We start from the raw sequence: 57,671 nt of genomic DNA, 5'->3' as shown, positions 1-57,671 counted from the left end.
GCCCGCACCGACGCCGTGCCGGGCCGCCTCGAAGGGGTCGGGCTCCAGGTCCTCGTCCTCGATGCCGTCGTCGGCCGCGTCGTCCCGGGCGGCCTGCTCGCCGAGGTCGTCGGAGGCCGCAGCGGAGTCGTCGGCCTCCGGCGACGCACCCAGGGCGTCCTTCGTCGCCGCGTCCTCCGCGGCGGCCGTCTCGTCGGGGTTCGTCGTCTTGGAGGAGGAGGAGGTGTTCATGCGCCGCACGCTAGGGGGCCTGGATGAGAGCGCCCTTAACGCCGGGGTTCAGCGACCCGCGCGGGCCTTCCACTCCGGGGCGAGGGTTGACCAGATCTCGGAGTCGTGCCGCTCCCCCCGGTAGACGTAGCTCTGCCGGAGCACGCCGTCCCGGGTCATCCCGAGCCGCTTCGCGACCGCGATCGACCGGGTGTTCCCGGGCGAGGCGTCCCACTCGACGCGGTGCATGCCGCGTTCGTACACCGCCCAGTCGATCAGCCGCTCGGCGGCCCGGGTGATCAGCCCGCGGCCCTGCGCGGCGGGCTCCAGCCAGACGCCGATCTCGCAGTTGCCCTGTGCGGCGTCGAAGGACGGGAAGAGGACGCCGCCGACGAGGGTGCCCTCCAGCCAGATCCCGTACATCCGGCCGGTGTCCGCCGCCTGCCGGTCCGCGTACTTCTGGAGCAGGGCGCGCGCCGAGTCCAGGTCGGTGGCGTACGAGGCGAACGGGATCCACGGGTCGACCAGCTCCCGGGCCCGGTCCATGTGGGCCAGGAACTCCGCGGCCTGCCAGGGTTCCAGCGGCCGCAGCTCCGCCTGGTCGTCACCCAGGGATATGGCGAACATCGTGCTCCTCCTCCGTCTGCGCGACGCCCTCCTCGGTGACGCGCGCCCCGGGGATCTTCGCATGGAGCGGTACGCAGTCGGGCGGCTCGATGGAGATCCGGGGCAGCCGCTTCTCCAGCCAGCCCGGCAGCCACCAGTTCGCGCCGCCGAGCATGTGCATCAGGGCGGGCACCAGCAGGGTGCGCAGGACGAAGGCGTCCAGGGCGACGGCCGTGGCGAGCGCGATGCCGAACATGGCGATGACCCGGTCGCCGCTGAGCACGAAGGCGAGGAAGACGGAGATCATGATCACGGCGGCGGAGTTGATGACCCGGCCGGTCTCGGCGAGGCCGACGCGTACGGAGCGCCGGTTGTCGCCGGTCTCCAGCCACTCCTCGTACATCCGGCCGACCAGGAAGACCTGGTAGTCCATGGAGAGGCCGAAGAGGACCGAGACCATGATCACGGGGAGGAAGGGTTCGATGGGCCCGGCGCTGCCGAGGCCGAGCAGCTCGCTCCCCCAGCCCCACTGGAAGACGGCGACGACGACGCCGAAGGAGGAGGCGACGGCGGCCACGTTCATCACGGCGGCCTTGATCGGGATGCCGATGGACCGGAACGCCAGGAGCAGCAGCAGGCAGCCGAGGCCGATGACGACCCCGACGAACAGGGGCAGCTTCCCGACGATGATCTCGGCGAAGTCGTCGTAGCTCGCCGTCACCCCGCCGACATGGGCCTCCAGTGAGGTGGTGGCCTGGACGGGCGGCAGCACGTCGCCCCGGATCCGGTCGACCAGCTCGCTGGTCTCCTGCGACTGGGGCGAGGAGTCGGGTACGACGGTGAGGAAGGCGGTGTCGCCGCCGCTGTTGTACGTCACCGGGCTGACGGACGCGACGCCCTCGGTGGTACGCAGCTTCTCGGGCAGCGAGTCCAGGGCGAGCCGGTCGTCCGCGCCGTCGAGCTGGGCGGCGATGGTGAGCGGGCCGTTGACACCGGGCCCGAAGCCGTCGGCGAGCAGGTCGTAGGCCTGCCGGGTGGTGGCGGTGGCCGGGTTGTTGCCCTGGTCGGACGTGCCCAGGTGGAGGCCGAGGGCGGGCAGGGCGAGCACCAGCATGACCACGGCCGCGATCCCGCCGAGGAGCTTGGGGTGGCGCTCGACGAAGGCGGACCAGCGGGCGGCGAAGCCGGTGGGCAGTTCGGGGCGCGGTCCGTGCTCGGCGAGCTGCCGGCGTTCGCGGCGGCTGAGGGCCCGCATCCCGATGAGGGAGAGCAGGGCGGGCAGCAGAGTGACCGAGGCCAGCACGGTGAGGACGACGGTGAGCGAGGCGGCGATGGCGACGCCATTGAGGAAGTCGAGCCGCAGGATCAGCATGCCGAGCAGGGCGATGCAGACGGTGACCCCGGCGAAGACGACGGCGCGGCCGGTGGTCGCGACGGCGTTCTGGGCCGCTTCGGGCACGGACATGCCGCGCCGGAGTCCTCTGCGGTGCCGGGTGACGATGAACAGGGCGTAGTCGATGCCGACGCCGAGCCCGATGAGCATGCCGAGCATCGGGGCGAAGTCCGCCACGGTCATCAGATGGCCGAGGAGCACGGTGCCCGCGTAGGCGGTGCCGACGGAGACCAGGGCGGTGGCGATGGGCAGCAGGCTGGCGGCCAGCGAGCCGAAGGCGAGGAAGAGCACGACGGCCGCGACGATCACGCCGATGCCCTCGGCGAAGTGGACGGAGGGCGCTTCGGTGAGGGCGACGGCGGTGCCGCCCAGCTCGACCTGGAGCCCGTCGGCCTCGGCGGCCTTCGCGGTGTCGACGAGGGCCTGGGCCTGGGAGGCGGGGATCTCGTCGGCGGGGCGGTCGAAGGTGACCGTGGCGTAGGCGGTGTGGCCGTCCTGGCTGATCTGGCCGGGGCCCGCGGTGCCGTAGGGGCCGGTGACCGCGCCGACGCCCGGCAGGTCCTCGATCGCGTGGAGCGTGCGGGTCATGGTCTGTTCGACGTCGGCGGCTCTGACCGTGGAGCCGGTGGTGTGCCAGACGACGGTGTCGGTGTCGCCGCCGAGGTCGGTGAAGCCGCGCGAGAGGAGTTCGGTGGCCCGGCCGGATTCGGTGCCGGGGACCTCGTAGTCGTTGGAGTACGCCGAACCGGCGATGCCCGCCGCGGCTGCGGTGCCGCCGAGGGCGGCGAGCCAGATGAGGACGGCGACGAGACGGTGCCTGATGCACCAGCGGGCGATGGCAGCCAACGGACGAGCTCCCTGCGGGTTCGTGGACCTTTACCCACAGATAACGTGATCTGCCCGTAAACGTCTCATGACCTTGAGACCGCCAACTCTGACAGCAGAACGTGATCCTTTGTCCGTTTCGTGGCCATGGTCACAGGGCCTGATCTGCCCCTTATACGGGACAGACCAGACCCTGCGCGGCCTCAGCCCGAGACGCTCGCCCGGCCGTTCTCGATGTGCCCCATGAGCCGCCGCCGGAAGCCGTCCTCCCCGTCCACGGTGACGTCGAGGTCGTACCAGCCGTGGGCGTCGGCCGCCGAGTGCACCAGCGAGCGGCTGCGGCCCGGCTTGACCGTGACACGGCGGGTCCAGTCCCGTACGTCGTCCTCGTCGACGTAACCGAGCGGCCGCACCAGGAAGGTCAGGGGACGGCGGCCGGTGTTGCGCAGGGTGAGGTGGATGTCGCGGTCGTGGTGGTCGATGCGGCTGGTGAGCTCCGCTCCCCCGTCGGCCGGTCCGGCGAACTCGCGCCGGAAGCCGTTCGGCCCGGTGACTGTGAAGCGGTACGCCTCCCCCGGCACCGGGACCGTCCAGTGCGCGCGGCCCCGGACGTCCTTGTGCTGCGGTGCCGGGAACTCGTCCGCGTACGGGTAGAGCGCGAAGTGCGCCGAGGACCGGCCCGCGTTGTCCAGCTCCACCCGCAGGCCGTCCTCCGCCCGCCGTGCCTGGGCGTCCGGCCGGTAGGGCAGCGGGCGCGCCGGGCGTACGCCGGGCTCCTGCTCGGGGAGGTGCTGGACGGCGGGCGGCTTCGGCTGCCAGCGGCCCTCGAAGGGCGGGATCGCCCCGGGCGTCTGCACGGCGGGCTGCCGACGGGCCCGGGTGAAGTCGAAGGCGGAGGTGAGGTCGCCGGTGACGGTGCGCCGCCAGTCGCCGATGTTGGGCTCCTTCACCCCGGTCCAGCGCTCCAGGAAGCGGATGACGGAGGTGTGGTCGAAGACCTCGGAGCAGACGTAGCCGCCGACCGTCCACGGCGAGACGACCAGCAGCGGCACCCGGATGCCGAGGCCGGTCGGGCGGCCCTCCCACTGCTCCTCGGTCACCTCGGGGGGTGCGACGGGCGGCGGTACGTGGTCGAAGAAGCCGTCGTTCTCGTCGTAGTTGATCAGCACGGCGGTGTGCCGCCAGACGTCGGGGTGCTTGCCGAGCGCGTCGAGGATCTTGTAGACGATGGTGGCGCTGTGCACCGGCGAGGAGGTGCTCGGGTGCTCGGAGTCGACCGCCGAGGGCACCAGGTAGGAGACCTCCGGCAGCGTCCCGGCCGCCACGTCCTTGGCGAACTCGTCGGCGAGCGTCCCGGTCGGGACCCGGCGCAGCGCCCGCTCGAACAGGCTGCGCTCCTGCTTCGTGAGCGTGGCGACGCCCTCGTCCAGCAGCCCGAGCAGCCGGGTGCGCTCGGCCTCGGACGCGCCCCGGACCTTGGCGTAGAAGGCTTCCATGTACGTATGGCCGCCGGTCTTGGCCAGGGCCTTGCGGGCGATCGCCTTGAAGGTGGCGTAGAACTCGATCTGGTTGTCGGTGAAGTTCTCCCACTCGGTGTACGTGCGCCAGCTGCGCCCGGCCTTCTCCAGCCGCTCAGCGTAGGTGGACCAGTCGTAGCCGGGGTGGGTGCCCTCGCTGTACGCGTCGTTGCCGACGGCCCGTTTCCCGTTCGCCTCGAAGCCGGTCTTCCCGCTCCAGAGGTGGTTGCGGTTGGGACTGGTGGAGGTGTGGATCGAGGAGTGGTAGGCGTCGCAGACGGTGAAGGTGTCGGCCAGCTCGTAGTGGAGCGGGATGTCGCGGCGGTCGTAGTACGCCATCGTCGCCGCGGTCTTGGCGCTGATCCAGCCGTTCATCCAGCCGCCGCCCCAGGCCTGCGCGCCGCCGTTCCAGGAGTGGTCGAGGGCGCCGATGTACTGGAGGTCCTTCTTCTGCTCCTCGGCCGCGCCGCGCACCGGGAAGGGCAGCACGGTGGAGCCGGCCGCGCCGGGCTGCTCGAACACGGTCCCGCCGGTGGGCAGCTCGATGGCGTTACGGTCGCCGAAGCCGCGTACGCCGCGCAGGGTGCCGAAGTAGTGGTCGAAGGAACGGTTCTCCTGCATCAGGATCACCACATGCTTGATCGACCCCAGCCCGCCGGACCCCGCGTGGGCGGGCTGCGCGGCGATGGCGGCCTGGAGCGACGGCGGCAGGAACGATCCGGCCGCAGCGGCGCCGAGTGCGCCGCCGCCCAGCGCGAAGAGCCGTCGCCGTGACATGTCCGTGGTCAAAAGAGCCTCCTGGTTGCGGTGGTTACAGCCGGGAAGCTAGTCAGACCGGGTGGCGTCGGGAAGGACTGTGTACGGCCCGGTGGTGAACGTCCAAGAGGTCCCACCCGAAAGTCCAACCCGGAGTGACGGCGTCCTCACACCCCGATGAGGTGGAGCGATCCCCAGAGCGCGAGGGTGGCGGCGAGCAGCGTCGCCGGTACGGTCGCGATCCCCAGCCGGGTGAAGTGGCCCAGCTCGGGGGCGTCCCCGTGGACGTGCAGGATGCGCCGCCACAGGAGCGTGGCCAGCGATCCGACGTACGTGAGGTTCGGCCCGAGGTTCACCCCGATCAGGGCGGCGAGCAGCGGTCCGGGCCCGGCCACCGAGACGATCGGGAGGAGAGCGAGGATCGCGGGCAGGTTGTTGATCAGGTTGGCGAGCAGGGCCGCGACCACGGCGACGCCGAGGAGGGCGGGCAGGGTGTCGCCGTCCGGCAGCAGGGCGGCGATCCCGTCGCCCAGGCCGTTGTCGACGACCGCCTTGACGACGACGCCGAGCGCGAGGACGAAGAGGCAGAACAGCGGGTTGGCCGAGCGGACGACGGCGAGCGGCGTGGTCTCCCGCTTGGCGAGCGCCCGTACGGCGAGCACCAGGGCCCCCGCCAGCGCCGCCCACAGCGGCTCGGCCCCCTCGAACGAGGTGACGACGAACCCGGCCAGGGTCAGCGCCAGCACGACGAGCGTGAAGACGGGGACCGGCGTGCGCTCCGCCCCGGGATCCGGCGCGTGCGCCCCGGCGGCCAGGTCGTCCCGGAAGGCCCGGCGGAAGACGGCGTACTCGACGGCGATGGCGGCGAGCCAGGGCAAGGCCATCAGCGCGGCGAACCGGGTGAAGGAGAGACCGCTCGCGGTGAACGCCAGGAGGTTGGTGAGGTTGGAGACGGGGAGCAGGAGGGACGCGGAGTTGGCGAGGTGCGCGCAGGCGTAGACGTACGGGCGGGGCCGCGCGCCGACCCGGGCGGCGGTGGCGAGGACGACCGGGGTGAGCAGGACGACGGTGGCGTCCAGGCTGAGGACGGCGGTGACGATCGAGGCGACGACGAAGACCCCGCCGAGCAGGGGCCGGGTCTGCCCGTGACAGGCGCGGGCGACCCAGTCACCGGCGGCCCGGAACAGCCCTTCGTCCGCGCAGAGCTGGGCCAGCACGAGGATCGCCGCGAGGAAGCCGACGACGGGCAGCAGCTCGCCGACCTGTTCCCGCGCCTCGGGCCAGGACACCGCGCCCAGGGCCACCACGAGCACGGCGGCGGGCACGGCTGCGGTCGCCTCCGGCAGGCCCCGGGGGCGCAGGACGGCGAAGGCGAGGACGCCCAGGAGCAGGGCGAAGGAGACGATCTCGGCGGTGACGGTGTTCAGGAGGGGCTCTCAGGCGGGGTCGGGGCGGGCGGGGTGGGCCGGGAGATGTTCTCAGGCGGGGCAGGGGCGCCGCGAGCGGGCTGGATCGGCAGGCTTTCGGGCGCGGACACGGGCGCGGGCAAAGGCACGGGCGCGGGCGCGCAGGCACGAGCGCGGACGCGGGCATCAGCACAGGCACGTGCCCGCCCGCCGCTGCCCCTCCCCCACGGCTGAAGGGGCGGCGCGCCCGTCGTGAACACGGGTGCACCGCCCCTTCGGGGTGATGACGGGTGGATCAGCCCTCGACGCCCAGCTTCTCCAGGATCAGCTCGCGCACGCGCGCCGCGTCCGCCTGGCCGCGGGTGGCCTTCATGACCGCGCCGACGAGCGCGCCCGCCGCCGCGACCTTGCCGCCGCGGATCTTGTCGGCGATGGCCGCGTTGCCCGCGATGGCCTCGTCGACGGCCGTGGAGAGCGCGCCCTCGTCCGAGACGACCTTGAGGCCGCGCTTCTCGACGACGGTGTCCGGGTCGCCCTCGCCCGCGAGGACGCCCTCGATGACCTGGCGGGCCAGCTTGTCGTTGAGGTCGCCCTTGGCGACGAGCGCGGCCACCCGGGCGACCTGCGCCGGGGTGATCGGCAGCTCGTCCAGGCCGCGGCCGGTCTCGTTGGCGTTACGGGCGAGCTCGCCCATCCACCACTTGCGGGCCTGGTCCGAGGGGGCGCCCGCCTCGATCGTGGCGACGATCAGGTCGACCGCGCCCGCGTTGAGGATGGATTGCATGTCGTGCTCGGAGACGCCCCACTCCTCCTTGAGCCGCGCCCGGCGCAGCCGGGGCAGCTCGGGGAGGCCCTTGCGCAGCTCCTCGACCCACTCGCGCGCGGGCGCGACGGGGACCAGGTCCGGCTCGGGGAAGTAGCGGTAGTCCTCGGCGTTGTCCTTGATGCGGCCGGCCGTGGTGGAGCCGTCCTCCTCGTGGAAGTGCCGGGTCTCCTGCACGATCGTGCCGCCCGAGGACAGCACGGCGGCGTGCCGCTGGATCTCGAAGCGGGCGGCCCGCTCGACGGAACGCAGCGAGTTCACGTTCTTCGTCTCGGAGCGCGTACCGAACGTCTCGGTGCCGTTGGGGCGCAGCGACAGGTTCACGTCGCAGCGCATCTGGCCCATCTCCATGCGGGCCTCGGAGACCCCGAGGGCCTTGATCAGCTCGCGCAGCTCGGCGACGTACGCCTTGGCGACCTCGGGGGCGCGGGCGCCGGCTCCCTCGATCGGCTTGGTGACGATCTCGATGAGCGGGATGCCGGCCCGGTTGTAGTCGAGCAGGGAGTGGGACGCGCCGTGGATACGGCCGGTGGCGCCGCCGACGTGCGTCGACTTGCCGGTGTCCTCCTCCATGTGGGCGCGCTCGATCTCCACGCGGAAGATCTCGCCGTCCTCCAGCTGGACGTCCAGATAGCCGTTGAAGGCGATCGGCTCGTCGTACTGCGAGGTCTGGAAGTTCTTCGGCATGTCCGGATAGAAGTAGTTCTTCCGGGCGAAGCGGCACCACTCGGCGATCTCGCAGTGCAGCGCGAGACCGATCTTGATGGCCGACTCCACGCCGATCTCGTTGACGACCGGCAGCGCGCCGGGCAGTCCGAGACAGACCGGGCAGGTCTGGGAGTTGGCGTCCTGCTTCAGCTCCGTGGAGCAGCCGCAGAACATCTTGGTCTTGGTGCCGAGCTCGACATGGACTTCGAGGCCCATGACGGGGTCGTAGGACGCGAGCGCGTCCTCGTACGACACCAGGTCAGTGACAGTCACGGTGAAACTTTCCCTCTCAGCCCAGCAGGACGTCGTCGTCGCCGAGACGCTTCAGTTCGCGATAGAGGATCGCGAGTCCGGTGACGATGGCGGCCGCGGAGACGGCCGCGTCGACGAGGCGCAGGATGTCGTTGTCGTTGCGGGCGAGCTTCGCCTGCTTGACGACACTGATGGCGCCGAACGCGGTACTGCCGATCGCGATGTACGCGCCCGTCTTGGACTTCTGGAAGTTCTTGGCCTTCTTTGCCATGGCACTCACAGCGACGGAGCCTCCTCAAGCAGCGGGTGCCCCCACTTTTCCACGAACGCGGCCTCGACGGCCGCTCCGACCTTGTAGAGCCGGTCGTCCTTCATGGCGGGGGCGATGATCTGCAATCCGACCGGCAGACCGTCCTCCGGGGCCAGGCCGCAGGGCAGCGACATGGCTGAGTTGCCGGCCAGGTTGGTGGGGATGGTGCACAGGTCCGCGAGGTACATCGCCATCGGGTCGTCGGCGCGCTCGCCGATCGGGAAGGCGGTGGTCGGGGTCGTCGGGGAGACGATCACGTCGACCTGCTCGAAGGCCTTCTCGAAGTCCTGGGTGATGAGGGTGCGGACCTTCTGGGCCGAGCCGTAGTACGCGTCGTAGTAGCCGGAGCTGAGTGCGTACGTCCCCAGGATGACGCGGCGCTTGACCTCGTCGCCGAAGCCGGCCTCGCGGGTGAGCGCGGTGACCTCCTCGGCCGACTTCGTGCCGTCGTCGCCGACCCGCAGGCCGTAGCGCATGGCGTCGAAGCGGGCCAGGTTGGAGGAGCACTCCGAGGGCGCGATCAGGTAGTACGCGGAGAGCGCCAGGTCGAAGGACGGGCAGTCCAGCTCGACGATGTCCGCGCCCAGCGACTTCAGCAGCTCGACCGACTCGTCGAAGCGCTGGAGGACACCGGCCTGGTAGCCCTCGCCGCGGAACTGCTTGACGACGCCGACGCGCATGCCCTGTACGGAGCCGTTGCGCGCGGCCTCGACGACCGGCGGGACCGGGGCGTCGATGGACGTCGAGTCCAGCGGGTCGTGCCCGGCGATGGCCTCGTGCAGCAGCGCCGCGTCCAGGACCGTACGGGCGCAGGGCCCGCCCTGGTCGAGGGAGGACGAGAAGGCGACCATGCCGTAGCGGGAGACGCCGCCGTAGGTGGGCTTGACGCCGACGGTGCCGGTGACGGCGGCGGGCTGGCGGATCGAGCCGCCGGTGTCCGTGCCGATGGCGAGCGGGGCCTCGTAGGAGGCGAGGGCGGCGGAGGAGCCGCCGCCGGAGCCGCCGGGGATCCGGGTGAGGTCCCAGGGGTTGCCGGTGGGGCCGTAGGCGCTGTTCTCGGTGGAGGACCCCATGGCGAACTCGTCCATGTTGGTCTTGCCGAGGATGACGACGTCGGCGTCGCGCAGCTTCCGCGTGAGCGTGGCGTCGTACGGCGGGACCCAGCCTTCGAGGATCTTGGAACCGACCGTGGTCGGCATGTCCTTCGTGGTGAAGATGTCCTTCAGCGCGAGCGGGACGCCGGCCAGCGGGCCGAGCTTCTCGCCCGCCTCACGCTTGGCGTCCACGGCACGGGCCTGGGCGAGCGCGCCCTCGCGGTCGAGGTGCAGGAAGGCGTGGACCTTCTCGTCGACGGCGTCGATCCGGGCGAGGTGCGCCTCGGTGACCTCGACGGCGGTCAGCTCGCCGGAGGCGATCTTCGCGGCGATCTCGGCCGCGGTGAGCTTGATGATGTCCGTCATGGCTGTTTAGTCCTCCCCCAGGATCTGCGGCACCTTGAAACGCTGCTGCTCCTGGGCCGGGGCGCCGGAGAGCGCCTGCGCGGGGGTGAGCGACGGACGGACCTCGTCCGCGCGCATGACGTTGGTCAGCGGCAGCGGGTGGGAGGTCGGCGGTACGTCTTGGTCGGCGACCTCGGAGACGCGGGCGACCGCGCCGATGATGTCGTCGAGCTGACCGGCGAAGTGATCGAGCTCTTCGCCCTTCAGCTCCAGACGCGCCAGCCGGGCGAGGTGGGCGACCTCCTCGCGCGTGATGCCAGGCATGCAGCGATCCTCAGGGGTTGGTGTGTGGTTTTGGCCCCAATCCTATGGGGTCCGTCGGGGACGGGTGCCCCGGCCCGATCGGGCTACGCCTGTGCGGGCTCCACTCCCCGGGATCTTCAGGGGGTGTCGGTCTCCGCGGCGCTGTTCACCGCGCCGTTCAGCGACCCGTTCATCGAGCCGGTCGCCGAAGCGGTCGCCGACCCCGCGGCGGCCGCAGCCTGGGCCTTCAGCTCGGCGGGCCGCCGCCAGCCGTGCTCGCCGCGCGCCCGCAGCCAGGCCGTGGTCTCCTGCGGCGGCATCGCGGCCGCCACCAGCCAGCCCTGCACCGCGTCGCACCGCAGATCCCGCAGCCGCTCCCAGGTCGTATCGTCCTCGACGCCCTCGGCGACGACGACCAGGCCGAGCGAGTGGGCCAGGTCGATGGTGCAGCGGACGATCTCCGCGTCCTCGTGGTCGACGGCCAGCCGGGCCACGAAGGAGCGGTCGATCTTCAGCTCGCTGACCGGGAGCCGGCGCAGATGGACCAGGGACGAGTAGCCGGTGCCGAAGTCGTCGAGGGACATCTTCACGCCGTGCGCGGTGAGCCCGGCCAGGGTGTCGGCGGCGCGCTGCGGGTCCTCCAGCAGCACATGCTCGGTGATCTCCAATTGGAGCGCTCCCGCGGGCACGCCGTGGCGGGCGAGGCGGGCCGCGACGCCTCCGGCGAAGCCGGGGGTGTGGACGTCGCGCGGGGAGACGTTGACCGCGACGGGCACGCACAGGCCCTGCGCCCGCCAGCGGGCGACCTGGGCGAGCGCCGTCTCCAGGACGTACTCCGTGAGATGCGGCATCAGGCCGGAGGACTCGGCGATGGCGATGAACTCGTCCGGGGGGACCCGGCCGCGCTCCGGGTGCACCCAGCGCACCAGCGCCTCCAGCCCGGCGACCTGCCCGTCGAAGCGGACCTTGGGCTGGTAGTGCAGTTCGACCTCGCCCGCGTCCAGCGCGCGGCGCAGATCGCCGAGGAGCCCGAGCCGGTCGGGGGTGTTGCTGTCCCGCTTGGACTCGTAGACCTCCACGCCCGTGCGGTCCCGCTTGGCCTGGTACATCGCGACGTCCGCCCGGCGCAGCAGGCCCTCGGCGTCCAGGGCATGGTCGGGGTAGACGGCGACCCCGGCGCTGGCCTCCAGCACGAGGGTCAGCCCGTCGAGGTCGAGCGGCGATGACAGCTCGGCGACGAGATGGCGGGCGACCTGCTGAGCGCTGGTGGTGGAGTCGGTGTGCGGGAGGAGGACGGCGAACTCGTCGCCGCCGAGGCGGGCCGCCTCCGCGCCGCGCGGCAGGGCGAGCCGCAGGCGCTCCGCTATCTGGAGCAGCAGCCGGTCCCCGGCCAGATGGCCGAGGGTGTCGTTGACCGCGCGGAAGCGGTCCAGGTCGATGAGGACCAGCGCGGAGCGGGTGCCGATGGACTCCGCGTCCTCCAGCGCCGACCAGGTCCGCTCCAGCAGCCACTGCCGGTTGGGCAGCCCGGTCAGCGGGTCGCGCAGCTGCTCCTCGGCGCGGGCGCGGGCGATCCAGAGCGTGGAGTCCAGGGCGATCAGGGGCACCGCGAAGAGCGGCAGCAGGATGGGCATGGACATCGCGACGGCGCAGATCAGCGGGGCCAGCCCGAGGAGCGCGACGGCGACGAGGCCCTGGCGCAGCATCGCGGTGCGGGCGATGGTGGGCAGCCCGCCGTTGTGCGGGGCCTGGGCGTACCACAGGAGGACCCGGGTGACGAGCAGATACGTCGACGCGGTCAGGAGCAGTTCCGGGACGGCCGCGATGCCCCAGTCGAGTGGCCGCCAGGGCTCCTCGACGGTGGGGACCACGCCGAACGCGGCCAGCACGAGCGCGGCCGCGCCGATGCCGAGCATGTCGACCCCGCCGTGCAGCAGCCCCTGCCACCAGCGGTGCCGTCGGGCGGTCCCGACGAGCACCACGACGGCGAGGCTGACGAGGACGGCCGGCAGCCAGCCGTACAGCAGGAGCACGGCGAGGGTGAGGGCGGCGCCGGAGCCGGTGCCGCCCCACCAGCGGTCGCGGCCGAGGGCCACCAGATGGCCGACGATGACCCCGGTGAGGACGGCGAAGGACCAGCCCACCACCCCGTCCGGGAAGAGCGCGTGGCCCTGCTCGACGGTCCGGTAGGCCCCGACCGCCAGCAGTAACGCGGCGATCCCCACGACGGCGGCGCCCACCGGGGGCGTGAGGCCGACGAAACCTTGCAGCCGCGACACCGGGGCGGCGCTCTCGGTCGGTTTCATTCCGTCCCTCTCACAGCCGGCGGTGCCGATGACCCTCGGTGGCGCCCGCTCCCGTGCCACCACGGCCCGGTCGAGGGCCGCGCACGGCGGGCGCACCTCTCAACAGTAGGCCGCGAAAGGCTTCCAGGGGCAGCGCTCTACAGCTCTTGCCCGAATGCGAACCGACCACCCGTCACCATCTGCTATTGGCCCGAACGGGTGGTGCGGCAGGGCCATTCGGGGAGCGGACGACCCTTCTTCACCCCTCTGCCCCGTTTCCTTCCCCGCACGGGGCGCGCCACGCCGGGGCAGCGTCTCGAAGGCGTCTCGATCCGGGGAACGGGGCGCGAACGGCGGCCCGGCGGTCGGTTACTCAGCGTCTACGTGCCGCTGTCCGCCGACTCGGTCTCCGGGGCTGCTTCCGGGACGGGCAGGGCGGCTTCCCGGGCGCGTTCGGGTCCGTCTTCGAGCAGGATCGCGAATCCGTCCTCGTCCAGGACGGGCACCTTCAGCTGCATCGCCTTGTCGTACTTGGAGCCGGGGTTGTCGCCGACGACCACGAAGGCGGTCTTCTTCGACACGGATCCGGCGACCTTCGCGCCGAGGGTCTGGAGCGCTTCCTTGGCGCCGTCGCGGGTGTGGCCCGCGAGGGTGCCGGTGACGACGACGGTGAGTCCTTCGAGGGGGCGGGGGCCCTCCTCCTCGTCGGAGCCCTCGTCGGCCATCCGCACCCCGGCCTCGCGCCACTTGCGCAGGATCTCGCGGTGCCAGTCCTCGGCGAACCACTGCTTGACCGAGGCGGCGATGGTCGGCCCGACGCCGTCGGCGGCGGCCAGCTCCTCCTCGGTCGCCTCGTCGATCCGGTCGACGGAACGGAACTGGCGGGCCAGCTCCTGGGCGGCGACCGGGCCCACGTGCCGGATGGAGAGGCCGGTGAGGATCCGGGCGAGCGGGGCCTCCTTGGCGGCGGCGATGCCCTCCAGCATGGCCACCGCGTTCTTCTTCGGCTCGCCCTGCTGGTTGGCGAAGACCGTCGCGATCTTCTCCTCGCCGGTCTTCGGGTCGCGCTTGGGCAGCCCGCTGTCCTGGTCCAGGACGTACGCCCGGATCGGCAGCAGCTGCTCGACGGTGAGCGAGAACAGATCGCTCTCGTCCTTGAGGACGGGCTCGGCGGGCTCCAGCGGGCGGGTCAGGGCGGCGGCGGTCACATAGCCGAAGTGGTCGATGTCGAGGCTCTTGCGCCCGGCGAGGTAGAAGACACGCTCGCGCAACTGGGCGGGGCAGGTGCGGGCGTTCGGGCAGCGGAGGTCGATGTCGCCCTCCTTCATGGGGCGCAGCTCCGTCCCGCACTCGGGGCAGTGGGTCGGCATCTCGAAGGCCTTCTCGGTGCCGTCGCGCAGATCGACGACGGGGCCGAGGATCTCCGGGATGACCTCGCCCGCCTTGCGGATGACGACGGTGTCGCCGATGAGGACGCCCTTGGCCTTGACCACGTTCTGGTTGTGGAGGGTGGCGAACTCGACCTCGGAACCGGCCACTTCGACCGGCTCGACCTGGGCGTACGGGGTGACGCGGCCGGTGCGTCCGACGCCGACGCGGATGTTGACCAGCTTGGTGTTGACCTCTTCGGGGGCGTACTTCCAGGCGATGGCCCAGCGGGGGGCGCGCGAGGTGGAGCCCAAGCGGCCCTGGAGCGGGATCTCGTCGAGCTTGACGACGACCCCGTCGATCTCGTGCTCCACGGAGTGCCGGTGCTCGCCGTAGTAGGAGATGAACTCCCGTACGCCGGCGATGGAGTCGACGACCTTGTTGTGCTTGGCGGTGGGCAGGCCCCAGGCGTGGAGGAGGTCGTAGGCCTGGGAGAGGCGGTCGATGCTCAGGCCCTCGTGGGCGCCGATGCCGTGCACCACCATGTGGAGCGGGCGGGTGGCGGTGACCTTGGGGTCCTTCTGCCGCAGCGATCCGGCGGCCGCGTTGCGCGGGTTGGCGAAGGGCTTGTCGTCGGCGGCGACCAGCCGGGCGTTCAGCTCCTCGAAGTCCTCCATGGGGAAGAAGACCTCGCCGCGGATCTCGACGAGCGCCGGGATGTCGTCGCCCTGGAGGCGGTGCGGGATCTCGGCGATCGTCCGGACGTTGGGGGTGATGTCCTCGCCGGTGCGGCCGTCGCCGCGGGTGGCGGCCCGGGTGAGGCGGCCGTGCTCGTAGGTGAGGTTGACGGCGAGGCCGTCGACCTTCAGCTCGCACAGGAAGTGGTGGTCGGGCGTGCCGACGTCCTTGGCGACGCGGTCGGCCCAGGCGGCCAGCTCCTCGTCGTCGAAGGCGTTGTCCAGGGAGAGCATCCGCTCGCGGTGCTCGACGGAGGTGAACTCCGTGATGTACGGCCCGGCGACCTTCTGGGTCGGGGAGTCGGGGGTGCGGAGCGGGGGGTACTCCTTCTCCAGGGCCTCCAGGGAGCGCAGCAGCCGGTCGAACTCGGCGTCGCTGACGACCGGCTGGTCCTTCACGTAATACCGGAAGCGGTGCTCCTCGATCTGCTCGGCCAGCAGCGCGTGGCTCTCGCGCACGCCCGCCGGGACCGGACTGTCCTGTTCCACCCGCTGTTCGCCCGCCATCGTCCCGTCCTCCTGTGTACCCGTCGTCCCCGTCACTCAGGGTTGTCCGCGAGCGACCTCGCCGCCCGGGCGCTGTGGGCGAGCGCGGTACGGGCGTACGCGGGCGACGCGCCCGCGAGACCGCACGACGGGGTGATCGTGACGGACTCGGCGAGAGTCCCCGGATTCAGCCCCAGCCTGCGCCACAGCGTCCTGACTCCCATGACGCTACCGCCCGGGTCCGACAATGCCGTCGTTGCCGCGTCGGTGGACGGCACCACGCCCAGGAAGAGCTGGGTGCCGCCTTCGACGGCTTCCCCGATCGCCTCCTCCTCACGCTCCGTGAGCAAGGAGAAGTCGAGCGAGATTCCGTCGGCCCCGGCCCGGCGCAGCAGCGCGACGGGCACCTCGGGGGCGCAGGAGTGGACGAGCGTCGTCCCGTCCTCGCCCGCCGCCGCGAGGACGTCGCGCAGGGTCGCCTCGACGATCTGGCGGTCCACGGCGCGGTAGGTGCGGTAGCCGCTGGCGGAGCGGACCCGGCCCAGCAGGACGGCGGTCAGGGAGGGTTCGTCGAGCTGGAGGACGACGCTCGCCCCGGGCATCCGGCGGCGGACCTCCGCGAGGTGGGCGCGGAGACCCTCGGCCAGCGAGCCGGCCAGGTCGCGGCAGGCGCCCGGGTCGGCCAGCATGGCTTCGCCGCCGCGCAGTTCGAGGGCGGCGGCGAGCGTCCAGGGCCCGACGGCCTGGACCTTGAGCAGCCCTTCGTACCCCTGGGTGAACTCCTCCAGGGCGTCCAGGTCCTCGCCGAGCCAGGAGCGGGCGCGGCGGGTGTCGCGGCCGGGCCGGTCGCTGATCCGCCAGCCGCTCGGCTCGACGTGCCCGTACATCTCGACGAGCAGGCCGACGCTCCGGCCGATCATGTCGGCGCCGGGCCCGCGCGCGGGCAGTTCGGCCAGGTACGGCATGCCCTGGCCGTCGGCGAAGGACCCGGTGACGGTCTTCGCCGCCTCCCTCGCGTCTCCTCCGGGCATCGACCCGATGCCGGTCGCCGGACACCCGCTGAACTTGCTCTTCTCGCTCACGCGGGAAGCCTACGGTCCTCGGCTCGCCCCGCGCGTACGCGGGGCGTCAGCGGCCGGGGCGGACCGTGAGGTCGTTGACCTCGGCGTCGCGCGGCAGGTCGATCGCCATGAGGATGGTGGTGGCCACCGACTCGGGGTCGATCCAGCGCTCCGCGTCGTACTCCTTGCCCTCCTGCTGGTGCACCTTGGCCTGCATGGGGCTGGCGGTGCGGCCCGGGTAGACGGAGGTGACGCGCACCCCGTTGCCGTGCTCCTCGTGACGCAGCGAGTCGGCGAGCGCCTTGAGGCCGTGCTTGCTCGCGGCGTACGCGCTCCACCCGGCGTGGGCGTTGAGTCCGGCGCCCGAGTTCACGAAGAGGACGTGGCCCTGGGCGACGCGGAGTTGCGGCAGGAGGAGACGGGTGAGCTCGGCGGGAGCGATCAGGTTGGCATTGAGCTGGAAGTGCCAGGCCTTGGGCGTGAGCTCCCCGACCTCGCCGAGCTCGACGACGCCCGCGATGTGCAGCAGGGTGTCGATCCGCTCGGGCATGGACTGCTGGCCGAACGCCCAGGACAGCCGGTCGGGGTTGCCGAGGTCGCCGACGAGCGTGCGCGCACCCGGGTAGCGCTCGGCGAACTCCTTGGCGCGGCCGGCGTCGCGGGCGAGCAGGACGAGGTCGTCGCCGCGCTCCTGGAGACGGCGGGCGACAGCGGCGCCGATGCCGGAACCGGCGCCGGTGATGAGGTGGGTAGCCATGGGGGGATCCTATGTGCGGGCTTCCTATGGGAGCCCAACGGTTTCCGCCGGGTGGGCACCGGTCCCGTGTCCGGGCCGCTCACTGGAGTCCGGCGGTCTCCTCCAGGTAGGCGAGCGCGCCGACGCCGTCCTTGGCGAAGAAGACGAGGTCGGTCAGGGGCAGCGGCAGGAAGCCCTCGTCCTCCATGCGCTGGAACTGCTGGCGCAGCCCGTCGTAGAAGCCCGCCGTGTTGAGCAGGACGACCGGCTTGGTGTGCTTGCCGTGCTTCTTCAGCTCCAGGATCTCGGTGGCCTCGTCCAGCGTCCCGGTCCCGCCGACCATGATGACCACAGCGTCGGCCTTCTCCAGGAGAAGCGCCTTGCGCTCGGCGAGATCGCGGGCGATGACCATCTCGTCGGCGTTCGGGCGGGCGCTCGCGGCGAGGAATTCGACCGACACCCCGACGAGCCGGCCTCCTGTCGCCTGCACACCGTCCGCGACGACCTTCATCAGGCCCTTGTCCGATCCGCCCCAGACCAGGGTGTGGCCGCCTCTGCCGAGCAGCTCGGCGAACTCCCGGGCGGGCACGGTGTAGCGGTCGTCGAGGTCGGCGGCGGAGAGGAAGACGCAGATGTTCATGGGCCAACCGTACGGCCCGCCTCGGACACTCCCCCGTTCCGGGGACGGATCAACGTACGGGATCGGCGTACGGGATCGGCGTACGGGATCGGCGTACGAGGAAGAACCCGGCCCCGTACGCCGCTGAAACAGGCATGACTGCCACCCGAGGACACCGCATCACCGTCGAGCAGGGCACCGAGCATGTGCGGGCCGTGCACGACGGACAGGTGCTGGCCGAGAGCCGCCGCCCGCTCGTGCTCCGCGAGACCGGCTGTCCGGTCCGCTCCTACCTGCCGCCCGAGGACGTCCGCACCGAACTGCTCGCCGCGTCGGACACCTCCACCCACTGCCCGTTCAAGGGGGATGCCTCCTACTGGTCGCGGCCCGGGGCCGCCGATCTCGTCTGGGCCTACCCGGACCCGAGGCCCGAAGTCGCCGCGATCAAGGACCACTTCTGCTTCTACGCCACGGAGACGGTGGCGGACTGACCCTCGATTCGTCCGCCCGGGAAATTTTTCCGGGCGGAGCGATGAGTTTCCCGGACCGCCCCGGTCTCCTCTCCCATGGACAGGATTCTCTCCGCCGACGGCACGCCGATCGCCTACCGCCGCCAGGGCGAGGGGCCGCCGCTGGTGCTGGTCGGCGGGGCGCTGAGCGTGGCCGCGACCGACGCGGCGCTGGCCGCTCTGCTCGCGCCGCGCTTCACCGTGCTCACCTACGACCGGCGGGGCCGGCGCCAGCGGTGACACGGGGCGCTCGACCGTCGCGCGGGAGGTCGAGGACCTGGCCGCCGTCGTCGGTGCGGCCGGGGCGGGCGCGTCGGTCTTCGGAATGTCCTCCGGCGGGGCGCTGGGCCTGGAGGCGGCCGCCGCCGGACTCCCGGTGGAGCTGCTCGCCGTGTACGAGCCGCCCTACACGCCGGGGACGTCCGGCCTGCGGTTCAAGGCCCGCTGCACGGCCCGGCTGGAGCGGCTGCTGGCGGCCGGGGACCGGGGCGGGGCGGTGGAGCTGTTCCTGTCCATGACGGGCGTCGCCGAGGAGACGGCCGCCCGGATGCGGCGCACCCCGGTGTGGGCGGAGCTGGAGGCGAGGGCGCACACCCTGGCGTACGACGACGCGCTGCTGGGCGACGGGGCGATCCCGGCCGAGCGGTTCTCGGCGGTCGCCGCCCGGACCCTGGTGATCTGCGGCGGCTTCAGCAGCGCCCCGGCCCGGGCCGCGACCCGGACCCTGGCCGAGGCCCTGCCGCGCGGCCGGCACCGCACGCTGACGGGCCAGATGCGCGAGGTGGCGCCGCAGGTGCTCGCGCCGGTGCTGACGGAGTTCTTCGCCAGGGACGTGTACGCGTACCGAAGGGCGTCCTAGCCGGTACGCGGGCGGGGCTCGGCCGCCCGGGCCCGGGTCGCCCGGTCTCAGCCGCCCGCCGCCACCCGCTCGCGGCGCACAGTCGTGGCGATGGTGGCCGAGCCGACCACGCGTGTGCCGTCGTAGAGGACGACCGCCTGGCCGGGGGCGACGCCCCGGACCGGCTCGGTGAAGGTGACGTTCAGCTCGGAGCCGTCGACCAGCTCGGCCGTCACCTCGGTCTCGCCGCCGTGGGCGCGCAGCTGCGCGGTGTACGTACCCGGGCCGGACGGGGGCGTTCCGCACCAGCGGGGCTTGATCGCGGTCAGGGCGGTGACGTCCAGGGCCTCGACCGGGCCGACGGTGACCGTGTTGTTCACCGGGGAGATGTCCAGGACGTAGCGCGGCTTGCCGTCGGGGGCCGGGTGGCCGATCTTCAGGCCCTTGCGCTGGCCGATGGTGAAGCCGAACGCGCCCTCGTGGGTGCCCAGCTTCGTACCGGACTCGTCGAGGATGTCGCCCTCGGCCGGGCCGCCGAGGCGGTCGGCCAGGAAGCCCTGGGTGTCGCCGTCGGCGATGAAGCAGATGTCGTGGCTGTCGGGCTTCTTGGCGACGGCCAGGCCCCGGCGCTCGGCCTCGGCGCGGATCTCGTCCTTGGTGGTGAGGGTGTCGCCGAGCGGGAACATGGCGTGGGCGAGCTGCTTCTCGTCCAGGACGCCGAGCACATAGCTCTGGTCCTTGGCCATGTCGGACGCCCGGTGCAGCTCGCGGCTGCCGTCCTCGGTGAGCACGACCGTGGCGTAGTGGCCGGTGCACACGGCGTCGAAACCGAGGGCGAGGGCCTTGTCGAGCAGCGCGGCGAACTTGATCTTCTCGTTGCAGCGCAGGCAGGGGTTGGGCGTGCGCCCGGCCTCGTACTCCGCGACGAAGTCCTCCACGACGTCCTCGCGGAAGCGTTCCGCCAGGTCCCAGACGTAGAACGGGATACCGATGACGTCGGCCGCGCGGCGGGCGTCCCGGGAGTCCTCGATGGTGCAACAGCCGCGCGCCCCGGTCCGGAAGGACTGGGGATTCGCGGACAGGGCGAGGTGGACACCGGTCACGTCGTGGCCCGCCTCGACGGCGCGGGCGGCGGCGACGGCGGAGTCCACGCCGCCCGACATCGCGGCGAGGACACGCAGGGGGCGCTGGGAAGTCTGAGTCATAGCCCCTCCAGGGTACGGGTCGCCGGGAACCGAACGCTCGCGGATAAGCGTTGACGATCACATGGGGAAGAACGGGAGCACCCGGGCCGCGCGCAAGCCGTCGGGAAAGCCTTCGCGGAAGAAGCCGGCGGACGGCGTCAGCCGCCGCGCGCTGCTGATCGGCGGCGGCGCGGTGGCGGCCGCCGGAGCCGCCGCCGTGCTCGCGCGCGACAAGGTGAAGCGCCTGTGGTGGCAGGTCCCCGGCGTCGAGAAGCCCCGGAAGCCGGGTGAGCTGGATTACGCGGGGGCGACCTGGGTGGCCGCGTCGGAGGCGAACTGGCGGCGTGCGGACCGGCCGGACGACTTCCCCATCGACCGGGTGATCATTCATGTCACCCAGGGCAGTTTCGCCAGCGCGGTGAAGGTGTTCCAGGACCCCGCCCACCGGGCCGCGACGCACTACATCGTGGGGCAGGACGGGCGGGTGGTGCAGATGATCCGCGAGCTGGACGTGGCGTACCAGGCGGGCAACCGCTCCTACAACGAGCGGGCCGTCGGCATCGAGCACGAGGGGTTCGTGGACCGGCCGAAGGACCTCACGAAGGCGATGTACGCGTCGTCGGCGCGGCTCACGGCGTCGATCTGCGCGCGGTACGACATACCCATCGACCGGGAGCACATCATCGGGCATGTGGAGGTGCCGGGCACCGACCACACCGCCCCGGGGCCGCACTGGGACTGGGACCGGTACATGGAGCTGGTGCGGCGGGCCGCGACGGCGCCGCCGAGCCCCACGCCCTCGCCGTCGGCGAAGGCGTAGCGGAGCCGGGACGGGGACGGCCCTCGGCAGCCGAGCCCGCCCGGTTCGCACCCGGCTCGGCTGAGTCCGGCCGTACGCGCCTGCCTCAGCTGAGCCCGGCCGTCCGGGCCCGCTCGACCGCCGGGCCGATCGCCTCGGCGAGCGCCTTCACGTCGTCCTCGGTCGAGGTGTGGCCGAGCGAGAAGCGCAGGGTGCCCCGGGCCAGGTCCGGATCGGTCCCGGTGGCGAGCAGTACGTGACTGGGCTGGGCGATCCCGGCGGTGCAGGCGGAGCCGGTGGAGCATTCGATGCCCTGCGCGTCCAGCAGCAGGAGCAGGGAGTCGCCCTCGCAGCCGGGGAAGCTGAAGTGGGCGTTGGCGGGCAGGCGTCCGGCCGGATCCGGGTCGCCGCCGAGCACGGCGTCCGGCACGGCCAGGCGCACGGCGGTCACCAGCTCGTCGCGCAGCCCGCCGACCCTGCGGGCGAACTCCTCGCGCCGCTCGGCCGCCAGCCGTCCGGCGACGGCGAACGAGGCGACGGCGGGCACGTCCAGGGTGCCGGAGCGTACGTGCCGCTCCTGGCCGCCGCCGTGCAGGACGGGCACGGGGGTGTGGTCGCGGCCCAGCAGCAGCGCGCCGATGCCGAACGGGCCGCCGATCTTGTGTCCGCTGACCGTCATCGCGGCCAGCCCGGAGGCGGCGAAGTCGACCTCCAGCTGGCCGAAGGCCTGGACCGCGTCGGCGTGCATGGGGATCCCGAACTCCGCTGCCACCGCCGCCAGTTCACGTACCGGCATGATCGTGCCGATCTCGTTGTTGGCCCACATCACGGTGATCATCGCGATGTCGTCGGGGTTGCGGAGGATCGCCTCGCGCAGGGCTTCGGGGTGGACCCGGCCGTGGCGGTCGACGGGGAGGTAGTCGACGTTCGCACCCTCGTGTTCGGCGAGCCAGTCGACGGCGTCGAGGACGGCGTGGTGTTCGACGGGGCCGGCGAGGACCCGGGTGCGGCGGGGGTCGGCGTCGCGGCGGGACCAGTAGAGGCCCTTGACGGCAAGGTTGTCGGCCTCCGTGCCACCGGAGGTGAACACCACCTCGCTGGGGCGGGCGCCGAGCGAGTCGGCGAGGGCTTCTCTGGACTCCTCGACGGTGCGGCGGGCCCGGCGTCCGGCGGCGTGCAGCGAGGACGCGTTGCCGGTGACGGAGAGCTGGGCGGTCATCGCCCCGATCGCTTCGGGGAGCATCGGGGTGGTCGCGGCGTGGTCGAGGTAAGCCATGGTGGGGCCGATTCTACGAGCCCGGGGTGAGGCGCATGCCGGGCGCGTCACGGCCTGGTCCCCGCGCACGGCTTCGTGGGGTGCGGTGGACCGGTGCGGAGAGCGGCCGGGCCCCGGCCCGGAGCCCGATCCGGAACGGGGAGAGCGCGGCTCGCGGGGCCGCTTCGGGGCGTGCGTCAGCCGCCGATGCTCCAGGCGACGGTGCCGTTGGCGGTGACCAGGGCGGCGAGCACGGCGAGGTCGGCGACGCCCAGGGCGAGGCCGAGGAAGGCGCGGCCCCGGCGGCGGGTGCGACGGGCCAGGGCCAGCAGCGCCATCACGATCGCCATGGGCCCGAGCACGATGTTGAAGATCAGCAGCCCGACGAGGCCGAGGACGAACGAGGCGACGGCGAGACCGTCCGCCTCCCGGCCGGCGGCCCGGCGGGGAGCGGGGTCGGTGGTCTCTTCCGGCGTCGCGCCCGGGTCGACGACGTCCTTGCCGAGGTCGGCGTCCGCGTCCTTGCCGGAGGCGGTGTCCGTGCGGCGGGTGCGGTCGATGAGGGTGAGGGTCATGGTGCGAGCTCCTTCGGATCGGTTCCGGGAAACGGCAGGCTCGGCGGGTGCGGGTGCGGTGCGTCGGTGCGTACGGCGGGTCAGTGGGTGCGGCGCGACGCGCGCTCGCGTATGGCGAAGATCAGCAGCCAGCAGCCGATCACGGCCGCGGCGGCCAGGGTCAGCGGCAGCGGGATGTGGGCGGCCGCCCCGAGGAGAATCCCCAGCAGGAGCAGCGCGGCGACGAGGACGAGCACGGCGGAACCTCTCTGTGCGACGACGAAAGCCGTTCGGAGTACGAGTGTTCACTGACTCGAAAGTCTAAACCCCACACCCTTCCCCTGACTCGGAGAACGGTTGTTTACTGAATGGCATGAGTCACACTCCCGTCGGCATCCGCCAGACCCAGAAGCTCAGGACGCGCCAGGCCCTCCTGGACGCGGCGCTCGCCCTCCTGGAGCACCAGAGTCTGAGCAGCCTGGGACTGCGGGAGGTCACGCGGGCGGCCGGGGTCACCCCGACGGCCTTCTACCGGCACTTCGAGGACACCGCGGCGCTCGGCGTCGCCCTGGTGGAGGAGACGCTGGGGAGCCTGCACGGGCTGATCGCCGCGGTGCTCATGGAGACGGGCGACAGCGATGAGCGCCTGGACCGGAGCGTGGCGGTGATAGCGCGTCATGTCGGCGCGCAGCCCGCCCACTTCCGGTTCATCGCCCGGGAGCAGCACGGCGGGGTCGGCCCGGTGCGCGCGGCGATCGCGGCTCAACTGCGGCGGTTCGCCGAGGAGGTGGCGTGCGCGCTCGGCCAGGAGCCGGGGGCGGCCGGCTGGAGCGAGGAGGATCTGCTGATGCTCGGCGGCCTCTATGTGGACCACATGGTGATCACCACGTCGACCCTGCTGGAGGCCGGCCCGGAGGGCGAGGCGGAGGTCGTCCGGGTGGCCCGGCGGCGGCTGCGGCTGGTCACCATCGGGCGGGCGCACTGGCTGGACGAGGGGTGACGGACGTACGCCCCTGACGGCCTCGGCGCCCGCCCGGGACCGACCTCCCGGACGGGCGCGGCAGCCGTTCCCGTACGCCCGGCTCGTACGTCCGACGCGCACGGAAACCGTGCTCGTACGCCGGTACGCGCGTACGCCCTACTTCGTGCGCGGGGCCTTGGCGAGCTGGCGGGACTGGGCGACGAGGCGGTCGGCGCTGTCCCAGACCTCGGCGTCCTCCTCCAGGAAGCCGCCCGCGAGGTTACGGGTGGTGATGGCGACGCGCAGCGGGCCCGGGGCGGGGCGGCAGCGGATGTGGGTGGTCAGCTCGACGGTGGGGGTCCAGCCGGTCAGGCCCAGCTCGAACGAGGTCGGCGGCAGGGCGTCCACGGTGAGCAGCAGCGACAGCGGGTCCGGGTCGCGGCCGTCGGCCAGGCCGAACCAGCCGCGCATCTCGCCCTTGCCGGACGGGGCGCCGACCGCCCAGCCGACGGTGGCCGGGTCGAGCCTGATGTCGAGGCGCTCGGTGATGGCGGAGCTGCCGGGGATCGGGGCGTCGCCGTCGGCCGCGCCGAGGCAGTGGTCCCGGTCGGGCATGGCGGGCGGCAGGGCCGTGGTGCGGACGTCGTCGGGGAGCGTGTCCAGGTCGCCGTAGGTGGCCAGGACCCGGATGCGCTCGATCTCGCTGCCGTCCTCCGCGTACTGGAAGAGGGAGGCCTGGCCCGTGGACAGGGTGCGGCCGGTCCGGACGGCCTGGGTGCGGATCACCGCCGGGCCGGGCACGGAGGCGGTGAGGTAGTGCGCCGAGACGGAGAACGGGTCGGAGTGCGGCAGGGCCTCACCGAGGGCCCGGCCGAGCAGGGCCAGCAGATAGCCGCCGTTGACGGCGTGGATGATCGTCCAGCCCGCGGAGAGCTCGGCGTCGTAGACGCCCTCCTCGCGCAGGGTGACCGCCGTGTCGCGGTCGAACTCGCTGTCGCCGATGGTCGCCGGGGCGGTCCGCGCCGCTCCGGTCACTGCCTCAGTCGCTGCCTGTGCCATGGCATGCACGGTACATCCACCATCCTACTGAGCGGTAGCTTTTTGTGAGCGCCGTTACCCGGCCGCCCCGCCCTACGTCGCCGCCGGTCCCTCCTCCGCCCGCGCCGAGGACCGGTTGTACGCACGGGGCGCCCGCCAGTGGAAGCGCAGCGCCAGCAGCCGCAGGACGAACGCGGCGATCACCGCCATCCCGCTGGTCAGCGCGTTCAGGGTGTCGAAGCGGATGCACAGGACCACCATGGTCGCGCCGACGATCGCGGGCACCGCGTACAGGTCGCGGTCCCAGCGCAGCAGCGAGGGCACCTCGTTGGCGAGCACGTCGCGCAGCACACCGCCGCCGACCGCCGTGGCCAGGCCGAGCGCGGCGGACGCGGTGAGCCCGAGGCCGTACTCGTACGCCTTGACCGTGCCGGTCACACAGAACAGGCCGAGCCCCGCCGCGTCGAAGACGTTGACGCCGACCTGGATGCGTTCCACGTGCGGGTGGAGGAAGAAGACCAGGCCGGCGGCGAACAGCGGGGTGATGAAGTAGCCGAGGTCGGTGAAGGCGGCGGGCGGGATCGCGCCGATCATGACGTCACGGAACAGCCCTCCGCCCAGCGCTGTCACCTCCGCGAGAACCGCGATGCCGAAGACATCGAAGTTCTTGCGGACGGCGAGCAGGGCGCCCGAGATCGCGAAGACGAAGATCCCGACGAGGTCGAGCGCATGCTGGACGGAGGGCGTGAACAGTTCGGTGAGCACCGGGCAATTGTGCCGGTCCCGGACGCTCCCTAGGCCTTGGGGCTGCCCTCCGCCTTCTCCGTGGCGTCGGCTGCCGGGGGCTCGGCCTCTTCCTCGGTGTCCGTCGCCTTCTCCTTGGCGTCCGCGTCGGCCTGGGCCGGTACGGTCGCGGGCGCCTTCTCGGGGGTGTCGCTCTCCGAGACCTCCACCGCCTCGGCCGCCACCGTCTCCGTCCCCGTGACCGCCTCGATGCCGGTCGCCAGGGTCTGCTTCACCGTTCCGGCCTCGATCTCGGCCGTGAAGTGGCAGGCCACCTTGTGCCCGTCGCCCGTGTCCAGCAGCGGCGGGCGCTCCGTGGCGCACTTGGTCTCCTGCACCCACGGGCAGCGGGTGTGGAAGCGGCAGCCGGCCGGCGGGTTCGCCGGGGAGGGCAGGTCGCCGTGGAGGAGGATGCGCTCGCGGCGGTCCTCCACCTCGGGGTCGGGCACCGGGACGGCCGACATCAGCGCCTTGGTGTACGGGTGCCGGGGCTTCGCGTACAGCGCGTCGCTCGGGGCCTCCTCGACGAGCCCGCCGAGGTACATCACCCCGATGACGTCCGAGATGTGCCGGACGACCGCGAGGTCGTGCGCGATCACCAGGTAGGTCAGGCCGAGGGACTCCTGGAGTTCCTCCAGCAGGTTGATGACCTGCGCCTGGACCGAGACGTCGAGCGCGGAGACCGGCTCGTCGCAGATGATCACGTCCGGTTCCAGGACCAGCGCGCGGGCGATGCCGATGCGCTGGCGCTGGCCGCCGGAGAACTCGTGCGGGTAGCGGGAGAGCGCGTTGGCCGGCAGGCCGACCTTGGCCAGGATGTCCTTGATCTTCTCCCGGCGCTCCGCCTGGTCCTTGCCGATGCCGTGGGCGGCCATGCCCTCGGACAGGATCGACTCGATGTTCTGCCGGGGGTTGAGGCTGCCCAGCGGGTCCTGGAAGACCATCTGGAGGCGGCGGCGGAAGGCCCGCATCTCCTCGCCCGGCAGCTTCGCCAGGTCGGTGCCGTCGAAGACGACCCCGCCGTCGGTGATGTCGTTCAGCCGCAGGACCGCCCGGCCGAGCGTCGTCTTGCCGCAGCCCGACTCGCCGACCAGGCCGTACGTCTGACCGGCCTCGATGGACAGCGAGACACCGTCGACCGCGTAGACGTGGCCCACCGTACGGTCGAAGAAGAGGCCCTTCTTGACCGGGAAGTGGACTTTGACGTCGTCCAGTTCGAGAAGGCTCATGCCGGGACCTCCGCTGTGGGCAGGACCGGGTTGACGCAGCGCACCTGGTGTCCGGCCGTGCGTGGTTCGGTCAGTTCGGGGGTGCCGGTGAGGCACTCCATCGTGTAGTGGTCGCACCGGGGTGCGAACGCGCAGCCGTCGGCCCAGGCGATCTTGTCGTTGATGGAGCCGCGGATCGGGTTGAGCGGCTCGCCGCGCGGTGCGTCCAGCCGCGGGATGGAGCCGAGCAGCCCGTGCGCGTACGGGTGGGTGGGGTGGGCGAACAGCTCGCGGCGGCCCGCCGATTCCACCGCCCGTCCGGCGTACAGGACGTTGACCTCGTCGCAGAGGCCGGCGACGACACCGAGGTCGTGCGTGATCATCAGCAGGGCGGTGCCCTCCTGGTCGACCAGCTCCTTCAGGAGCTCCAGGATCTGCGCCTGGATGGTCACATCGAGTGCCGTCGTCGGCTCGTCGGCGATCAGCAGCCGGGGCGCGCAGGCGACCGCCATGGCGATCAGCGCCCGCTGGCGCATACCGCCGGAGAGCTGGTGCGGGTACTCCTTGAGCCGCCGGTCCGGGTCGGGGATGCCGACCCGGTCGAGCAGGGACGCCGCTTCCTTGCGGGCCTTCTCGCCCTTCAGGCCGCGGTGGCGCTGGAGGATCTCGGTGACCTGGACGCCGATCGGGACGACCGGGTTCAGCGAGGACAGCGGGTCCTGGAAGATCATCGCGAGCTGGCTGCCGCGCATGTCGCGGAGCTTGCGCTCGTTCATGGTCAGCAGGTTCTGGCCGTCGAACTCGGCGCGGCCGCCGATCCGCACGCCCTTGCGGGGCAGCAGCCCCATCAGGGCGAGGGAGGTGACGGACTTGCCGCAGCCCGACTCGCCGACCAGGCCCACGACCTGGCCCTGGTCGACGGCGAAGGAGACGCCGTCGACGGCCGTGGCGTCCTTGCGGCCGCGGGCGGTGAAGGTGACGCTGAGTTCCTCAACGGAGAGCAGTGACATGGGACTTCAGCCTCGCAACTTCGGGTCGAGGGCTTCGCGCATGGCCTCGCCGAGCAGGGTGAAGCCGAGGGCGGTGATGATGATCCCGACGGCCGGGTAGGCGGCCATCATCGGCTCGTTGTCGAAGAAGCGCTGCGCCTGGGAGAGCATCACGCCCCACTCGGGAACGGCCGGGTCGGGGTTGCCGAGCCCCAGGTAGGACAGGGCCGCGGCCTCGATGATCGCGGTGGCCAGGCTCAGGGTGGCCTGGACGATCACGGGGCTCAGCGAGTTCGGCAGGATCTGGGTCAGCACGATCCGCTTGCGCCGGATACCGACCGCCTTGGCGGCGAGCACGTAGTCCGCGCCGCCCTGCACCAGCATCGAACCGCGCAGCAGGCGGGCGAAGATGGGGATCTGGACGACACCCACGGCGATCATCACGGTGGTCAGCGACTGGCCGAGCACGGCGGCGATGGAGACCGCGAGCAGCAGCGAGGGCAGCGACAGCATGATGTCGGTGAAGCGCATGATCACGGTGTCGACGCGCTGCCCGGCCTTGCCGCCGAGAGTGGCGGCGGCTCCGGAGAGCACACCGACGACCGCGCCGACGATCAGGCCGATGAGCATGGAGACCACACCGACGAGGAGCGTCTGCCGGGCGCCGACGAGCCAGCGGGAGAACATGTCGCGGCCCAGGTGGTCCAGGCCGAACCAGTTCTCGCCGCGCATGCCGACGAACTTGCCCTGGTTGGGGAAGACCTCGCTGCGCCAGTTCTGCGCGGTCGCTCCGTGCGGGGCCAGCATCGGCCCGACGACGGCGACCAGGATGAACACGGCGATGATCGCCGCGCCGATGATCGCCATCTTGCTGGAGCGCATCCGCCGGAACGCCTCGCGCCACAGGCTGCTGCCGCTGACGCTCTCGGTGCTCTGGGTCAGCTCGGCAAGACGGTCGATCTTGTCTGCTTTGTTGGTCAGGATCGTCACGTCAGTGCACCCGCACTCTCGGGTCGATGATGCTGTACGCGAGGTCGACCAGCAGGTTGATCAGCACGTACACCATCGCGATGAAGAGAATGAACCCGACGAGGACCGGGTAGTCGCGGCCGTCGATCGCGGTACGGATGAAGGAGCCGATGCCGCCGAAGTCGAAGACGGACTCCGTGAGGACCGCGCCGGAGAGCAGGCTGCCGGTCAGCAGGCCGACCGCGGTGATCACCGGCAGCAGCGCGTTGCGCAGCACGTGCCGGCCGCGCACGGTGCCCTTGTCGAGGCCCTTGGACTCGGCGGTACGGATGTAGTCCTCGCCGAGCACCTCCAGGACGCTGGCGCGCGTCATCCGGACGATCACGGCGAGCGGGATGGAGGCGAGGGCGACGGCGGGCAGGACCAAGTGCATGATCGCGTCCCAGCTGGCGTCGAACTCGCCGGTCAGCACCCCGTCCAGCACCGCGAATCCGGTGACGTCGGTGGCGTTGATGCCAGTGGTGAGGCGTCCCTGGCTGGGGAACCAGCCCAGCTCCACGGAGAAGATCCCGCGCAGCAGCATGGCCAGGAAGAAGACCGGGATGCAGATGCCGAGCAGCGATCCGGAGACCGAGGCGACGTCCAGCCAGCCGCCGCGCCGCTTGGCCGCCAGGTAGCCCATCGGAATGCCGACGGCCACGGCGATCAGGATCGCGGCGACGCTGAGCTCCACGGTGGCCGGGAAACGCAGGGCGAACTCGTCCCACACCGGCTGGCCGGTCTGGGTGGAGGTGCCGAGGTCGAGCTCGAAGATGCGCTTGAGGAAGCGCCAGTACTGGACGTGCACCGGCTCGTCGAGCCCGAGTGCACGGTTGATTCTCGCCACTTCGGCTTCGGTGGCCCGCTCGCCCAGGATCGCTGAGGCGGGTCCGCCGGGCAGTCGGTTCAGCCAGAGGAACAGCAGGACCGACAGGCCGAGCAGGGTGGGAATGAGCTGGAGAAGTCTTCTTACGACGAGTCGCAGCACCCCGCATGCCCCTTTCTCACGTGCGTCGAAGCGGGTCCGCCCGGCCACCTGGTTGCTGTGGCCGGGCGGACCCGCTGGTGTGCGATTACTTGAAGGAGACCTCGGCGAAGTTCTCCTGCGTCAGCGGGGAGACCTTCGGCGGGTTGACGTTCTTGGCGAACGCGATGGCCGGGGGCGACGAGGAGATCGGCACGCCCGGGATGTACTCGGCGATGACCTCGTTGGCCTTCTTGTACGCCTCGGTGCGGGCGGCCGGGTCCGTGACCTTGGAGGCGGCGTTCACGGCGTCGAAGACCTTCTGGTCCTTGAAGCCCCACTGCTTGTCCGGTCCGGAGAACCAGGTGCCGATGAAGTTGTAGCCGTCGTTGAAGTCACCGGTCCAGCCGAGCATGTGCAGGGCGCAGGAGCCCGCCTCGGTGGCGTCCAGGTAGTCCGGGGCCCACTTCATGGCCTTCGGCTTGATGGTGATGCCGGCCTTCTCCAGGTCGGCCTTCATCAGCTCGAACATGTCCTGCGGGGCAGGCATGTAGGGGCGGGTGACCTCGGTCGGGTAGCAGAAGTCGATGGAGAGCTTCTCCTCGCCGGCCTGCTTGAGGAGGTCCTTCGCCTTGGCGGTGTCGAACGGGTAGGTCTTCACCTTGTCCGAGAAGCCGGCGACCGTGTCGGGCATGAACTGGGTCGCGACCTTGCCGCCCTCGGGCAGCTGGGTGTTGACGAGGTTCTCGCGGTCGATGGCCTGCGTGATCGCCTGCCGGACCTCGGGCTTCTTCAGCGCCGGGTTCGCCGACTGGCTCATGCCCAGGTAGAAGATGTTGAAGACGTCACGGGTCGGGACCTCGTAACCCTGCTTCTCCAGCGTCGTCACATCGGCCGGCGCGACCAGGTCGTAGCCGTCGATGTCACCCGCCTGGAGCGCCTGGCGGCGGGTCTCCTCGGTGGAGATGGTGCGGAAGACCAGGTTCTTCACCTTGGCCTTCTCACCCCAGTAGTCGTCGAAGCGCTCCAGGGAGACTTCCTTGTTCCCCTTGTTCCACTTGACGATCTTGTACGGGCCGGTGCCGGCGACCGTGCCGGCCTCCTGGCTGTACTTGGGGTACGTGATCGCGTCGCCCTTGGCGGTCGCATCCTGCTTCTCGTACTCCTTGAGGGCCTTCGGCGAGTGGATCGCGAGCGCCTGGAGGGAGAATCCGCCCGGCAGGTTCGCCGAGGGCTCGTTCACCTCGATGACGGCCGTGTTCTCGTCCTTGGCGGTGCAGGACTTGTAGTTGGGCTTGGGCGCCTCGGCGTCCTCGTTCTTCGCGAACCCGCCCATGATGGTCTGCCAGTAGTAGGAGACCGCGCTGGACTGGTACGTGCCCTTCCAGTTGAACCAGTGGTCGTAGTTCGCGCAGACCGCGGCGGCGTTGAACGCCTCGCCGTCGTGGAACTTGACGTTCTGGCGCAGGTTGAACGTCCAGACCTTGCCGGCCGGGTCGCTGTCCCACGTCTCGGCGAGACCGCCGACGAGCTTGCTGCCGCCGGGCTCGTGCTCCAGAAGCGCCTCGAAGGCCTGACGCGTGACGCGGAACGTCTCGCCGTCGCTCGCGAGGGCCGGGTCGAGGGAACCGGGGTCACCGGCTCCGGCGAAGACGAAGGTGTCCTTGTCGCCCCCCTTGGCGTCACCCCCGTCCCGATCGCTGGAACAGCCCGTGGCGACCAGACCGACAGCGACCGCCGTCGTGATCGCCCGGACAGCCCGGGACTTGAATATTCGCATGGGTCCACCCCTGGTTCGCCATGTGGTGAGGTTTGATGGCCGCACACTACAGACGGTGCCCACCGCAAGAGAACAGTCCGGATAGCGGTGAGACCTAGTCGAGACCCGGACAGTTAACAAACCGTCCAGTTCCGGGACATCCTCCCGGGGGAAGTTAACAAGCCGGACATCGAGGGGTGTTCGACGGAGGGTGACCAGGGGCGGGGCCTGCCCCGGTGACGCTGTCCCCCGAGGACCGGCGGGTCCTTCGGGTCGGCGAGGACTTCGGGTCGGCGAGGCCTTCGGCTCAGCGGGGCAGGGGCGGGTATCCGTAGCCCGGGGCGGCGGCCGGGGGCGCGGCCGGGGCGGCGTGGGCCTCGCGGTCGTAGAACGGGCGGGTGTTGGCGCGCAGCCACATGCCGACCGGGTCGTACTCGTCGGACAGCGCGACGGTGGAGACGGGCAGCCCCTCGGGGACCGCGCCGACCGACTGCCGCATCATCTCGCGCACCGATTCGACGGCGGCGCGGCCGGTGTCGTAGAGGTCGAGGCCGATCGCGAGATACGGGACCCCGACGGCGGGGTGCACCCAGGCGCGGCGCAGGGAGCGGATCGCGGGGGTGCGGTGGGCGTTCTGGGTGAGCAGGGCGTAGAACTGCGGGAGTTCGATGGCGGGTTCGCTCAGCCGGAGCGGTCCGGCGGGCAGCCGGTCCAGGCCGGTGGCGATCCGGCGCAGATCGAGCCAGGGGATGCCGACGCCGCCGCCGGGGGCGTGCGGGTTGAGCCAGATGCCCCAGCGGTCGGGGAACAGGGCGCGGGCGATGTCGCGTCCGGTGACCAGCTCATGGGCCCGGTTCCAGCCACTGGCGGAGAGCTCCTGGGCGGAGGTGACGCAGGGGGCGTACCCCAGTCCGTCGATCTCCATGTTCCCGTACTGGGCGTCCGGCGAGCCGGCCGTGCCGTGCCAGAGCAGCATCCAGATCCGGCCCTCGGCGACAGCGGAGAGCAGCTCCTCGTAGGCGTCGTAACGCCCGGGGGTCACCTGGCGGAGCAGCTGCTCCACCTTTCCGGCCGCCGTGGTGCCTGACGCACTCACCCTGGGTTCCGCCCCTCGTCGATCCGTCGCAGATCCGTCGCATTCACGCCATCGCTCCCGGGCACACGGGAGCGACCACGCCATCAAACCAGCTTATGCGCCACTTCAGACACCGACTTGACGCCACGGTCCGGCGGCGCCCGGTCCCGAGGCCCTCACCGGCCCTCACGCCGGTGATCCGGTGGCCCTCAGTGGCCCTCGCGGCGGTAGAACGGGCGTACCTTCTCCCGCATCCAGTCCCCCACCAGGTCCTGGGCCACGTCCAGCAGGACCAGGTTGACCGGCCAGGGCACCTGGACCCGGCCGAGCGCCCGGCCGATGGCGTCCATGGGGGCGCTCTGCCCCGCCCCGTCCCAGGTGGCGAACTCGACGCCGACGAAGAGGACCGGGTCGCCGCCCTCGATGCTGGCCAGCGTCCGGCGGGCGGTGCTCACGACTCCGGTGGCCTCGAACTCCTCGGACACGGCGGTGAGGAAGTCGACCGGGTCGTGCTGCCAGTCCGGTTCGAACAGCCGGACCCGGCCGCCGGTGGCGGGCCCGTCCAGGGCGGTGCGGCCCGCCCGGCAGAGCTCGGCGACGGCGGGCGGCGGCAGCGGTATGCCGACCGCGCCGCCCGGGTTCACGGCGATCCCGACCTGCGGGGGCAGCCCCCGGGCGAAGTCGCGGGCGGGCGCGACGGTGAAGGACATGTGGCTGCCGACGCAGCTGAGGAACTGGGCCTCCGAGCTGAAGACGGGGACGAAGGCCGCGCCGTCGATCTCCATCATCGGCAGGTCGAGGTCCGCGCTCGCGGGGGTGCCGCCGTTCGGCAGGGGCACCCAGACGGAGCTGCGGCCGAGCACCTCGACGAGGCGGCCGCCCGCGTCCGGGACGCCGAGCGAGGCCGTCAGCACCTCTTCGAGCTCGTTGGCGGGCCACCCCTGCTGGGGGTGGGCCGGTGCGGGTGCCGGAATGTCCACTGGCTCTGTGCCCTCTCTCAACCGCCCGGGCCGCGCCTCGGCGGCCCTCTGCTCCGGCCAGCACCCTAACCGCAGCGGGCGGCGGAAGCTCAGGCGTCCGTGAAGGAGATCCGGCCGAGCGCCCCCGCCGCCTCCCGGTCGAGCAGCACCGCCGAGGTGCAGCCGGCGGGCAGCAGGCCCTGTTCGGTGTCGCGGAGCAGCCGGGCCACCGCGTGCCGGTGGCGGGCGAAGGCGTAACCGGAGACCCCCCGGCCGCGCTCGCGCTGCCCCTGCCGCGCCACCTCGGGCGTCACGTCGAGCAGGATCAGATGGAGGGTGCGGCCCCGGCTCACCGCGTGCCGGGCGAGCCACCGGCGTACCCAGGACTGGGTGCCGCAGTCGTGCACGACGACGGATTCACCGGAGCGCAGGGCCTGGTGGAGGCCGAGGTAGTGCGCGGCGCGGACGAGGGGGCGGTAGAGGGCGTAGGGAAGTAACCGGGGCAGGGCGGCGGCCCAGCTGTCGCGGCTGTTCTGGGAGTCGACGGCACGCCCCTGGACGGCCCGCCGGATGAGGGTCGACTTGCCGCTGCCGGGGAGCCCGGAGACCACGACGATGTCCCCGGGGGTGAGATCGAGGCTGAACGGGCCGTGGCCGGTGCGCCCGCGCAGGTCACGTACCACCGGCGCACGGGTTTCCAGCAGCTCCCGCACGGGTGCGCCGGGCCGTGCGGGCATCGCGTCGCACGCGGCCCCTACGGTCGGTACGGACCGCTGCAACGTCATCGCCCATCCCCCTGCCGTCGCGTCTCGCACGTCTGCTCCTGAAGTGTAAAGAAAAGGCAATGCGGCACAACCGAGGACCGGAGCGAAGAACGGAATGGAGACCGGACCCCCACTCTCCCCCGATGCATGCGATGATGACCCCGCCAACTGCATACCGGCCGTTCGAATCCGCGCGGGAGAGTTCCGGCCACAGTGTGAGCCGGGCGCCGAAGGAGCAAGATCCTCCCTTGAATCTCTCAGGCCCCGTACCGCGTGGATGAGGCAGATCTGAAAAGCGAGTCGCCCCGCGACTCCACCCAAGGTGCAAGCCGAGCCCCCTGAACAGGGGCGCCCTCCGGGGGCATACCCCGTCAGGGGCTATCGGCGAACCTCTCAGGTTCCGATGACAGATGGGGAGGATTTCCGTCCTGACGTCGTCATGCCCTGGAGCCATGCCCATGAGCACTGCCCCCCGTCTCACCGCCCTCGACGCGCTGCACCGCTCGCTCGGCGCCACCATGACCGACTTCGCGGGCTGGGACATGCCCCTGCGGTACGCCAGCGAGCGCGAGGAGCACAACGCCGTACGCACCCGGGCCGGCCTCTTCGACCTCTCCCACATGGGCGAGATCACCGTCACCGGGCCCGAGGCCGCCGCCTTCCTGAGCTACGCGCTGGTCGGCAACATCGCCACCGTCGGCAACGGCCGGGCCCGCTACACGATGATCGTCCAGGAGGACGGCGGGATCGTCGACGACCTGATCGTCTACCGCCTCGGCGAGACCGAGTACATGGTCGTCGCCAATGCGGGCAACGCCCAGATCGTGCTGGACGCGCTGACCGCCCGGGTGGCGGGCTTCGACGCCGAGGTGCGCGACGACCGGGACGCGTACGCGCTGCTCGCGGTCCAGGGCCCCGAGTCCCCCGCGATCATGAAGGCCGTCACCGACGCCGACCTGGACGGGCTGAAGTACTACGCGGGCCTGCCGGGCACGGTCGCCGGGGTCCCCGCGCTCATCGCCCGTACCGGCTACACCGGCGAGGACGGCTTCGAACTGTTCGTCGCGCCCGAGCACGCCGAGCAGCTGTGGCAGGCGCTGACCGAGGCCGGCGCGCCGCACGGCCTGATCCCGTGCGGGCTCTCCTGCCGGGACACGCTGCGCCTGGAGGCGGGGATGCCGCTGTACGGGCACGAGCTGACGACCGCGCTGACCCCGTTCGACGCGGGGCTGGGCCGGGTCGTGAAGTTCGAGAAGGAGGGCGACTTCATCGGCCGCGAGGCGCTGAAGGCCGCCGCCGAGCGCGCCGAGACCGCCCCGCCGCGCAAGCTGGTCGGCCTGATCGCCGAGGGCCGCCGGGTCCCGCGTGCCGGTTTCCCGGTCGTGGCGGACGGCAAGGTGATCGGCGAGGTCACCTCCGGCGCCCCCTCCCCCACCCTGGGCAAGCCGATCGCCATGGCCTACGTGGACGCGGCCTTCGCCGCCCCGGGCACCGAGGGCGTGGGCGTGGACATCCGGGGCACGCACGAGCCGTACGAGGTCGTCGCGCTGCCGTTCTACAAGCGCCAGAAGTGATATTCCGGAACAACCGGACCCTCATATCGGCGTGCGGGCGTCACGGAAGTGACGTACCTCCGTCTCACACCGCAAGACCACCGTTCATCAGCACTCCCCCGCGTACAGGAGAATTCAGGTCATGAGCAACCCCCAGCAGCTGCGGTACAGCAAGGAGCACGAGTGGCTGTCGGCCGTCGAGGACGGTGTGGCCACGATCGGCATCACGGAGTACGCGGCCAACGCGCTCGGTGACGTCGTCTACGCCCAGCTCCCGGAGGTCGGCGACACGGTGACCGCGGGCGAGACCTGCGGCGAACTGGAGTCGACCAAGTCCGTCAGCGATCTGTACTCGCCGGTGACCGGTGAGGTGACGGCGGCCAACCAGGACGTCGTGGACGACCCCTCGCTGGTGAACTCCGCTCCCTTCGAGGGCGGCTGGCTGTTCAAGGTGCGCGTCGCGGAGGAGCCGGCCGATCTGCTCTCCGCCGACGAGTACACCGCGTTCTCCGGCAACTGAGACCTGAGACCTTAAGGGACCCCCTGATGTCGCTTCTGAACTCCTCCCTCCACGAGCTGGACCCGGACGTCGCCGCCGCCGTCGACGCCGAGCTCCACCGCCAGCAGTCCACCCTCGAAATGATCGCCTCGGAGAACTTCGCTCCGGTCGCCGTCATGGAGGCGCAGGGCTCCGTCCTCACCAACAAGTACGCCGAGGGCTACCCCGGCCGCCGCTACTACGGCGGCTGTGAGCACGTCGACGTCGTCGAGCAGATCGCGATCGACCGGATCAAGGCCCTGTTCGGCGCCGAGGCCGCGAACGTGCAGCCGCACTCCGGCGCCCAGGCGAACGCCGCCGCGATGTTCGCGCTGCTGAAGCCGGGCGACACGATCATGGGCCTGAACCTGGCCCACGGCGGTCACCTGACCCACGGCATGAAGATCAACTTCTCCGGCAAGCTCTACAACGTGGTCCCGTACCACGTCGACGAGACCGGTGTCGTGGACATGGAGGAGGTCGAGCGCCTCGCCAAGGAGTCCCAGCCGAAGCTGATCGTGGCCGGCTGGTCCGCCTACCCGCGCCAGCTCGACTTCGCCGCCTTCCGTCGCATCGCGGACGAGGTCGGCGCATACCTGATGGTCGACATGGCGCACTTCGCGGGCCTGGTCGCGGCCGGTCTGCACCCCAACCCGGTGCCGCACGCCCACGTCGTCACCACTACCACGCACAAGACCCTCGGCGGTCCGCGCGGTGGCGTGATCCTCTCCACCCAGGAGCTCGCCAAGAAGATCAACTCGGCGGTCTTCCCGGGTCAGCAGGGCGGCCCGCTGGAGCACGTGATCGCGGCCAAGGCGGTCTCGTTCAAGATCGCGGCGGGCGAGGAGTTCAAGGAGCGCCAGCAGCGCACCCTGGACGGCGCCCGGATCCTGGCCGAGCGCCTGGTCCAGCCGGACGTCACCGAGGTCGGCGTCTCCGTCCTCTCCGGCGGCACCGACGTGCACCTGGTCCTGGTCGACCTGCGCAACTCCGAGCTGGACGGCCAGCAGGCCGAGGACCGGCTCCACGAGCTGGGCATCACGGTCAACCGGAACGCCATCCCGAACGACCCGCGCCCCCCGATGGTCACCTCGGGCCTGCGGATCGGCACCCCGGCGCTGGCCACCCGCGGCTTCGGCGCCGAGGAGTTCACGGAGGTCGCGGAGATCATCGCGTCCGCCCTCAAGCCGTCGTACGACGCGGACGACCTGAAGGCCCGCGTCGCCGCGCTGGCCGAGAAGTTCCCGCTGTACCCCGGCCTGAAGTAGCACCCGGCCTGCGGTTCCGCGCATCGTGACGGGGCACCGCGCACACTGAGAAGAGTGAGCGCGGTGCCCCGTTCCTTGCCTTCCGGCTTTGCTTTTCTCCCGCTTGCCCCGCTTGTCCCGCACCGCCCAGGCAGACAACGGCGTCTTCCAACCCCCCAAGGAGTCCTCCCGTGGCCATCTCGGTCTTCGACCTCTTCTCGGTCGGCATCGGCCCGTCCAGCTCCCACACGGTGGGCCCGATGAGGGCCGCCCGGATGTTCGCGCGCCGCCTGAAGAACGAGGGCCTGCTCGCGCACACGACCTCGATACGGGCCGAGCTGTACGGCTCGCTCGGCGCGACCGGCCACGGGCACGGCACGCCCAAGGCGGTCCTGCTCGGCCTGGAGGGCGAGTCGCCGCAGACCGTCGACGTGGAGACGGCGGACACGCGCGTGGACGAGATCCGCGCCACCGGCCGGATCAACCTGCTGGGCATGCACGAGATCCCGTTCGCCTTCGACGACGACCTGGTCCTGCACCGCCGCAAGGCGCTCCCGTACCACGCCAACGGCATGACGATCTTCGCGTACGACGCCGAGGGCGCCCCGGTCCTGGAGAAGACGTACTACTCGGTGGGCGGCGGCTTCGTCGTCGACGAGGACGCGGTGGCCGGCGAGAACCCGATCGTCCCGGACGACACGGCCCTCAAACACCCCTTCCGCACCGGCGACGAACTGCTGCGGCTCTCCCGCGAGACCGGTCTGTCCATCTCCTCGATGATGCTGGAGAACGAGCTGGCCTGGCGCACCGAGGCGGAGATCCGCGCCGGTCTGCTGGACATCTGGCGCGTCATGCAGGCCTGCGTCTCGCGCGGTATGTCGCGCGAGGGCATCCTCCCCGGCGGCCTCAAGGTCCGCCGCCGCGCCGCGAACTCGGCCCGCCAGCTGCGCGCCGAGGGCGACCCGCAGGCCCACGCGATGGAGTGGATCACCCTCTACGCGATGGCGGTCAACGAGGAGAACGCGGCGGGCGGCCGCGTCGTCACCGCCCCGACGAACGGCGCGGCGGGCATCATCCCGGCCGTCCTGCACTACTACATGAACTTCGCGTCCCACGGCTGCACCGAGGCGGAGAAGGAGGACAGCGTCGTCCGCTTCCTCCTCGCGGCGGGCGCGATCGGCCTCCTCTTCAAGGAGAACGCCTCGATCTCCGGCGCCGAGGTCGGCTGCCAGGGCGAGGTCGGCTCGGCCTGCTCGATGGCGGCCGGCGCCCTGGCCGAGGTCCTCGGCGGCTCCCCCGAGCAGGTGGAGAACGCGGCCGAGATCGGCATGGAACACAACCTGGGCCTGACCTGCGACCCGGTCGGCGGCCTCGTCCAGATCCCGTGCATCGAGCGCAACGGCATGGCGGCGGTGAAGGCGGTCACGGCGGCGCGGATGGCGCTGCGGGGCGACGGCAGCCACAAGGTCTCCCTCGACAAGGTCATCAAGACCATGAAGGAGACCGGGGCGGACATGAGCGTGAAGTACAAGGAGACGGCGCGGGGCGGGCTCGCGGTGAACATCATCGAGTGCTGAGCCGGCAGACCCCCGTGGGACGGCTCTGTCTCAGGTGGCACGTCCGTATCTCCGGTGACATTGATTGCGTATCCGTGGAACCGCCTCCTCGGATATCCGTAGACACCGCCGTGGCATAGCTTCGGGCCGCGGTGACCGGGCCTGCGGAAGGAACCTGCGCGCGTCGTCCTTCGGGGTCCCAGCCGGAAGGGCCCTGCGCCCTGTGGGCAGCAGTCGGCCGGGCGTGCTCCGCTGCGCGCCGTTTCGCCGAAGGGCCTTCCGTACGTCCGGGCATCCGCGTCCTCCCACCTGCGCGGAGCGTGACCTCGGGCGACGGCCCGTGAAGAGGTACGTCCGTTGTCGTTCGCCGAGAATGGGCCTGGGCATCACTGTGGTGGGCCCGGGCCACGGGGCGACGGAGAGCGAGGGTGGCGACGTGAGCGCGACGTGTGGTTCTGCCCGGCGGTCCCTCGCCCGCGCCTTCGCCGACCGTGACGCCGGGCCGGTGCTGTTGTTCGTCGAGGGCTCCGCCGGTCTGGGCAAGACGCATCTGCTGCACGAACTCGCCGAGCTGCCCGAGACGCCGGATGTGGTCCGCCTGTGGTGGCGGTGCGGGGACGGCGACGGGCGGCCGGAGGACGGCGAGGTGTGGCGGGAGCCGACCCTGTTGCTGGTGGACGACGTCCACCGGGCGGACGAGGACGAGCTGCGAGCGCTGCGCCGGGTGCTGGCGGGGATGGCGCCCGGATCGGCGGCCGCTGTGACCTTCCGGCCCGAGGAACTCCCCGTTCCCGGAATGCCGTTGGGCGGCTCCGCCATGACGTACCCCTTCCGGCTGACGGTGCTCGGGGACCGCCTGGCGCCCTGGGACGAGGAACGTGTCCGGCGGGCTGCGGCGGAGGTGCTGGGCGAGAGCTGTACGGCCGAGGCCGTGAGCGCGCTGTACGAGCGCACCGGTGGAGTTCCCCGGGCGGTCGTCGATCTGCTGGCCGTGCTGCGGGAACAGCGGCCCGCCTTCACCGGCACGGCCGCCGAGGTGGCCGCGGCCGGGGTGCCGGCCCGGCTGGCGGAGCTGGTGCTCAGCCGTACGTACGCGGTGCCCTCGGCGCACCGGCCGCTGGTCTGGGCGGCCGCCGTCCTGGACGGGCCCGCCGCCCGGGACGAGCTGATCGCGGTGTCGGGGCTCGGGGCCGTACCGGGGAGCGACGCGCTGTTGCGGGCCCTGGAGAGCGCGGCCCTGGCGGAACTGGGCGAGGGGCGTTACGGCTTCGCCGTGCCGCTGGCCGCCGCTGCCGTACGGGACACCGTGCCCGGGCCCGTACGGCAGGATCTGCACCGGCGGGCGGCCGCTGCGCTCAGCCGCAGACAGCCCGTGCCGTGGGCGGCCGTGGGCGAGCACCACCGGGCGGCCGGCGAGTACCGCGGCTGGCTCAGGGCGGTGGAGAAGGCGGCCGAGTCGGCGGCGGCGTCCGGCCGGCACCAGGAGGCGATCACCCTTCTGGAGCGGACGCTCGCCACCCCCGGCATCCCCCCGCAGGCCCGGGCCCGGCTGGCGCCGCTGCTGGCCCGCAACGCGGTGACCGGGCTGCGCTCGGACCAGACCGTGGAGGTGCTGGAGCAGATCGTGCGGGACGCGGATCTTCCCCCGGCCGTACGCGGGGAGCTGCGGCTCGACCTGGGGCTGATGCTCTCCAACCAGATGGGCCGGTTCGAGGAGGGCTGGCGGGTCCTGGAGGTCGCCGCCGCCGAACTGCGCGAGGTGCGGTCCGCGCTGGCCGCCCGCGCGATGGCGGCCCTGGTCACCCCCTACTGGCCGGGCGCTTCCCTCGACGTCCACCGGGGGTGGCTGATCAAGGCCTCGGCCGCCGCCGACGACAGCGGGGACGACGCCATGCGGACGGCGGTGCTGGCCAACCACGTGGGGCTCGCCATGAGTTGGGCCGACCCCGAGGCCTGGGACCTGGTGGAGCGGCTGCCCGTGCACAGCACGGACCCGGCCTGCGTCCGGCAGGCGGCGCGCGGTATGTGCAACGCCGCGGACTCCGCCGTCTGGCTCGGCTTCTACCGCCGCGTGGACAGCCTGCTGGCCGAGGGGCGCGAGCTGGCGACGCGCAGCGGCGCACCGTACACCGAGCACAGCGCGTCGGGAACGCTGCTGCTCCAGGCGTGGTGGACCGGCCAGTGGCTGGGCCTGGCCAAGCGGTGCGAGGACTTCGTCGCCGACACCGCGGACATGCCGTTCCTCTCCTCCGACGCCTACGTCGTACGCGGCCTCCTCGCCGTCGCCCAGGGGGACTGGGGAGAGGCCCGGTCCTGGCTGTCCCAGCGCGGCACGTTCGGTACGGAGAACCTGCCGGTGCCCCTGGGCGCGACCGCGGCCGGCGCCGTGATCCGCCTGACGCTGGCCCGCCAGGAGGTGGCCGACGCGGCGGAGCAGGCGCGGGCGGCGTGGCCGGTGGTGGCCGAGAAGGGGGTGTGGCCCTGGGCCGCGGAACTCGCGCCGTGGGCCGTGGAGGCCCTGGCCAGGGCGGGCGACATGGCCACGGCCCACGCCATGGTCCGCGACTTCGCCCAGGGCCTCGGCGAGGCGGACGCACCCGCCGCCCGAGCCGCGCTGACCTGGAGCCGGGCCGTACTGGCGGAGAACGAGGCGCTGGCTGAAGGGCGGCCGGACGGTCTGCTGGCGGCGGCCGAGTCGTACCGGGAGGCGGCGGCCGCGTACGCGGAGCTTCCGCGCCCCTACAGCGAGGCACTGACCACGGAGTGCGCGGGGCGGTGTGTGCTGGCGGCGGATGCGGGGGGCGGGGAGGACGGGGAAGCCGGGGAGGACCGTGCGAGTGCGTCAGGTGAGGCTTCCGCCGCCACCGCGTGCGACCGCGCCACCACTGCCTCGGCCATCGCCGAGCTGGAGGCCTGCGCCCAGCACTTCACCGACCTGGGCGCCGTCTGGGACGCGACGCGGGCCAGGGCCCTGCTGCGTACCCGGCAGCCCGCCAAGAAGGGGCGGCCGCCCGGGCGGCCGTCGCACTCCGACCAGCTGTCCCCCCGGGAGGCGGAGGTCGCCCAGCTCGCGTCCTCCGGACTGACCAACCGGGAGATCGCCGCGACCCTGCATCTCTCCCCGCGGACCGTGGAGCAGCACATCGCCGGTGCCATGCGGAAGACCGGCGCGCTCTCCCGCCGCGACCTCGCTCACCGGATGTGAGCTCACCGGCTGAGTGCAGATGTGAGTTCACCGGCCGAGTTCAAGGGGTCTGAGCTCACCGGAGCCGGGCTCACCGGGCGCGAGGAGTCTCCAGGGGCAGAAAGGGCTTGGCCGCCCAGAAGCTCCGGTCGTGCTCCCAGACCGCCACGGTCGCCGCCGCCCAGTCGAACACCCAGCCGGACCGCACGCCGCGCGCTCCCCAGCCGTCCGGGCGCCGGCGCGGGAGGGCGAAGCCCGCCTTCTGGGCGGCGACCGCCGCGTCGCACGCCTCGCGCGCGATGCGCAGGGCATCCGTCTCGGTCTCCGCGCACCCGGTGAAGACGTGCAGGCCGCACCGCTCGGGCTGCACGGCGTTCCGGGTGGGGACATTGACCTGGAAGTAGAGCTCGGCCATGACGCCATCTCCTCGATGTCGCGGTATCCCCAACGTACGAGGCGCGCGCGGCCCTCAATATCCGGAATGACCCGATCACCTATACGTATCTCGTGCGCCCCCTGTACGTATCCCGGCGCCCCACGGGCAGTCCCGGCCGCGCTCGCCCCGAATCCGGCCGACCGGGGTCCGGCGACGGCGGACGAGGCGTGCGCCCATCTCCGCGGCCCCGCCGCGCCACGCACCGGAGCGGGCCGGTCCGTACGCACAACGCCGTATCCGTGATTCACGCCCCCGGATAAAAACGCGCACGCTCTGTCACTAGGTTCCATCCACCGACGCACAGCATCGCCATGCCCATGACCAAGGGACCCATGAGCACCTCCATGAAATTCATCCGCCCCGGAATCGTGGCAGGATCTTTCGCACTCCTGTTCGCCAGTGGCTGCCAGTTATCCCCCGCCGAGACCGCGGACGAAAAGCCCATCACCATCGGGACTTCCAGCGTTCTGGCCGGACTGGACCCCGCCGGGGTGTACGACGCCGGTTCCTGGGCGGTTTTCACCAACATTTACCAGAACCTGCTCACCTTCGAGCCGGGGTCGCCCACCCCGAAACCCGACGCCGCCGAGTCCTGTGAATTCACCTCCGCCGCACTCACCGCGTACCGGTGCGAACTCCGGGACGGCCTCACGTTCTCCAACGGGAACCCCCTCACGGCGACGGCGGTGAAGCATTCGTTCGAGCGCATTCTGCGGATCCGCGATCCGCTGGGTCCGGGGCCGTTGTTCGCGAATCTCCTTTCCGTGGACGCCCGGGGTTCCCTCGTGACGTTCCACCTCGCGACCGCGGATGCCACCTGGCCGTCGAAAATCGCCACGGGGGCCGGGGCCATCGTCGACCCGGCGGAGTTCCCGGCGGACCGGCTGCGGGAGGAGAAGAGCGCCTCGGGGTCGGGGCCCTATGTCATCGCGTCCTACACGGCCAAGAAGTCCATCACCCTGAAACCGAACGCGGCGTACGACGGCGCCGTGACCAAGCGCGGGGTCGCGGTCGAGGTCCACTACTTCGAGACATCGCAGAACGTCGAGGAGGCCTGGAACGCCCGAACGGTCGACATCGCCTACGCGGGACTTCCGGCCGCCACCCTCGCCGGGATCGACCCCAGCGACGCGGACGTACGCCTCTCCGCCGGCGACAGCGCCGAGGCGCACTACCTCGTGCTGAACATGCGCTCCCCGCGCGAACCCTTGGGGCACCCCGAGACGCGCAGAGCCCTGGCCTCGCTCGTCGACCGCGGGCACCTGGCGAGCGAGGTGTTCGAGCACACGGTGACGCCGCTGTACTCGCTCGTCCCGCAAGGCGTCGTCGGACACAGCACGGCGTTCTTCGACCGCTACCCGGAGGCGGACGCGGCGTACGCCGCCCAGCGTCTGCGGTCCGCAGGGGTCACGACTCCGGTACGCATCAGACTCGGCCACCAGACCGGTATCGCCGCCGTCGAGGCGCGCGCGCTGAAGAAGCAGTGGGAGAAGGACGGTCTGTTCCGGGTCGAGCTGGTCGAGGAGCGCGACTTCACCACGTACCAGAAACGCTGTCTGAAGGGCGAGTTCGACGTCCACCTCTATCAGTGGATACCGGACTTCCCCGACGCGGACACATTCGTCCAGCCATTGGTGGGGACCGGCAACGTCCTGGGGAACGGCTACGCGTCGGCCGAGGTCGACCACGCCATCAGGGACACCCAGCGGTTCACCGACCGCAGCAAAGCCATGCAGCGGTTCCGGGCGGTCCAGGACACGATCGCGAAGGACGCTCCGCTGATTCCCGTCTGGCACAAACAGCGTCAGGTCGTGACGCGTTCCTCCGTCCTCGGCGGACATCTCCTCGCCGAGGACGCCATCTGGCGCCTGTGGGAACTCCGGCGGCTCTAGGGCGCTTTGGGGTTCCGATCCCCTGAAGCTCCCCTCGCATTATCTGCGTATCCGTGAATGCGCCGATCCGGGTATCCCGGCGAACGCCGGGCCTCAATAGTTCAGCTCGCGGCGAGTTCGGAACCCGCCGCCGGCCGGGGCCCGGCGCTTCACCCCCCATACGGGTTTCCGGCTGTCATCCGGAAGGAATCAGCGTGCGCAACACACGTAAGTACAGCCTTGCCGCCGCGGGCGTCCTGCTCTCGGCCGCCACGGTTCTGGGCACCCAGAGCATGGCCCAGGCACAGGACGGGGCGACCACTCCCCGCTACCAGCCCGAGATGGTCCGGGCGTTGGCCGCTTCGCTCGGTGTGAGCGAGAAGGCCGCGGTCGACCGGCTGGACCGGCAGGACGCCCAGCAGACCAAGCTCGCCGGTCTGCGGAAGCAGGGCATATCCGGCGACGGAGCGTTCTTCGACGCCTCCGGCCGGCCGACCGTCAACGCCGAGGACCAGGCCGAGGCGGCGAGGATCGAGAAGGCCGGCCTCGATGCCCGCGTGCCCGCCAGAGGCCAGGCCGCACTGGACGGAATCAAGGCCGAGCTGGACCGGGCCGCCGCCGCCAAGACGCCCTCCGGCGTGGTCGCCTGGTCCGTGGACCTGCCCGCCGACCAGGTGACCGTGAAGGTCAACAACGAGCGGGGAGCCGCCGCCCAGGCGTTCCTCGCCAAGGCCGCCGAGCACGGCTCCGCCGTCCGGATCGTCCGGGGCGAGGAGAAGCTGGAGGCCAAGGCCGCGATCTATCCCGGCAGCAAGATGACGTTCAACAACACCACCCAGTGGTGTTCCGTCGGCTACGGCGCCCGTGACAGCTCCGGCCGGCAGTACCTGGTGACCGCCGGGCACTGCGTCACCAACACCCTGCGCTACGACGGGGCGGCGTTCGCCCAGGGCTACAGGACCCGGTACGCGCTCGGCACCCGGAGCGTCGACATGGGCATCCTGACCATCAACTCCGGTCACTCGATCACGACCAGCGTCGGCACCTGGGGGAACAGCAACCCGGTCGCCGTACGCGGCGGCACCCGCGCCTCGTCCGGCGCCGCGGTCTGCAAGTCCGGCGCCACCACCGGCTGGACCTGCGGCACGATCGGCTCGTACAACAACACCGTCACCTACGTCGACCGCAACGGCGGCCCCGACACGGTCGTCAGCGGCCTGGCCACCTCCAGCGTCTGCGTCGAGGGCGGCGACAGCGGCGGCGCGTACATCTCCGGAAACCAGGCCCAGGGCATGACCTCCGGCGGCCCGACCGACCAGAAGTGCACCGGCGGGGTGAACTCGCGCGGCTCCTCCTACTTCCAGCCGCTCGACGACGCCCTCGGCTACTACGGGCTGACGCTCAACACCAACTAGGCGCCGACGGGGGCACCCCCCTCAAGGAGCCGGCCGGGGCCGCTCGCGCGACCAGGCGAGCGGCCCCCGGTCACACCCACCCCCATTTCCGGACAAAGCGCCCGACGTATTGCTAGCTTTCCCTGGTTGGCCGATGACCGCATCGACGAGGGAAACCATGAGCCATCCCGAGGCCCCGCCGCGACCGGCCGCCAAACTGACGCTCCCGACCCTGACCGCGATGGTGGTCGGCTCGATGGTCGGGGCCGGGGTCTTCTCGCTGCCGCGGCGGTTCGCGCAGGAGACCGGGGTCGCGGGGGCCCTGATCGCCTGGGCGGTCGCCGGGACGGGCATGCTCATGCTCGCGTTCGTCTTCCAGGCGCTCGCCGTGCGGCGGCCGGACCTGGACGCCGGGGTCTACGCGTACGCGAAGGCGGGGTTCGGCGAATACCTCGGCTTCTTCTCCGCCTTCGGCTACTGGGCCAGCGCCTGCGTCGGCAACGTCACCTACTGGGTGCTCATCATGTCGACGGTCGGCGCGGTGGCGCCCGCGCTGGGCGACGGCGACACGGTGACGGCGGTGGTCGTCTCCTCGGTGGGGCTGTGGGGGTTCTTCCTGCTGATCCGGCGAGGCGTCAAGGAGGCGGCGGCGATCAACCGGATCGTCACCGTCGCGAAGATCGTGCCGATCCTCTTCTTCGTCGTGCTGGCGCTGTTCTTCTTCGAACCCTCCGTCTTCGCCGACAACTTCAGCGGGACCGCCGAGGCCGGCACCCTCTTCGACCAGGTCCGCGGGACGATGCTCGCCACCGTGTTCGTCTTCCTCGGCGTCGAGGGGGCCAGCGTGTACTCGCGGCACGCCAAGCGCCGCGAGGACGTCGGCCGGGCCACCGTCCTGGGCTTCCTGAGCGTGTTCGCCGTCTTCGCCTCCGTCACGATCGTCAGTTACGGGCTGCTGCCGATGGCCGAGATCGCCGAGCTGCGGCAGCCGTCGATGGCCGAGGTGCTGGAGTCGGCCGTGGGGACCTGGGGGAAGGTCTTCATCAGCGTCGGCCTCATCGTCTCCGTGCTCGGCGCCTACCTCGCCTGGACCCTGATGGCCGCCGAGGTCCTCTTCGTCGCCGCCAAGGACAAGGACATGCCGCGCTTCCTCGGGCAGTCGACCGCGGCGGACGTACCCGAGAACGCGCTGCTCCTGACCACATGTCTGAGCCAGATCATGCTCGTCGTGACGCTCTTCTCCGACGACGCGTTCACCTTCGCCCTCGATCTGACCAGCGCGCTGAGCCTGATCCCGTTCCTGCTCGCCGCCAGCTTCGCGGTGAAGGTCGCGGCCCGGCCGGAGCGCTGGGGCTCGGTGGGACGCTCCCCCCGGCGCGAGCTGGTCATCGCCGTCGTGGCGACGCTCTACACCGCGTTCCTGCTGTACGCGGCCGGGCCGAAGTTCGTCCTCGTCTCCCTCATCCTCTACGCCCCGGCGACCTTCCTCTTCGTCATGTCCCGCAGGGAGCAGGGGCGCAGGCTCTTCTCCCCGGGTGAGGCGGTCATCTGCGCGGTGTCGGTGGCCGGTGCCGCCGTCGGCGTCGCGGCGCTGGCCCTCGGCTGGATCGAGCTGTGAGCCCCGGCCCCGTACGGACAGAACCCCCGATTCACCGAGTGAAAGGCCCACCGTGCCACCTGTCGCCCCCGCTTCCGTCCTCGGCGTCCACTCCGAAGTGGGGCGGCTGCGCAAGGTCCTGGTCTGCGCCCCCGGCATGGCCCACCGCAGGCTGACCCCGACCAACTCCGACGATCTGCTGTTCGACGACGTGATGTGGGTGGAGAACGCGCAGCGGGACCACGCCGACTTCGTCGCCCAGCTCACCGAACGGGGGGTGGAGGTCGTCGAACTGCACGCGCTGCTCGCCGCGACCATGGCGATCCCGGAGGCCAGGTCCTGGCTGCTGGACCGGAAGATCGACGCGAACGAGGTGGGTCTCGGGCTGGTCGACGACACCCGCGCCTTCCTCGACTCCCTGACGCCGCGCCGGCTGTCCGACCATCTCATCGGCGGTCTGGCCATCGCCGACCTTCCGGAGGAGTTCCGTTCGGCGTACGTGGGTCTCGCCCGGGAGGGCACGGGGGCGCGGGAGTACCTGATGCCGCCGCTGCCGAACACCCTCTACACCCGGGACACCACCTGCTGGCTCTACAGCGGGGTGACGCTCAACCCGCTGTACTGGCCCGCCCGGCACGACGAGACCCTGCTGATGAAGGCGGTCTACACCTTCCACCCCGACTTCCGGGGCTCCACGATCTGGTGGGGCGACCCCGAGAAGGACTGGGGCCGGGCCACGTTCGAGGGCGGCGACATCATGCCGGTCGGCAACGGCGTCGTCCTCATGGGCATGAGCGAACGGACCTCCCGCCAGGCGATCACCCAGGTCGCGGCGGCGCTGTTCGCGCAGGGGGCGGCCGAGCACGTCATCGTCGCCGGAATGCCGAAGCTGCGCTCCGCGATGCACCTGGACACGGTGTTCACCTTCGCGGACCGGGACATCGTCACGCTGTACCCGCGCATCATGGACGACGTCCACACGTTCTCGCTGCGGCCCTCGGACCGGGCGCCCGAGATCGAGATCACCGACGAGGGCGCCACCCCCTTCACCGAGGTCGTGGCCCGCGCCCTGGGCCTGCCCCAGCTGCGGGTGATCGAGACGGGCGGCGACGTCTACGCCTCGGAGCGCCAGCAGTGGGACAGCGGCAACAACGCGGTGGCCCTGGAGCCGGGGGTGGTCTTCACCTACGACCGCAACACCCAGACCAACGCCCTGCTGCGGCGGGCCGGGGTGGAGGTCATCACGATCGTCGGTGCGGAGCTGGGGCGGGGCCGGGGCGGCGGGCACTGCATGACCTGCCCGCTGATCCGCGACGCGGTGGACTTCTGACGCCGTACGGGCTACCGCCCCCCGCGCGCCCGCTCCTTCGCCAGCCACGGGCCGAACTCGCTCTCCAGCACCAGCCGCCCCAGCTTGCGGTACTCCTGGAGCACCGCCGTGACGAGCTGGTCCATGGTCAGCGGGGCGTCCGACTCCGCCGCGAGGTAGGCCGCGGTCACCGCGCAGGCCCGGATCGAGCCGCCCGCCAGCTCGAAGCGGTCCGCGCAGAACTCCAGGTCGAGCGTGGCGTCGCGCGGGATCGCCGGGCCCAGGCAGCGGTCCCAGAGGGCGAGGCGCTGGCGGGCGTCGGGCATCGGGAACTCGGCGATCACGTCGAGGCGGCGGGTGAACGCCTCGTCGAGGTTGGCCCGGAGGTTGGTGGTGAGCACGGCGATGCCGTCGAAGGACTCCATGCGCTGGAGGAGGTAGGCCGACTCCATGTTGGCGTGCTTGTCGCGGGAGTCGTTCACCTGGGAGCGCTTGCCGAAGATCGCGTCGGCCTCGTCGAACAGCAGGATGCCGTTGACGTCGGACGCCTCGGCGAAGATGCGTTCCAGGTTCTTCTCGGTCTCTCCGATGTATTTGTCGACCACGGTGGAGAGGTCCACGACGTAGAGCTCCATGCCCAGTTCGGCGGCGACGACCTCGGCGGACATGGTCTTTCCGGTGCCGGACTCCCCGGCGAACAGGGCGATGACGCCTCTCCCCCGGCCGCCGCCCGGCCGCATCCGCCACTGCCCGAGGACCGTCTCGCGGTGGCGGGCGCGCAGGGCGAGTTCGGCGAGCTGGGTGCGGGTGGCCGGGGGCAGCACCAGGTCGTCCCAGCCGACGCCGGGCTCGATGCGGCGGGCGAGCCGTTCCAGGCCCGCGCCGTTCTGGGCGCGGACCGCGGCGCGCAGGTCCTCCGGGGTGACCGGCCGGGGCCCGAGGACGGCGAGCCGGGAGGCGACGGTCGCGGCCCGGCGCAGCTGGCCGGAGTCGAGCCGGTAGGCGGCGGCCGCCTCGACGAGCGCGTCGTCGGCGGTGGCGTGCGCCGCGGACAGGCCGACCGAGCGCCCCGCGTCGGCGAGCGCCCGCCGCCACTGCCGCGCCATGCCGTCGGGGCCGGGCGGCGGGACGGTGACGGGCACCGGGCTCTCCGGGGTCCACAGCGGGTCCCAGTTCTTCTTGCCGTACGCGATCAGGGGCGTCGAGCCGAGCGCCGCGCACAGGGACCCGAGCAGCCGGGCCCCCTCGGGGCGTTCGGGGGCGAGCGTTTCGAGCGGGCCGAGGATCACCCCGGCCCGGCCGAGGCAGGCCTCGGTCGCCAACGCCCGTACGAGCATGGCCGGTTCGGGCGCGGTGGCGAGCGCGGCGATGTCGACGACGAGGGGGCGCCGGCCGGTGGCGTGCAGGGCCTCGACCGCGAGGCCGTGCGGGTCGCCGCCCCGGTCGAGCAGGTGGACCAGTCCGCTGCCGGTGCCGAGGGCGGCCGCGATCCGGAGGACCTCGGGCCGTCCGTCCGGCTCCGGCATGCGGGTGTCCTCGCGGACGATCCCGCGCAGTCGGCCGTCGGTCTCGTCGTTGCCGAGGAGATGGGCGGTGACCCGGTCGGGGACGCACAACAGGCGTGAGAGAAGCGGGCGTTCGGTGTCGGCGATCTCCAGCAGGCCGCCCGCGACGAGCGGGGCGGACGGCGAGAACCGGAAGCGGCCGGAGCCTGCGGCGGGCAGCCCGCAGAGTTCCAGGGCGAGGCCGATGGTGGGCCGGCGGCGGGTGAGGTCGTCGTTGAGGTAGCCGTACAGCCGCTCGAACCGGGGGTCAATGTCCGGGGCGAGGGCGACCAGCAGGAGGTCGACGTCCGGCGGGGTCAGCCCGAAGCGTTCGGCCAACTCGCCGAGCCTGCCGCCGTCTTCCGCGCCGCCCGGCGCCCCGTCCCCGTACACCGGTACGGGGGTGAACGCGTCGCGGGTCTCCAGGATGCGGGCCGCGGCCTCGGGGGTGAGGTACTGCCCCCGGTAGGGGTCGTCGGGGTCCGGGTCGACGGCCCGGCGGGCGGCGACGGCTTCCCGGACCCGCTGCTCGACGTGGCCGAGCCGTTCCCAGAGCGCTTCGACATCGGTCAACGCGCATGCCTGCTCGGCCTCTTGTACTGCCTGGGTCATCGTGCGGCGTTCCCCCGCCTGCGTCGGCCGGGTGGCAGACGCCGTTCCCGGGGTGCGGCGAAGCCCTGCCCGCCGGGGTCGGTCGCCCCGTCGTAGCGCAGCCGGCGGCCGGGGTCGCCGGGGTCGCCGTCCAGGTGCGGTGCGGTCTTCATGACGAGGCCCTCGGTGACCGGCGGTCCGGCGGCGGTGCGTTCGCCGGCCAGCGGGGCCAGGACCCGCAGGTCGATAGCGGCCTTCAGCTCGCCGCCGAGCGCGGACCAGACGTCGGAGGCCGACGGGCCGCCGGCTCCGGGGCCCGCCGCCTCCAGCTCGACGGTCAGGCCGAGTTCCGCGAGGCTGCCGGTGTGCAGCCGGGCGGGCAGCGTGTCGGTGCGGACGAGAGTGCGCAACACCTCGGAGAGCAAGCGGTGTTCGTCCTGCGGGCGGTTGGTCCAGGCGGTGACCAGATACGTCAGCTCGAACCAGCGCGGCGGGGTCCGCCACCCGGTGACGACACCTTCCTCGTCGTGCGTCTCGGCCGTGCCGGTACGCCGCCGGGCCGCGTCCTCGCGGATGCCGTGCAGGAAGACGCTGATGGTCGGGGCGTTGCGACGGGCCGACCAGTCCTTCGTCGGGGCGTCGAAGACCAGGTCGACGCCGCTGTCCTCCAGTCCGGCCTCGGCGAGCAACAGCCGCAGCCCTTCGTCGACTTCGTGGATCATCGGCGGATCACCTCGTCGGGCGGGGTGATGGTGCCGAGCACCACGAGGAAGTCCGTCTTCACGGGGCTAAAGCCTGGGCCCTTCGCGATGATGTCGCGCGGCCCGGTCTGGTCCTTGGCCAGGATGAGGAGCTGGGCGATGAACGTGCCGTCGCCGAGCGGCCGGGTCGGGGCGGCCGCGGCGGTGATGCCGGGCTTCCAGCTGAGGGTGACGGGCGCGCCGGGCGGGAAGTCCTTGCCGCGTACGGAGGTGACGAAGCCGGGTTTGCCGACCTTGGGCACCGCGATGATCCGGGGCTGGAGGATGCGCAGCGGGATCCGGGAGACGTTGTCGCGGAGGTTCGCGTCGGTGCCGGTGGTGGTGAGCGACGCGGTGATCGTCGTACGCAGCGCCTTGTCGGGCGACAGGACCACGCTGATGACCGTGGACGCACGGGGCGCGAGGTCGGGGAGCGTGCAGGCGCCCGCGGTGCAACCCGCCGGGAGTGGCCCCGCTGGGATGTCCCGGGGCAGTCCGAGGTCCAGCCGGAGGCCGGTGGCCAGGGCGTTCCTGCCGTTGCGCACGGTGTACGTGACGACCACCTTGCCGCCGACGTAGCCGGGGCTGGGCTGGGCCCGCACCGTGACGGCGGGCCCCGCCTCGGGCGCGGGCGGCGGGGGCGCGGGGGCCGGCGGCGGGGGCGGTGTGGTCGCGGGCGGCGGGGTGGGTGCGGGGGGTGTCGGCGCAGGCGTCGTCGGCGTAGGGGTCGGGGAAGGTGTCGTGGGGGTGGGAGACGGCGGGGGCGTCGTCGGGGGCGGGGTGGGCGGCGGGGCGTCCTCGACCGGGACGATCGTGCCGGTGGCGTTGTCCGTGGGGTTGGGGTCGATGACGGCCCCGGTGACGGACCAGTTGACGCGCTGGATGCCGGTGGTGACGCCGGTCAGCCGGGCGGTGATCTCCACGTCGGCGCCGGGCGGGACGGTGCCGAGGTCGCACTGGGGGGTGCCGGGTGCGCAGGTCGCGGTATCGGTGGTCAGTTCCTCCAGCCGTACGCCGGGCGGGGCGTCGACAGTGAGGATGGTGCCGGGCGAGGGGGCGGGGCCCCGGTTGGTGACGGTGATCGTCACCTCGGTGTCGGAGCCGACCTCCACGGCGGGATGGGTGGGCGGGGCGGTCAGCGACAGGTCGACGGACTGCTGGAGGGCGGGCTCCTTCTGCCGTCCGGCGTGCGTGTTGTCGACGGGGGTCAGGTCGCCGGAGACGATGTCGAGGACGGAGAGCTGTTCCAGGGAGTTCGGGGCGAGTTCGCGGCGTGCGGTGAACACGAGCTTGTCGCCGCCGGGCGTCCAGGCCACGTCGCGGGGCTGGTGGGGGCCGGTCGCGGTGGTGTCGGGGATCGGCAGGTCGCAGCCGTCGGGGTTGTCCTTCTGGACGGAGGGCAGCACGACGCGGCAGCCGCCGCCGCTCAGGGGCTTGATGAGGACGCCGGCCTGCTGGTTGACCCTGCCGCCGCCGTCCTTGCGGTTGAACGCCACCTTCAGGCCGTCCGGGGAGAACGCGGGGCTGTCGTCGATGACGTCGCAGTCGCCGGGGCAGATGGTGGCGCTCAGGTCCCGCTGCCGGCCGAGGTCGGCGACCGGCACCACCCAGATGTGCTTGTTGCCGCCGTTGCCGTTGATGACGTGGTTACGGGTGAAGGCGAGGTTGACGCCGTCGGAGGACCAGGTGGGCTGGGCGTCGCCGCCGGTCTGCTGGCCCTCGGGCGGCCGGATCTCGTCAAGGATCTCACCGCTGGCGACGTCGGCGACGAGGATGCGGCTGGGGCCCGCCGCGTCGCCGGTGCCGCCGGGCGAGGTGCGGGTGAAGGCGAGCTTGGTGCCGTCGGGCGAGAAGGCGGGGTCGGTGTCCCAGTCGTTCGGGCCGCGCCCGGCGAGCGGCAGCGCCGCCGCGTTGCCGCCGTCGGCGTCGGCCATCCAGATCCGCTCGATCCGCCCGGCGTCGGTGTCCTCGAACCGGGTGACGACGATGCGGCGGCCGTCGGGCGTGTAGCTCTGCCGCTCGGTCCACGGGTCGTAGCCCTCGGCCGGGTTGAACAGGGGATCCACGGCGGGGTTGTCGTTGGTACGGGCCGCCGGGTCCTCCTTGAGGATGGTGAGGCCCAGGTCGCGGGGGTCGGAGCCGTCCTGCCGTACGTCCTGGAGCGTCACGATCTGCGCGGCGGCCAGCAGCTCGTCGGGCTTCTTGACGGTCTCGGGGTCCGGGGTGATCCGGGGGACGACGACGGTCCCGGCCGGGGGGAACCAGGTGGGCGGCCCCACCTGGCGGTTCTCGTCGACCAGTTGGTCCGGCGGGTTCGTACCGTCGAAGGCGGTCACCCGGTAGACGTGGTCGAAGTCGTCGCAGCCGCAGGTGTGGTAGGGGCTGAGGAAGACGATGTCCTTGCCGTCGGGCAGCCAGGAGGCCGACCGGGTGCCCCACTCGGCGTGCCCGCCGGCCAGCAGCGGGCGGTCGGTGCCGATGCCCTCGGTGGCGCGCAGTTCGGTGCCGTCGTCGACGTCCGGGTCGGGGTTGGTGGTGAGGGTGTACGCGACGATGTTCCGGTCGGCGGGGTCGGTGCCCGGGTTCCAGGAGGGCTCGGTGGCGTCGCCGGCCGGTGCGTCGCTGATCCGGGTCTGCGGCCCGCCGGCGGTGTCCCGTACGTATATCTGCCAGCCGAGCGCGGTGTCGCCGTCGCAGGCGTACGCGATCCTCGTGCCGTCCGGGGACCAGGTCGGGGACTCCTCGTTGTCGGCGGTGTCGGTGAGCCGCCGCAGATTCGAGCCGTCCACGCCGACCGACCAGAGGTCGCGCTGGACGGTTCCGCCGGGCCCGGGCTCCGCCGAGTCGAAGACGACGGTCCGCCCGTCCGGGGAGAGTTCGGGGCGGGCCGCGTCCCGGCCGTCGGTGAGCCGGCGTACGGAGCCGTCCGCGCCGCGTACGTACACCTGGGGCTTGGCGCTGTCGCGCAGGCTGGTGAAGACCAGGACGTCACCGCGGGCGGAGGGGTCCTGGTCGTAGTGGGCGGGCCCGTCGCCGAAGAGCGGGTCGGTGGTGTCCTGGTCGTTGGCCCGCCCGAGGCTGCGGTGTTCGGTCCCGGCGAAGGCGATACGCCCCGCCTGGCCCGGTTCGGCGTCGGCCGGGGCGGCGACGGCCTGCCCCGCCCCGTCGGGCGCGGCGGCCGAGCCGACGAGCAGCAGCGGCGCCAACAGCACCACCGCGCCGGTCAGTCGGCCCAGCCGGGAATGCTTCGCCGGGCCAGCAGTGCCGGTCACGGCCCACCTCACAGTCTGTCGATCGACTCTCCACCGGCCAGCCTCGCGCCCGTGCGGGTCCGGAGAACAGTCCGCGAGTACCCGGAACGGGGGAAGGGAGCACTGCCCTTTGCGGCGGTGGGCGACCGCCGGGCGGTGACCGGGGTGCCTTGGGGGCGCCCGTCCGCCGGGAGCGGGCCGCCGGTGCGGCCCGGGCCGGTCCACGGGGAGCGAGGGCGTTCCGGGAGCCCCGGGTGGTCGGCCCGGGCCGGCGCGCGGGCCTGCTCGGCAGCCCCGGTGGCGGCCCAGGTGGGAGCCCCGGTGGCCGCCCGGCCGGAGGCGTGCCGTTCTCCGGCCGGGGCAGGGCGCCTCAGATCAGGCCGTGGCGCATCGCGTAGCCCACCGCGTGGGCCCGGTTGCGGAGTTCGAGGCGGGTCGCGACCTCGTGCAGGACGTTCTTGACGGTGCGTTCCGAGTACGACGTCTTCTGTGCGATCTCCGCGGTGTCGCAGCCCTCCGAGACCAGCCGGATCATCTCCGCCTCGCGCGCGGTGAGCGTGGACAGGGTGAGCCCGCGGGGGTCGAGGACCGTCCGCTGGAGGGAGCTGACGTGGTCGAGGAGCTTGCCGAGCAGATCGCCCGGCAGGACGCCCTCGCCGTTGGCCATCGCGCGCACCAGGTGGACGAGCCGGTCCTGGTCGGCCTCGGCGCGCCGGAGAACGGCGGCGACCCCGCACTCGATCATGGTCTGGAGGGCGCCCGACTCGAAGTAGCCGACGACCAGTCCGGTGCGGGTGGACGTGTTGCGCTGGAGGCGGTGCAGCAGCTGGACGGTGGACTCGCCCACCGTGTCCACCACGACCAGGGAGACCTGCGCCCGGTCCGCATCGGCCTCCGGCAGCAGTTCTATCTCGGGGCGCACGCGCAGTTGGTGGACCATGCCGGTGTGCAGGATCAGGTCCTCCGCGTACACCGCGACGGAGACCCGGCCCCCGGCCGCTCCCCCGGCGCCGGGCGTGCGGCGGTCGGCGGTCTCGGGCCTGCGGTACTGCCCGCGCGCCGCCGTGCTGTTCGTCGTTTCCGTGATCGTCATCGTTCCGTGCCCGTCTTCCTCAGGTACTTGAGCCCGATATGCCTGCTGTGCTCGTCATCGCCCGCGCCGGCCGGGGCAGGGTGCGCGGGCCCGGGGCGGGGGCCCGGGGACACCGTGCCGGTGGGCCCGCGGGGCACCACCGCTGCCCGCTTCTTGCCCTTGCGTCTCTGCTGCCGCACCGGGTCGGCGGCCTACGGTCGCAGAGTGACCACATCTGCCGAACTCGCAAGCCCCACGGTGACGGTGTCGCCGGGCGGTACCGCGACGACCACCCTGACCGTGCGCAACGACGGCGACATCGTCGAGGCCTACACCCTCGAAGTGGTCGGCGACTGTGCCGCCTGGACCACCGTCGAGCCGGCGCGTGTGTCGCTGTACCCGGGCACCTCCGAGACGGTGACCCTCACCTTCGCCCCGCCCCGTTCCCACGAGGTCCGGGCGGGCGAAACCCCCCTGGCCGTACGGGTGCTGCCCGCCGAGCGCCCCGAGTCGGTGGTGGTCCCGGAGTCCACGGTGACCGTGGAGCCCTTCCACGAGCTGCGTACGGAGCTGGAGCCGCGCCGCCGCCGGGGCTGGCTGGGTGCCCGGTTCCGTACCGCCGTGCAGAACAAGGGGAACACCCCGGTCGACGTGGCTCTCGCGGGCCGGCAGGACGGGGAGGATCTGCGCCTCGCCTTCACGCCGGACAAGAAGCGGCTGGAGCCGGGCGAGTCGGCGGAGATCGCGCTGAAGGTCCGGGCCCGGAAGCTGATCTGGTTCGGCGAGCCCGTCACCTGGCCGTTCGAGGTCCTGGCGACCGAGAGCGCCGAGGGCGGCGAAGGGGACGCCGAGTCCAAGGCCGCGGCTGCGGTGGCGGTCGTCGCCGACGACGGGCAGGGCGCTGGACCCGAGCCGCTGCCCGGGGAGTTCGCCCAGATACCCGTGCTGCCCAAGTGGCTGCTGATCGTGCTGGCGGCGCTGCTCGCGCTGCTGCTCGCATGGTTCGCCCTGGTGCGGCCCGCGGTGCAGAGCACGGCCGAGCAGGCCGGGGCGAAGGCCGCGCAGGAGGAGACCGAGCGGGGCAAGGAGCAGGGGTCGACGCCGCCCGGCGGTGCGGAGAACCCAGCCGGCGGCCAGGGCCAGGGGGCCGGTCCGGACGGCACGGGCCCCGACGGGACCGGTTCCGGCCCGGGCGGCACCGGCGGGGGCGGCGGCACCGGCGGGATCGGTGGCGGCGGCGGGGGCGAGCAGGCCTCCAGGACCATCGACGTGAAGACCCGGGCGGGGGGCACGGCGGAAGG

At 72.0% G+C, this 57,671-nt stretch carries 46 protein-coding genes, 1 pseudogene and 1 riboswitch (2 of these 48 cut by a window edge); of the genes and pseudogenes, 14 read left to right on the top strand and 33 right to left on the bottom strand.

The genetic code is table 11. The features are described 5' to 3' along the window. The 14 genes from A3Q37_RS05345 to A3Q37_RS05280 form a co-directional block, all read right to left on the bottom strand. Positions 1–231, bottom strand: partial view of a hypothetical protein gene (locus A3Q37_RS05345; RefSeq protein ID WP_065478239.1) — the 5' end (the start) only. It extends 393 nt beyond the left edge of the window; the window shows 231 of its 624 coding nt (coding positions 1–231); it begins with the start codon at positions 229–231; the stop codon falls past the left edge of the window. Between the two features lie 48 nt (positions 232–279). Further along, positions 280–837 carry a GNAT family N-acetyltransferase gene (locus A3Q37_RS05340; RefSeq protein WP_065478237.1) on the bottom strand — a complete coding sequence of 186 codons (558 nt, stop codon included), beginning with the start codon at positions 835–837 and terminating at the stop codon, positions 280–282. Next, positions 815–3,055 carry an efflux RND transporter permease subunit gene (locus A3Q37_RS05335; RefSeq protein ID WP_065478236.1) on the bottom strand — a complete coding sequence of 747 codons (2,241 nt, stop codon included), beginning with the start codon at positions 3,053–3,055 and terminating at the stop codon, positions 815–817. The genes A3Q37_RS05340 and A3Q37_RS05335 overlap by 23 nt, the downstream gene beginning before the upstream one ends. A 182-nt stretch (positions 3,056–3,237) precedes the next feature. Then, on the bottom strand, positions 3,238–5,340 hold the full coding sequence (locus A3Q37_RS05330) for a phosphocholine-specific phospholipase C (protein ID WP_065478234.1): 2,103 nt from the start codon (positions 5,338–5,340) through the stop codon (positions 3,238–3,240). 134 nt (positions 5,341–5,474) lie between these two features. Continuing rightward, positions 5,475–6,734: an SLC13 family permease gene (locus A3Q37_RS05325; protein WP_065478227.1), complete on the bottom strand. Its 1,260-nt coding sequence runs from the start codon at positions 6,732–6,734 to the stop codon at positions 5,475–5,477. A gap of 274 nt (positions 6,735–7,008) precedes the next feature. Next, complete coding sequence (gene gatB / locus A3Q37_RS05320) at positions 7,009–8,517, bottom strand: Asp-tRNA(Asn)/Glu-tRNA(Gln) amidotransferase subunit GatB (protein ID WP_065478226.1); 1,509 nt, start codon at positions 8,515–8,517, stop codon at positions 7,009–7,011. A 16-nt stretch (positions 8,518–8,533) separates the two neighbouring features. Then, positions 8,534–8,767 (bottom strand): hypothetical protein, encoded by a 234-nt coding sequence (locus tag A3Q37_RS05315; RefSeq protein ID WP_065478221.1) that lies wholly within the window; start codon positions 8,765–8,767, stop codon positions 8,534–8,536. A 5-nt stretch (positions 8,768–8,772) separates the two neighbouring features. Then, on the bottom strand, positions 8,773–10,266 hold the full coding sequence (gene gatA, locus A3Q37_RS05310; protein ID WP_065478214.1) for an Asp-tRNA(Asn)/Glu-tRNA(Gln) amidotransferase subunit GatA: 1,494 nt from the start codon (positions 10,264–10,266) through the stop codon (positions 8,773–8,775). Between the two features lie 6 nt (positions 10,267–10,272). Next, positions 10,273–10,569, bottom strand: coding sequence for an Asp-tRNA(Asn)/Glu-tRNA(Gln) amidotransferase subunit GatC (gene gatC, locus A3Q37_RS05305; RefSeq protein WP_003966094.1), 297 nt, complete (start codon positions 10,567–10,569; stop codon positions 10,273–10,275). 116 nt (positions 10,570–10,685) lie between these two features. Beyond that, complete coding sequence (locus A3Q37_RS05300; RefSeq protein WP_065478211.1) at positions 10,686–12,854, bottom strand: bifunctional diguanylate cyclase/phosphodiesterase; 2,169 nt, start codon at positions 12,852–12,854, stop codon at positions 10,686–10,688. Positions 12,855–13,213: 359 nt separating this feature from the next. Continuing rightward, positions 13,214–15,445, bottom strand: a complete 2,232-nt coding sequence (gene ligA, locus A3Q37_RS05295) for an NAD-dependent DNA ligase LigA (protein ID WP_065478208.1) — start codon at positions 15,443–15,445, stop codon at positions 13,214–13,216. Between the two features lie 32 nt (positions 15,446–15,477). Further along, on the bottom strand, positions 15,478–16,506 hold the full coding sequence (locus A3Q37_RS05290; RefSeq protein WP_065478205.1) for a methionine synthase: 1,029 nt from the start codon (positions 16,504–16,506) through the stop codon (positions 15,478–15,480). Between the two features lie 46 nt (positions 16,507–16,552). Then, positions 16,553–17,242: an SDR family oxidoreductase gene (locus A3Q37_RS05285; RefSeq protein WP_065478198.1), complete on the bottom strand. Its 690-nt coding sequence runs from the start codon at positions 17,240–17,242 to the stop codon at positions 16,553–16,555. Positions 17,243–17,321: 79 nt separating this feature from the next. Further along, positions 17,322–17,861 carry a TIGR00730 family Rossman fold protein gene (locus tag A3Q37_RS05280; protein ID WP_006127764.1) on the bottom strand — a complete coding sequence of 180 codons (540 nt, stop codon included), beginning with the start codon at positions 17,859–17,861 and terminating at the stop codon, positions 17,322–17,324. 134 nt (positions 17,862–17,995) lie between these two features. Here A3Q37_RS05280 and A3Q37_RS05275 point away from each other — a divergent pair, with 134 nt between their 5' ends. Together A3Q37_RS05275 and A3Q37_RS05270 are read left to right on the top strand one after the other, a co-directional pair. Beyond that, on the top strand, positions 17,996–18,331 hold the full coding sequence (locus tag A3Q37_RS05275) for a DUF427 domain-containing protein (protein ID WP_065478194.1): 336 nt from the start codon (positions 17,996–17,998) through the stop codon (positions 18,329–18,331). 75 nt (positions 18,332–18,406) lie between these two features. Continuing rightward, a pseudogene (locus A3Q37_RS05270) lies at positions 18,407–19,208 on the top strand (alpha/beta fold hydrolase). A gap of 47 nt (positions 19,209–19,255) precedes the next feature. On the opposite strand, the gene mnmA reads toward A3Q37_RS05270, so the two are convergent. Further along, positions 19,256–20,392, bottom strand: coding sequence for a tRNA 2-thiouridine(34) synthase MnmA (mnmA, locus tag A3Q37_RS05265; RefSeq protein WP_065478193.1), 1,137 nt, complete (start codon positions 20,390–20,392; stop codon positions 19,256–19,258). A 61-nt stretch (positions 20,393–20,453) separates the two neighbouring features. Here mnmA and A3Q37_RS05260 point away from each other — a divergent pair, with 61 nt between their 5' ends. Further along, positions 20,454–21,191 (top strand): N-acetylmuramoyl-L-alanine amidase, encoded by a 738-nt coding sequence (locus tag A3Q37_RS05260; protein ID WP_065478190.1) that lies wholly within the window; start codon positions 20,454–20,456, stop codon positions 21,189–21,191. Between the two features lie 85 nt (positions 21,192–21,276). Here the strand turns inward: A3Q37_RS05260 and A3Q37_RS05255 are convergent, their stop codons facing one another. The 3 genes from A3Q37_RS05255 to A3Q37_RS37145 all read right to left on the bottom strand — a co-directional run bounded on the left by A3Q37_RS05255 (position 21,277) and on the right by A3Q37_RS37145 (position 23,236). Further along, positions 21,277–22,446: a cysteine desulfurase family protein gene (locus tag A3Q37_RS05255; RefSeq protein WP_065478187.1), complete on the bottom strand. Its 1,170-nt coding sequence runs from the start codon at positions 22,444–22,446 to the stop codon at positions 21,277–21,279. Positions 22,447–22,622: 176 nt separating this feature from the next. Continuing rightward, a complete protein-coding gene (locus A3Q37_RS05250; RefSeq protein ID WP_065478185.1) occupies positions 22,623–23,000 on the bottom strand; it encodes a hypothetical protein in 378 nt (125 codons plus the stop codon). An 80-nt stretch (positions 23,001–23,080) separates the two neighbouring features. Next, entirely contained in the window at positions 23,081–23,236 is a 156-nt protein-coding gene (locus tag A3Q37_RS37145) for a hypothetical protein (RefSeq protein ID WP_176711351.1), read from the bottom strand. 116 nt (positions 23,237–23,352) lie between these two features. Here A3Q37_RS37145 and A3Q37_RS05245 point away from each other — a divergent pair, with 116 nt between their 5' ends. Then, complete coding sequence (locus A3Q37_RS05245) at positions 23,353–23,979, top strand: TetR family transcriptional regulator (RefSeq protein ID WP_065478181.1); 627 nt, start codon at positions 23,353–23,355, stop codon at positions 23,977–23,979. Between the two features lie 138 nt (positions 23,980–24,117). Here the strand turns inward: A3Q37_RS05245 and A3Q37_RS05240 are convergent, their stop codons facing one another. The 10 genes from A3Q37_RS05240 to A3Q37_RS05195 form a co-directional block, all read right to left on the bottom strand. Then, complete coding sequence (locus A3Q37_RS05240; protein ID WP_176711350.1) at positions 24,118–24,999, bottom strand: thioesterase family protein; 882 nt, start codon at positions 24,997–24,999, stop codon at positions 24,118–24,120. A 72-nt stretch (positions 25,000–25,071) separates the two neighbouring features. Further along, positions 25,072–25,743, bottom strand: coding sequence for a trimeric intracellular cation channel family protein (locus tag A3Q37_RS05235; RefSeq protein ID WP_065478172.1), 672 nt, complete (start codon positions 25,741–25,743; stop codon positions 25,072–25,074). 29 nt (positions 25,744–25,772) lie between these two features. Further along, a complete protein-coding gene (locus A3Q37_RS05230; protein WP_065478166.1) occupies positions 25,773–26,990 on the bottom strand; it encodes an oligopeptide/dipeptide ABC transporter ATP-binding protein in 1,218 nt (405 codons plus the stop codon). Beyond that, positions 26,987–27,979 (bottom strand): ABC transporter ATP-binding protein, encoded by a 993-nt coding sequence (locus A3Q37_RS05225; RefSeq protein WP_065478164.1) that lies wholly within the window; start codon positions 27,977–27,979, stop codon positions 26,987–26,989. Before A3Q37_RS05225 ends, A3Q37_RS05230 begins: the two co-directional genes overlap by 4 nt. 6 nt (positions 27,980–27,985) lie before the next feature. Next, complete coding sequence (locus A3Q37_RS05220) at positions 27,986–28,948, bottom strand: ABC transporter permease (RefSeq protein ID WP_065478161.1); 963 nt, start codon at positions 28,946–28,948, stop codon at positions 27,986–27,988. A gap of 1 nt (position 28,949) precedes the next feature. Then, the gene (locus A3Q37_RS05215) at positions 28,950–29,954 is read right to left on the bottom strand and encodes an ABC transporter permease (protein WP_006127747.1); all 1,005 of its coding nucleotides are present in this window, start codon (positions 29,952–29,954) and stop codon (positions 28,950–28,952) included. Positions 29,955–30,039: 85 nt separating this feature from the next. Next, positions 30,040–31,710, bottom strand: a complete 1,671-nt coding sequence (locus A3Q37_RS05210; protein WP_065478158.1) for an ABC transporter substrate-binding protein — start codon at positions 31,708–31,710, stop codon at positions 30,040–30,042. A gap of 286 nt (positions 31,711–31,996) precedes the next feature. Then, on the bottom strand, positions 31,997–32,785 hold the full coding sequence (locus tag A3Q37_RS05205) for an enhanced serine sensitivity protein SseB C-terminal domain-containing protein (RefSeq protein WP_065478155.1): 789 nt from the start codon (positions 32,783–32,785) through the stop codon (positions 31,997–31,999). 188 nt (positions 32,786–32,973) lie between these two features. Then, positions 32,974–33,744: an enhanced serine sensitivity protein SseB gene (locus tag A3Q37_RS05200; protein ID WP_032770303.1), complete on the bottom strand. Its 771-nt coding sequence runs from the start codon at positions 33,742–33,744 to the stop codon at positions 32,974–32,976. Between the two features lie 89 nt (positions 33,745–33,833). Continuing rightward, the gene (locus A3Q37_RS05195) at positions 33,834–34,508 is read right to left on the bottom strand and encodes an AAA family ATPase (RefSeq protein ID WP_065478152.1); all 675 of its coding nucleotides are present in this window, start codon (positions 34,506–34,508) and stop codon (positions 33,834–33,836) included. Between the two features lie 163 nt (positions 34,509–34,671). Beyond that, a riboswitch (glycine riboswitch) is annotated at positions 34,672–34,769 on the top strand. 176 nt (positions 34,770–34,945) lie between these two features. On the opposite strand from A3Q37_RS05195, the gene gcvT reads away from it, so the two are divergent. The 5 genes from gcvT (at position 34,946) to A3Q37_RS05170 (ending at position 42,586) form a co-directional block, all read left to right on the top strand. Continuing rightward, positions 34,946–36,061 (top strand): glycine cleavage system aminomethyltransferase GcvT, encoded by a 1,116-nt coding sequence (gene gcvT / locus A3Q37_RS05190; RefSeq protein ID WP_065478149.1) that lies wholly within the window; start codon positions 34,946–34,948, stop codon positions 36,059–36,061. 121 nt (positions 36,062–36,182) lie between these two features. After that, complete coding sequence (gene gcvH / locus A3Q37_RS05185) at positions 36,183–36,560, top strand: glycine cleavage system protein GcvH (RefSeq protein ID WP_006127740.1); 378 nt, start codon at positions 36,183–36,185, stop codon at positions 36,558–36,560. Between the two features lie 26 nt (positions 36,561–36,586). After that, on the top strand, positions 36,587–37,846 hold the full coding sequence (gene glyA, locus A3Q37_RS05180) for a serine hydroxymethyltransferase (protein ID WP_065478147.1): 1,260 nt from the start codon (positions 36,587–36,589) through the stop codon (positions 37,844–37,846). A gap of 170 nt (positions 37,847–38,016) precedes the next feature. Next, complete coding sequence (locus A3Q37_RS05175) at positions 38,017–39,402, top strand: L-serine ammonia-lyase (RefSeq protein WP_065478145.1); 1,386 nt, start codon at positions 38,017–38,019, stop codon at positions 39,400–39,402. Positions 39,403–39,817: 415 nt separating this feature from the next. Beyond that, positions 39,818–42,586, top strand: a complete 2,769-nt coding sequence (locus A3Q37_RS05170; RefSeq protein ID WP_065478703.1) for a LuxR C-terminal-related transcriptional regulator — start codon at positions 39,818–39,820, stop codon at positions 42,584–42,586. Positions 42,587–42,656: 70 nt separating this feature from the next. Here A3Q37_RS05170 and A3Q37_RS05165 read toward each other — a convergent pair whose 3' ends face one another. Continuing rightward, the gene (locus A3Q37_RS05165; RefSeq protein ID WP_065478143.1) at positions 42,657–42,980 is read right to left on the bottom strand and encodes a hypothetical protein; all 324 of its coding nucleotides are present in this window, start codon (positions 42,978–42,980) and stop codon (positions 42,657–42,659) included. Between the two features lie 338 nt (positions 42,981–43,318). Between A3Q37_RS05165 and A3Q37_RS05160 the strand changes: the two genes are divergently transcribed. From A3Q37_RS05160 to A3Q37_RS05145, 4 genes are all read left to right on the top strand, one after another. Next, positions 43,319–44,893 (top strand): ABC transporter substrate-binding protein, encoded by a 1,575-nt coding sequence (locus A3Q37_RS05160; protein ID WP_255311744.1) that lies wholly within the window; start codon positions 43,319–43,321, stop codon positions 44,891–44,893. Positions 44,894–45,087: 194 nt separating this feature from the next. After that, positions 45,088–46,287, top strand: a complete 1,200-nt coding sequence (locus A3Q37_RS05155; RefSeq protein ID WP_065478137.1) for a S1 family peptidase — start codon at positions 45,088–45,090, stop codon at positions 46,285–46,287. Between the two features lie 157 nt (positions 46,288–46,444). Beyond that, the gene (locus tag A3Q37_RS05150) at positions 46,445–47,884 is read left to right on the top strand and encodes a basic amino acid/polyamine antiporter (RefSeq protein ID WP_176711349.1); all 1,440 of its coding nucleotides are present in this window, start codon (positions 46,445–46,447) and stop codon (positions 47,882–47,884) included. A 52-nt stretch (positions 47,885–47,936) separates the two neighbouring features. Then, positions 47,937–49,193, top strand: coding sequence for an arginine deiminase (locus A3Q37_RS05145; RefSeq protein ID WP_065478131.1), 1,257 nt, complete (start codon positions 47,937–47,939; stop codon positions 49,191–49,193). A gap of 11 nt (positions 49,194–49,204) precedes the next feature. Here A3Q37_RS05145 and A3Q37_RS05140 read toward each other — a convergent pair whose 3' ends face one another. The 4 genes from A3Q37_RS05140 to A3Q37_RS05125 all read right to left on the bottom strand — a co-directional run bounded on the left by A3Q37_RS05140 (position 49,205) and on the right by A3Q37_RS05125 (position 56,391). Further along, positions 49,205–51,328 carry an ATP-binding protein gene (locus tag A3Q37_RS05140; RefSeq protein WP_065478128.1) on the bottom strand — a complete coding sequence of 708 codons (2,124 nt, stop codon included), beginning with the start codon at positions 51,326–51,328 and terminating at the stop codon, positions 49,205–49,207. Beyond that, a complete protein-coding gene (locus A3Q37_RS05135) occupies positions 51,325–52,029 on the bottom strand; it encodes a DUF4255 domain-containing protein (RefSeq protein WP_065478126.1) in 705 nt (234 codons plus the stop codon). Before A3Q37_RS05135 ends, A3Q37_RS05140 begins: the two co-directional genes overlap by 4 nt. Beyond that, positions 52,026–55,319, bottom strand: a complete 3,294-nt coding sequence (locus A3Q37_RS05130; protein WP_065478123.1) for a DUF11 domain-containing protein — start codon at positions 55,317–55,319, stop codon at positions 52,026–52,028. Before A3Q37_RS05130 ends, A3Q37_RS05135 begins: the two co-directional genes overlap by 4 nt. A 349-nt stretch (positions 55,320–55,668) precedes the next feature. Continuing rightward, positions 55,669–56,391, bottom strand: a complete 723-nt coding sequence (locus A3Q37_RS05125; protein WP_065478120.1) for a LuxR C-terminal-related transcriptional regulator — start codon at positions 56,389–56,391, stop codon at positions 55,669–55,671. A 237-nt stretch (positions 56,392–56,628) separates the two neighbouring features. On the opposite strand from A3Q37_RS05125, the gene A3Q37_RS05120 reads away from it, so the two are divergent. Further along, positions 56,629–57,671, top strand: partial view of a hydrolytic protein gene (locus A3Q37_RS05120; protein ID WP_065478116.1) — the 5' portion only. It continues 301 nt past the right edge of the window; the window shows 1,043 of its 1,344 coding nt (coding positions 1–1,043); the start codon lies at positions 56,629–56,631; the stop codon falls past the right edge of the window.

The sequence above is a fragment of the Streptomyces sp. PTY087I2 genome (assembly GCF_001687325.1).
Lineage (GTDB): Bacteria > Actinomycetota > Actinomycetes > Streptomycetales > Streptomycetaceae > Streptomyces.
This window is presented reverse-complemented; position numbering and strand designations above follow the sequence as displayed.

Excerpts from the sequence above, each read along its gene's own strand:
- A3Q37_RS05195 (WP_065478152.1), bottom strand. The coding sequence starts at position 34,508 with ATGACGTTGCAGCGGTCCGTACCGACCGTAGGGGCCGCGTGCGACGCG.
- A3Q37_RS05125 (WP_065478120.1), bottom strand. The coding sequence starts at position 56,391 with ATGACGATCACGGAAACGACGAACAGCACGGCGGCGCGCGGGCAGTAC.
- A3Q37_RS05150 (WP_176711349.1), top strand. The coding sequence starts at position 46,445 with ATGAGCCATCCCGAGGCCCCGCCGCGACCGGCCGCCAAACTGACGCTC.
- A3Q37_RS05160 (WP_255311744.1), top strand. The coding sequence starts at position 43,319 with ATGACCAAGGGACCCATGAGCACCTCCATGAAATTCATCCGCCCCGGA.
- A3Q37_RS05210 (WP_065478158.1), bottom strand. The coding sequence starts at position 31,710 with ATGCGAATATTCAAGTCCCGGGCTGTCCGGGCGATCACGACGGCGGTC.
- gcvT (WP_065478149.1), top strand. The coding sequence starts at position 34,946 with ATGAGCACTGCCCCCCGTCTCACCGCCCTCGACGCGCTGCACCGCTCG.
- mnmA (WP_065478193.1), bottom strand. The coding sequence starts at position 20,392 with ATGACTCAGACTTCCCAGCGCCCCCTGCGTGTCCTCGCCGCGATGTCG.
- A3Q37_RS05225 (WP_065478164.1), bottom strand. The coding sequence starts at position 27,979 with ATGTCACTGCTCTCCGTTGAGGAACTCAGCGTCACCTTCACCGCCCGC.
- A3Q37_RS05280 (WP_006127764.1), bottom strand. The coding sequence starts at position 17,861 with ATGAACATCTGCGTCTTCCTCTCCGCCGCCGACCTCGACGACCGCTAC.
- A3Q37_RS05255 (WP_065478187.1), bottom strand. The coding sequence starts at position 22,446 with ATGGCTTACCTCGACCACGCCGCGACCACCCCGATGCTCCCCGAAGCG.
- A3Q37_RS05275 (WP_065478194.1), top strand. The coding sequence starts at position 17,996 with ATGACTGCCACCCGAGGACACCGCATCACCGTCGAGCAGGGCACCGAG.
- A3Q37_RS05300 (WP_065478211.1), bottom strand. The coding sequence starts at position 12,854 with ATGAAACCGACCGAGAGCGCCGCCCCGGTGTCGCGGCTGCAAGGTTTC.
- A3Q37_RS05240 (WP_176711350.1), bottom strand. The coding sequence starts at position 24,999 with ATGGCACAGGCAGCGACTGAGGCAGTGACCGGAGCGGCGCGGACCGCC.
- gatA (WP_065478214.1), bottom strand. The coding sequence starts at position 10,266 with ATGACGGACATCATCAAGCTCACCGCGGCCGAGATCGCCGCGAAGATC.
- ligA (WP_065478208.1), bottom strand. The coding sequence starts at position 15,445 with ATGGCGGGCGAACAGCGGGTGGAACAGGACAGTCCGGTCCCGGCGGGC.
- A3Q37_RS05165 (WP_065478143.1), bottom strand. The coding sequence starts at position 42,980 with ATGGCCGAGCTCTACTTCCAGGTCAATGTCCCCACCCGGAACGCCGTG.
- A3Q37_RS05250 (WP_065478185.1), bottom strand. The coding sequence starts at position 23,000 with ATGACCCTCACCCTCATCGACCGCACCCGCCGCACGGACACCGCCTCC.
- gcvH (WP_006127740.1), top strand. The coding sequence starts at position 36,183 with ATGAGCAACCCCCAGCAGCTGCGGTACAGCAAGGAGCACGAGTGGCTG.
- glyA (WP_065478147.1), top strand. The coding sequence starts at position 36,587 with ATGTCGCTTCTGAACTCCTCCCTCCACGAGCTGGACCCGGACGTCGCC.
- A3Q37_RS05230 (WP_065478166.1), bottom strand. The coding sequence starts at position 26,990 with ATGAGCCTTCTCGAACTGGACGACGTCAAAGTCCACTTCCCGGTCAAG.
- A3Q37_RS05340 (WP_065478237.1), bottom strand. The coding sequence starts at position 837 with ATGTTCGCCATATCCCTGGGTGACGACCAGGCGGAGCTGCGGCCGCTG.
- gatC (WP_003966094.1), bottom strand. The coding sequence starts at position 10,569 with ATGCCTGGCATCACGCGCGAGGAGGTCGCCCACCTCGCCCGGCTGGCG.
- A3Q37_RS05260 (WP_065478190.1), top strand. The coding sequence starts at position 20,454 with ATGGGGAAGAACGGGAGCACCCGGGCCGCGCGCAAGCCGTCGGGAAAG.
- A3Q37_RS05285 (WP_065478198.1), bottom strand. The coding sequence starts at position 17,242 with ATGGCTACCCACCTCATCACCGGCGCCGGTTCCGGCATCGGCGCCGCT.
- A3Q37_RS05140 (WP_065478128.1), bottom strand. The coding sequence starts at position 51,328 with ATGACCCAGGCAGTACAAGAGGCCGAGCAGGCATGCGCGTTGACCGAT.
- A3Q37_RS05315 (WP_065478221.1), bottom strand. The coding sequence starts at position 8,767 with ATGGCAAAGAAGGCCAAGAACTTCCAGAAGTCCAAGACGGGCGCGTAC.
- A3Q37_RS05245 (WP_065478181.1), top strand. The coding sequence starts at position 23,353 with ATGAGTCACACTCCCGTCGGCATCCGCCAGACCCAGAAGCTCAGGACG.
- A3Q37_RS05135 (WP_065478126.1), bottom strand. The coding sequence starts at position 52,029 with ATGATCCACGAAGTCGACGAAGGGCTGCGGCTGTTGCTCGCCGAGGCC.